The sequence below is a fragment of the Sneathiella sp. genome, from assembly GCF_029233945.1.
Taxonomy (GTDB): domain Bacteria; phylum Pseudomonadota; class Alphaproteobacteria; order Sneathiellales; family Sneathiellaceae; genus Sneathiella.
In genome coordinates, this window is sequence record NZ_JARGOQ010000013.1 from 1 (window position 1) to 57,671 (window position 57,671).

At 52.1% G+C, this 57,671-nt stretch carries 48 protein-coding genes and 2 pseudogenes (1 of these 50 running past the window's edge); 35 read left to right on the forward strand and 15 right to left on the reverse strand.

Annotated features, from left to right (window positions below):
* Nucleotide 1: 1 nt before the first annotated feature.
* Both P1U71_RS06140 and P1U71_RS18000 read left to right on the forward strand, forming a co-directional pair.
* A complete protein-coding gene (locus P1U71_RS06140; RefSeq protein ID WP_367281137.1) occupies nucleotides 2-1,327 on the forward strand; it encodes a TRAP transporter large permease in 1,326 nt (441 codons plus the stop codon).
* A 10-nt stretch (nucleotides 1,328-1,337) separates the two neighbouring features.
* Nucleotides 1,338-1,442, forward strand: a pseudogene (locus tag P1U71_RS18000) (enoyl-CoA hydratase); the annotation flags it as partial.
* A gap of 93 nt (nucleotides 1,443-1,535) precedes the next feature.
* Here P1U71_RS18000 and P1U71_RS06145 read toward each other — a convergent pair.
* Both P1U71_RS06145 and P1U71_RS06150 read right to left on the reverse strand, forming a co-directional pair.
* A complete protein-coding gene (locus P1U71_RS06145) occupies nucleotides 1,536-2,474 on the reverse strand; it encodes a DNA-binding response regulator (RefSeq protein WP_301104684.1) in 939 nt (312 codons plus the stop codon).
* Nucleotides 2,461-5,796 carry an ATP-binding protein gene (locus P1U71_RS06150; RefSeq protein WP_301104685.1) on the reverse strand — a complete coding sequence of 1,112 codons (3,336 nt, stop codon included), beginning with the start codon at nucleotides 5,794-5,796 and terminating at the stop codon, nucleotides 2,461-2,463. Before P1U71_RS06150 ends, P1U71_RS06145 begins: the two co-directional genes overlap by 14 nt.
* A 234-nt stretch (nucleotides 5,797-6,030) precedes the next feature.
* On the opposite strand from P1U71_RS06150, the gene urtA reads away from it, so the two are divergent.
* The 7 genes from urtA (at nucleotide 6,031) to P1U71_RS06185 (ending at nucleotide 12,588) form a co-directional block, all read left to right on the forward strand.
* On the forward strand, nucleotides 6,031-7,299 hold the full coding sequence (gene urtA / locus P1U71_RS06155) for an urea ABC transporter substrate-binding protein (RefSeq protein WP_301104686.1): 1,269 nt from the start codon (nucleotides 6,031-6,033) through the stop codon (nucleotides 7,297-7,299).
* Between the two features lie 95 nt (nucleotides 7,300-7,394).
* A complete protein-coding gene (gene urtB / locus P1U71_RS06160) occupies nucleotides 7,395-8,321 on the forward strand; it encodes an urea ABC transporter permease subunit UrtB (RefSeq protein WP_301104687.1) in 927 nt (308 codons plus the stop codon).
* A 10-nt stretch (nucleotides 8,322-8,331) separates the two neighbouring features.
* Entirely contained in the window at nucleotides 8,332-9,477 is a 1,146-nt protein-coding gene (urtC, locus tag P1U71_RS06165; RefSeq protein ID WP_301104688.1) for an urea ABC transporter permease subunit UrtC, read from the forward strand.
* An 11-nt stretch (nucleotides 9,478-9,488) separates the two neighbouring features.
* Nucleotides 9,489-10,235: an urea ABC transporter ATP-binding protein UrtD gene (gene urtD, locus P1U71_RS06170; protein WP_301104689.1), complete on the forward strand. Its 747-nt coding sequence runs from the start codon at nucleotides 9,489-9,491 to the stop codon at nucleotides 10,233-10,235.
* A gap of 11 nt (nucleotides 10,236-10,246) precedes the next feature.
* Complete coding sequence (gene urtE, locus P1U71_RS06175; protein ID WP_301104690.1) at nucleotides 10,247-10,936, forward strand: urea ABC transporter ATP-binding subunit UrtE; 690 nt, start codon at nucleotides 10,247-10,249, stop codon at nucleotides 10,934-10,936.
* Nucleotides 10,937-10,964: 28 nt separating this feature from the next.
* Nucleotides 10,965-12,197: a formamidase gene (fmdA, locus tag P1U71_RS06180; protein ID WP_301104691.1), complete on the forward strand. Its 1,233-nt coding sequence runs from the start codon at nucleotides 10,965-10,967 to the stop codon at nucleotides 12,195-12,197.
* Between the two features lie 61 nt (nucleotides 12,198-12,258).
* Nucleotides 12,259-12,588: a zinc ribbon domain-containing protein gene (locus P1U71_RS06185; RefSeq protein WP_301104692.1), complete on the forward strand. Its 330-nt coding sequence runs from the start codon at nucleotides 12,259-12,261 to the stop codon at nucleotides 12,586-12,588.
* Nucleotides 12,589-12,755: 167 nt separating this feature from the next.
* On the opposite strand, the gene P1U71_RS06190 is transcribed toward P1U71_RS06185, so the two are convergent.
* From P1U71_RS06190 to P1U71_RS06215, 6 genes are all read right to left on the reverse strand, one after another.
* Nucleotides 12,756-14,255, reverse strand: a complete 1,500-nt coding sequence (locus P1U71_RS06190; protein ID WP_301104693.1) for a sugar ABC transporter ATP-binding protein — start codon at nucleotides 14,253-14,255, stop codon at nucleotides 12,756-12,758.
* A complete protein-coding gene (locus P1U71_RS06195) occupies nucleotides 14,252-15,319 on the reverse strand; it encodes a hypothetical protein (RefSeq protein ID WP_301104694.1) in 1,068 nt (355 codons plus the stop codon). The genes P1U71_RS06190 and P1U71_RS06195 overlap by 4 nt, the downstream gene beginning before the upstream one ends.
* Nucleotides 15,320-15,321: 2 nt before the next feature.
* Nucleotides 15,322-17,463 (reverse strand): SMP-30/gluconolactonase/LRE family protein, encoded by a 2,142-nt coding sequence (locus tag P1U71_RS06200; protein ID WP_301104695.1) that lies wholly within the window; start codon nucleotides 17,461-17,463, stop codon nucleotides 15,322-15,324.
* Nucleotides 17,464-17,549: 86 nt separating this feature from the next.
* Complete coding sequence (locus P1U71_RS06205; RefSeq protein ID WP_301104696.1) at nucleotides 17,550-18,545, reverse strand: sugar ABC transporter substrate-binding protein; 996 nt, start codon at nucleotides 18,543-18,545, stop codon at nucleotides 17,550-17,552.
* A 38-nt stretch (nucleotides 18,546-18,583) separates the two neighbouring features.
* Nucleotides 18,584-19,540 carry an ABC transporter permease gene (locus tag P1U71_RS06210; protein ID WP_301104697.1) on the reverse strand — a complete coding sequence of 319 codons (957 nt, stop codon included), beginning with the start codon at nucleotides 19,538-19,540 and terminating at the stop codon, nucleotides 18,584-18,586.
* A 580-nt stretch (nucleotides 19,541-20,120) separates the two neighbouring features.
* Nucleotides 20,121-20,744, reverse strand: a complete 624-nt coding sequence (locus tag P1U71_RS06215; RefSeq protein WP_301104698.1) for a TetR/AcrR family transcriptional regulator — start codon at nucleotides 20,742-20,744, stop codon at nucleotides 20,121-20,123.
* Between the two features lie 517 nt (nucleotides 20,745-21,261).
* Between P1U71_RS06215 and P1U71_RS06220 the strand changes: the two genes are divergently transcribed.
* The 18 genes from P1U71_RS06220 to P1U71_RS06305 all read left to right on the forward strand — a co-directional run bounded on the left by P1U71_RS06220 (nucleotide 21,262) and on the right by P1U71_RS06305 (nucleotide 41,798).
* The gene (locus P1U71_RS06220) at nucleotides 21,262-21,960 is read left to right on the forward strand and encodes a GntR family transcriptional regulator (protein ID WP_301104699.1); all 699 of its coding nucleotides are present in this window, start codon (nucleotides 21,262-21,264) and stop codon (nucleotides 21,958-21,960) included.
* A gap of 14 nt (nucleotides 21,961-21,974) precedes the next feature.
* Nucleotides 21,975-23,261 carry a CaiB/BaiF CoA-transferase family protein gene (locus P1U71_RS06225; protein WP_301104700.1) on the forward strand — a complete coding sequence of 429 codons (1,287 nt, stop codon included), beginning with the start codon at nucleotides 21,975-21,977 and terminating at the stop codon, nucleotides 23,259-23,261.
* Nucleotides 23,258-24,817, forward strand: a complete 1,560-nt coding sequence (locus tag P1U71_RS06230) for an acyl-CoA carboxylase subunit beta (RefSeq protein WP_301104701.1) — start codon at nucleotides 23,258-23,260, stop codon at nucleotides 24,815-24,817. Before P1U71_RS06225 ends, P1U71_RS06230 begins: the two co-directional genes overlap by 4 nt.
* A gap of 24 nt (nucleotides 24,818-24,841) precedes the next feature.
* Nucleotides 24,842-25,063, forward strand: a complete 222-nt coding sequence (locus P1U71_RS06235) for an acetyl-CoA carboxylase biotin carboxyl carrier protein subunit (RefSeq protein WP_301104702.1) — start codon at nucleotides 24,842-24,844, stop codon at nucleotides 25,061-25,063.
* Entirely contained in the window at nucleotides 25,045-26,661 is a 1,617-nt protein-coding gene (locus P1U71_RS06240; protein ID WP_301104703.1) for an acyl-CoA carboxylase subunit beta, read from the forward strand. Before P1U71_RS06235 ends, P1U71_RS06240 begins: the two co-directional genes overlap by 19 nt.
* Before the next feature lie 74 nt (nucleotides 26,662-26,735).
* Nucleotides 26,736-27,716, forward strand: a complete 981-nt coding sequence (locus P1U71_RS06245; protein ID WP_301104704.1) for a TAXI family TRAP transporter solute-binding subunit — start codon at nucleotides 26,736-26,738, stop codon at nucleotides 27,714-27,716.
* A gap of 174 nt (nucleotides 27,717-27,890) precedes the next feature.
* A complete protein-coding gene (locus tag P1U71_RS06250; protein ID WP_301104706.1) occupies nucleotides 27,891-29,834 on the forward strand; it encodes a TRAP transporter fused permease subunit in 1,944 nt (647 codons plus the stop codon).
* 78 nt (nucleotides 29,835-29,912) lie between these two features.
* Nucleotides 29,913-31,268, forward strand: coding sequence for a biotin carboxylase N-terminal domain-containing protein (locus tag P1U71_RS06255; RefSeq protein WP_301104707.1), 1,356 nt, complete (start codon nucleotides 29,913-29,915; stop codon nucleotides 31,266-31,268).
* Between the two features lie 325 nt (nucleotides 31,269-31,593).
* Entirely contained in the window at nucleotides 31,594-32,766 is a 1,173-nt protein-coding gene (locus P1U71_RS06260) for an acyl-CoA dehydrogenase family protein (RefSeq protein ID WP_301104708.1), read from the forward strand.
* Nucleotides 32,767-32,779: 13 nt separating this feature from the next.
* Nucleotides 32,780-34,387, forward strand: a complete 1,608-nt coding sequence (locus P1U71_RS06265; protein ID WP_301104709.1) for a class I adenylate-forming enzyme family protein — start codon at nucleotides 32,780-32,782, stop codon at nucleotides 34,385-34,387.
* 220 nt (nucleotides 34,388-34,607) lie between these two features.
* Nucleotides 34,608-35,657 carry a TRAP transporter substrate-binding protein gene (locus P1U71_RS06270; protein WP_301104710.1) on the forward strand — a complete coding sequence of 350 codons (1,050 nt, stop codon included), beginning with the start codon at nucleotides 34,608-34,610 and terminating at the stop codon, nucleotides 35,655-35,657.
* Between the two features lie 8 nt (nucleotides 35,658-35,665).
* A complete protein-coding gene (locus tag P1U71_RS06275) occupies nucleotides 35,666-36,184 on the forward strand; it encodes a TRAP transporter small permease (protein ID WP_301104711.1) in 519 nt (172 codons plus the stop codon).
* Entirely contained in the window at nucleotides 36,177-37,484 is a 1,308-nt protein-coding gene (locus tag P1U71_RS06280) for a TRAP transporter large permease (RefSeq protein WP_301104712.1), read from the forward strand. Before P1U71_RS06275 ends, P1U71_RS06280 begins: the two co-directional genes overlap by 8 nt.
* Nucleotides 37,485-37,499: 15 nt before the next feature.
* Nucleotides 37,500-38,330, forward strand: a complete 831-nt coding sequence (locus tag P1U71_RS06285) for an enoyl-CoA hydratase/isomerase family protein (protein WP_301104713.1) — start codon at nucleotides 37,500-37,502, stop codon at nucleotides 38,328-38,330.
* A 22-nt stretch (nucleotides 38,331-38,352) separates the two neighbouring features.
* Nucleotides 38,353-39,150: an enoyl-CoA hydratase/isomerase family protein gene (locus P1U71_RS06290; RefSeq protein ID WP_367281140.1), complete on the forward strand. Its 798-nt coding sequence runs from the start codon at nucleotides 38,353-38,355 to the stop codon at nucleotides 39,148-39,150.
* 32 nt (nucleotides 39,151-39,182) lie between these two features.
* Nucleotides 39,183-39,977, forward strand: a complete 795-nt coding sequence (locus P1U71_RS06295; RefSeq protein WP_301104715.1) for an SDR family NAD(P)-dependent oxidoreductase — start codon at nucleotides 39,183-39,185, stop codon at nucleotides 39,975-39,977.
* 42 nt (nucleotides 39,978-40,019) lie between these two features.
* Nucleotides 40,020-40,652 (forward strand): TetR/AcrR family transcriptional regulator, encoded by a 633-nt coding sequence (locus tag P1U71_RS06300; protein WP_301104716.1) that lies wholly within the window; start codon nucleotides 40,020-40,022, stop codon nucleotides 40,650-40,652.
* A 51-nt stretch (nucleotides 40,653-40,703) separates the two neighbouring features.
* Nucleotides 40,704-41,798 (forward strand): CaiB/BaiF CoA-transferase family protein, encoded by a 1,095-nt coding sequence (locus tag P1U71_RS06305; RefSeq protein ID WP_301104717.1) that lies wholly within the window; start codon nucleotides 40,704-40,706, stop codon nucleotides 41,796-41,798.
* Nucleotides 41,799-41,912: 114 nt separating this feature from the next.
* Here P1U71_RS06305 and P1U71_RS06310 read toward each other — a convergent pair whose 3' ends face one another.
* The 5 genes and pseudogenes from P1U71_RS06310 to P1U71_RS06330 all read right to left on the reverse strand — a co-directional run bounded on the left by P1U71_RS06310 (nucleotide 41,913) and on the right by P1U71_RS06330 (nucleotide 48,328).
* Nucleotides 41,913-42,869: a nitronate monooxygenase family protein gene (locus tag P1U71_RS06310; protein WP_301104718.1), complete on the reverse strand. Its 957-nt coding sequence runs from the start codon at nucleotides 42,867-42,869 to the stop codon at nucleotides 41,913-41,915.
* Nucleotide 42,870: 1 nt separating this feature from the next.
* The gene (locus tag P1U71_RS06315) at nucleotides 42,871-44,445 is read right to left on the reverse strand and encodes a class I adenylate-forming enzyme family protein (protein ID WP_301104719.1); all 1,575 of its coding nucleotides are present in this window, start codon (nucleotides 44,443-44,445) and stop codon (nucleotides 42,871-42,873) included.
* Between the two features lie 248 nt (nucleotides 44,446-44,693).
* Nucleotides 44,694-44,828 (reverse strand): annotated as a pseudogene (locus P1U71_RS06320) (DDE-type integrase/transposase/recombinase); the annotation flags it as partial.
* A gap of 216 nt (nucleotides 44,829-45,044) precedes the next feature.
* On the reverse strand, nucleotides 45,045-46,544 hold the full coding sequence (gene betC, locus P1U71_RS06325) for a choline-sulfatase (RefSeq protein WP_367281138.1): 1,500 nt from the start codon (nucleotides 46,542-46,544) through the stop codon (nucleotides 45,045-45,047).
* Between the two features lie 131 nt (nucleotides 46,545-46,675).
* Nucleotides 46,676-48,328, reverse strand: a complete 1,653-nt coding sequence (locus tag P1U71_RS06330; protein ID WP_301104721.1) for a BCCT family transporter — start codon at nucleotides 48,326-48,328, stop codon at nucleotides 46,676-46,678.
* 140 nt (nucleotides 48,329-48,468) lie between these two features.
* On the opposite strand from P1U71_RS06330, the gene P1U71_RS06335 reads away from it, so the two are divergent.
* Nucleotides 48,469-49,392, forward strand: coding sequence for a LysR substrate-binding domain-containing protein (locus tag P1U71_RS06335; protein ID WP_367281139.1), 924 nt, complete (start codon nucleotides 48,469-48,471; stop codon nucleotides 49,390-49,392).
* Nucleotides 49,393-49,546: 154 nt separating this feature from the next.
* Here the strand turns inward: P1U71_RS06335 and P1U71_RS06340 are convergent, their stop codons facing one another.
* Nucleotides 49,547-50,164 (reverse strand): TetR/AcrR family transcriptional regulator, encoded by a 618-nt coding sequence (locus P1U71_RS06340; RefSeq protein WP_301104723.1) that lies wholly within the window; start codon nucleotides 50,162-50,164, stop codon nucleotides 49,547-49,549.
* A 199-nt stretch (nucleotides 50,165-50,363) separates the two neighbouring features.
* On the opposite strand from P1U71_RS06340, the gene P1U71_RS06345 reads away from it, so the two are divergent.
* From P1U71_RS06345 to P1U71_RS06370, 6 genes are all read left to right on the forward strand, one after another.
* The gene (locus P1U71_RS06345) at nucleotides 50,364-51,923 is read left to right on the forward strand and encodes a long-chain fatty acid--CoA ligase (protein ID WP_301104724.1); all 1,560 of its coding nucleotides are present in this window, start codon (nucleotides 50,364-50,366) and stop codon (nucleotides 51,921-51,923) included.
* Nucleotides 51,924-51,955: 32 nt separating this feature from the next.
* On the forward strand, nucleotides 51,956-53,137 hold the full coding sequence (locus P1U71_RS06350) for a lipid-transfer protein (protein ID WP_301104725.1): 1,182 nt from the start codon (nucleotides 51,956-51,958) through the stop codon (nucleotides 53,135-53,137).
* Between the two features lie 70 nt (nucleotides 53,138-53,207).
* A complete protein-coding gene (locus P1U71_RS06355; RefSeq protein ID WP_301104726.1) occupies nucleotides 53,208-53,651 on the forward strand; it encodes a MaoC family dehydratase N-terminal domain-containing protein in 444 nt (147 codons plus the stop codon).
* Nucleotides 53,652-53,662: 11 nt separating this feature from the next.
* Nucleotides 53,663-54,088 (forward strand): MaoC family dehydratase, encoded by a 426-nt coding sequence (locus P1U71_RS06360; RefSeq protein WP_301104727.1) that lies wholly within the window; start codon nucleotides 53,663-53,665, stop codon nucleotides 54,086-54,088.
* 15 nt (nucleotides 54,089-54,103) lie between these two features.
* Nucleotides 54,104-54,928, forward strand: a complete 825-nt coding sequence (locus tag P1U71_RS06365) for an SDR family NAD(P)-dependent oxidoreductase (protein ID WP_301104728.1) — start codon at nucleotides 54,104-54,106, stop codon at nucleotides 54,926-54,928.
* Between the two features lie 24 nt (nucleotides 54,929-54,952).
* Nucleotides 54,953-55,717 (forward strand): enoyl-CoA hydratase-related protein, encoded by a 765-nt coding sequence (locus P1U71_RS06370; protein ID WP_301104729.1) that lies wholly within the window; start codon nucleotides 54,953-54,955, stop codon nucleotides 55,715-55,717.
* Between the two features lie 114 nt (nucleotides 55,718-55,831).
* Here P1U71_RS06370 and P1U71_RS06375 read toward each other — a convergent pair whose 3' ends face one another.
* A complete protein-coding gene (locus P1U71_RS06375) occupies nucleotides 55,832-56,341 on the reverse strand; it encodes a MarR family transcriptional regulator (protein WP_301104730.1) in 510 nt (169 codons plus the stop codon).
* A gap of 539 nt (nucleotides 56,342-56,880) precedes the next feature.
* Between P1U71_RS06375 and P1U71_RS06380 the strand changes: the two genes are divergently transcribed.
* On the forward strand, nucleotides 56,881-57,671 hold the 5' portion of the coding sequence (locus P1U71_RS06380; RefSeq protein ID WP_301104731.1) for an ABC transporter substrate-binding protein. 400 nt of this gene lie beyond the right edge of the window; 791 of the gene's 1,191 nt are visible here — the first part of the coding sequence; its start codon is at nucleotides 56,881-56,883; its stop codon lies beyond the right edge, outside the window.

Consider the following 57,671-nt stretch of genomic DNA (forward strand, 5'->3'; position numbering starts at 1 on the left):
CATCAGCCTGTTTGGCTTCATCATTACCCTTGCGCTAATTTGTCTACGGGTGCCAATTGGTTTTGCACTGGCAGGCTTAGCGATTATCTGTACATATTTGTTTTTTGGATACAAATCCGGGGATGAGTTTCAGGCGGCGAAAGCACTGTATCCGACACTGGCGCTCATTTCCTCGAATGTATTTGAATTTCTGCATTCCTATCCGTTAAGTATGGTTCCGCTGTTTATTGCGCTTGGCCATATCGCGTATCATGCCGAGATCACCACGGATATCTATTTTGCGGTGCGTGTCTGGCTGGCGCGGGTACCGGGCGGGCTTGCCATGGCCTCGGCGATCGGCTGTACGGGATTTTCCGCTATTACCGGCTCCAGTCTGGCCTGCGCCTCGGCGATGGGGCGGATCTGTATTCCGGAAATGATGCGTTTCAACTATAGCCCGCAGCTTGCGACGTCGACAGTGGCGATCGGTGGTACGCTAGGGGCGTTAATCCCGCCGAGTATCCTGTTCATCATGTATGGCCTGTTTACGGAACAGTCGATCAATAAGCTGTTCTTGGCTGGAGTGATCCCGGGACTGTTATCGCTTATGGGGATCCTGACCGTTGTTTTTGTTTGGTCCAAGCTGAAGCCGGAAGATGCACCAATTGCCGATGAGACCTATAGCGCACGGGAGCGCTGGCAGGCGACCTTTCGGGCATGGCCGGCTTTCTCACTTTTCCTGGTTATCATCGGTGGGATCTATGGCGGTATTTTCACTGCAACGGAGGCCGCGGCTGTCTCGATGCTTATTGCTTTGGCTTATGGTGTTCTGGCGAAAAAACTCTCCTGGGAGCATTTTCTGCAGGCGATGAAGGACACTGCGTTGCAAAGCGCGACCATTTTCTTTATCGCTGTTTGTGCGAAGATGTTTGTGGCCTTTGTTTCCTTGACGGGCCTTACTCATGATCTCATCAACCTCATCGAACATTATCAGATGTCGGACTGGGCCATTCTGATAATGATTGCCCTGATCTATCTGGTCATGGGGATGTTTCTGGATCCGCTGGGTATCATGCTGCTCACCCTGCCGTTTGTCATCCCGTTGATCGAGGGAATGGGCTACGATCTGATCTGGTTCGGCGTCGTTGTCGTTAAATTGCTGGAGATCGGATTGATCACGCCGCCGGTTGGCCTCAATGTCTTCATCATCAACAGTGTCGTCAATAATACCATACCGGTGCACACCATATTCCGTGGTGTCATCAACTTCCTCGCCATGGATCTCGTCATTTTTGCGCTGATCCTGATTTTTCCAATTCTGTCACTTTTCCTGCCAAATTCACTATAGGAACTTGAACGTTGCAGCTGATGACGCGAAAATTGGATTTCCCCCGGCGAGAGGTCTGGGTTCCTTGCCTAACCAGATGTGGATGTATCATTGCGGTCCACAATGGGCGAAGCGGTTTGCCGCAGAAAATGACGGCCGGGCTCGTGCGGTCGGCCCAGAGTTGCGTGACGAAAAGGACAATTTAATCGATCCAAGATAATGCTCTTATTCAAACAGCGCCTGCTTTCCGGCAAATTCTGTCCGTAATGACGGCGGCCGATGTCCGGTTATCTACGCCCAGCTTTTGAAATATCTGTTCGAGGTGCTTGTTCACCGTGCGGGCGCTGATGGAGAGGATATCGCCGATATCGCGATTGGTTTTTCCGCGTGACAGCCAGATGAGAATCTCTGCTTCCCGTGCGGTGAGGGAAAACTCGCTGATAAGGGCTTTTTTCGGGTCCGTATCGGATATCTTTTCGATCGAAAGTAAAATCTCCCTCGGCGTCCGGATGCCAAGCAGGCAAATCTCCATCAGATCGTCTTTTTTCCCTAACCTAAAAGGGAGAGTCTGTGACAATGGTGTTTTGACCAGCTGGGAAAGCCAGTCGAGCATTTTTGGGTTTGTAAGCCGGTTGCCGTCATCAACAAAATTGGCAAGTTGATCCACCAGCTTTTTCGCCTCCGGGGAGGCCCAGATCAACTGGCCTTCTTCGGTGACGGCCAAAACCGGCCGTCCCCCTGCATCAAGTGCATTCTGCGCGCTTTCAATCATCTTGGCATTTGTTAGATGGACAGTCAGCCGGGCAATCAGCTCGTCAGGGTTTACCGGCTTGGTCACATAGTCCACCCCGCCGACTTCGAGTCCGCGCAGAATATGTTCCGGCTCACTGAGGCCGGTCATAAAGATGATCGGCGCATGGATCATGTCGGGGCCGGATTTAAGGCGGGCGCAGGTTTCAAACCCGTCAAGGCCGGGCATGACCGCGTCCATTAACACCACATCCGGCTGTATCCGTGTCACCAGTTCCAACGCGGTTTGACCGTCCCGCGCGACCAGAACCGTCATCCCTGCCTCTTCTATGGCTGTCGCGACCATTGAGAGGGATTCAGGATTGTCATCAACGACCAGAACAATTTGGCGGCGATGGTCAAAATCAGACAGTATCATCGGCAGTTGCCTCCAAATCTTTTATCAATCCGGGCAAATCATAGTCCATCAGACGCTTGCGCAAGGGCCGCAATCCGGACTGCAGATCCGGCGCGTCGGTTTCCAGCCTGTCCAGATGGGAGCGGATGGCAGAAGCATTCCCTATTCTGGCCATAGAGATGATCTGAGATCGGTCGGGTTCATCCAGGGTGAAGTTTCCCGGGTCCTTCAGCGGTTTTTGAACATCCTTGGTCCATTCTAGCTTCAATAGCGCGCGGATTTGCTCCAGCAGGTTCGAGAAGCTGACCGGTTTTGTGATAAAGGCATCATGCAGGGCATCTTCAGGGCCGTTCTTTTTGATGCGCCCTTCAAGAGCATGGGCCGATACCATGACGATCGGAGTGGCGCGGTGGACACCGCGGCGAAGTTGAGCCGCGAATTCCCACCCCGATATGTCCGGAAGGTCGATGTCCAGCAGGAACAGGTCCGGCTTGGAGATGTTCAGCATATCCCGAGCCGTATCGAGGTTTGAGGCGAGGTATAGCTTGAATCCGAGGGGGGCGAGCAGGGTCTCGATCAGTTTTAAATGATCCGTTTCGTCGTCGAGAACGAAAATACTGCGGCGCTGGCCGGAATAGCCGGTAATCCGGGTTTCCGTTGTTTCATTTAGCTGGCTGGCCTTGAATATCGTCGGCAGCATCATGCGCAGATTGAAGCTGCTTCCTTTTCCGGCCTGACTTTCGACCAGGATTTCTCCGCCCATCATTTCGACCAGCAGTTTGGTGATGGTAAGTCCGAGACCCGTGCCGCGAATGGTCTTGATACCGACCCGCTCAAACGGTTTCCATATTTTATCGAGCTTGTCTTCCGGTATCCCGATGCCTGTATCCCGCACCTCAAAATTTGCGACTTCATTGCGATAGGACAGGATCAGTTTAACGTCTCCGGCCTCGGTATAGCGAATGGCGTTGGACAGCAGGTTCATCAGGATTTGCCGCAATCTTTTCTCATCCGTCGCGATCCAGTGCGGCAGCTTGCCAACCACGTCATAGCTGAAATTGAGGCCCTTTTCCGTCGCCTGCATTTCGAAAATGCCAGCCAGCTGGGACATGAAAAGAGGGAAATCGATCTGGTCGCGATAAATCTCGATCCGGCCCGCTTCGATTTTGGAGATATCCAGCAGCCCTTCTATCAGCCCTGATAGATGCTCTGCGGAGCGGCGGATGACGGAAACGGCTTCTTTCCGGTTGGGGGGCGTATTGGGATCCTTATAGAGAATTTGCGCATAGCCGAAGATGGCGTTGAGTGGCGTGCGCAGCTCATGGCTGAGCCCCATCATATAGCGGCTCTTTGCCTGGCTCGCGGCTTCTGCCTTGTCGCGGGCATCCTGAAGTTCGGCATCTGTGCGTTGGTGAGCGCGGACTTCGCGCATCAGGCGTTGGGATTGCAGGTTGCTTTCCTGCCAGGCAGCATGCTGGCTTTCGTGGGCAAGAATGAACAGCCAGACCGACACCCCGACAATAAACAGCAGGCCGGAAAAAATCAGGGTCAGGGTTATATCGAAGCTGTTTGTTCCGGCCTGATTTCGAATAACCCAGAGAAGGACCCCAATCAGCCCGGCAATCGCTGAGGTGAGGATCGAGAACTGCGCCATGCGCGATTGCAGCAATGTGACGATTTTCTTTGGAAAAGCCCAGTGTAGAAACTGGTTGGTTTGCTGATCAAGACGGGCGAAAGGCTTGCACGCGTCTCGGCAGACCGAATCCAGAGAACAGCAGAGCGAGCAAATGGGCCCTTCGTAAAAAGGGCAGTCGGCCATATCCTCTGCATCGAAGCGATATTCGCAGATGCAGCATGTCTCAAGCGGTTTGGGAATATCAGCAGCAGCGCGCGCGATATAATATCGTCCCTTTGTTGTAAAGGCGATCAACGGCGCAACCAGAATGGCGGTAAAGAGTGCGATAAAGGAGGAGAGGGACATCGCCGTTTCGCCAAACAGCCCAAAATAAGCAATGAAAGAGACGACACATGCGCTCCCCATGGCGCCGAGGCCGACCGGATTGATATCGTAAAGATAGGCGCGGCGGAATTCGATATGCGGTGGGCTTAAACCCAATGGTTTATTGATGACAAGGTCGGAGACAATCGTGCCGATCCAGGCAAGCGCGACATGGGAGTAAACGGCGAGTGTGGTCTCAAGCGCGCCGAAAACCCCGAGGTTCATGAGCATCAGGGCAATTGCGACATTAAATACCATCCAGACAACACGCCCGGGGTGGCTGTGGGTCAGGCGCGAGAAAAAATTTGACCAGGCGATAGAGCCCGCATAGGCATTCGTCACATTGATCTTGAGCTGGCTCAGGATCACAAAGGCGCCGGTGAGGGAGAGCACGAGGATCGGGTTTTCGATAACCTGGCTGAAGGCGGCGAAATACATCTGGTTGGGATCGGCGGCGATATCCGAGGAAACCCCTGTCGATATCGCGAAGGTCAGAAGATAAGAGCCTGCCAGCATCTTCGCGACGCCAAGAATGGTCCAGCCGGGACCGGCGCACATCAGCGACACCCACCATTTCGCTTTATCATTTCGGGTCTTTGGTTCGGGGAGAAAGCGAATAAAATCAACCTGTTCCCCAATCTGGGCGATGAGGGAGAAAACAACGCCGGACGCCGCGCCAAGCATCACGAGGGTCATGCCGCCAGCCTCCGGCGGGCCGAACCCTTCAAAGGCAGTCCAGCTGTCAATATCATAGCCCGCCGCCGCCAGGAGCACGAAAGGAAGGATATGAAGGATGATCCAGAAGGGCTGTGTCCAGGCCTGGAATTTGGAGATTTTGGTAAAGCCGTGGGTCACAAGCGGTATGACGACAAGCGCGTTGAGAATATATCCAAGGCCGATGGGAATGTCGAAGCAGAGATTAAGCGCAAAGCTCAGTATCGCGGCTTCCAGCGCGAAGAAAATAAAGGTGAAGGAGGCGTAGATCAGCGAGGTAACGGTCGATCCGATATAGCCAAATCCGGCGCCGCGCGTCAAAAGATCGATATCGACGCCGTATTTGGCCGCGTAATAGCTGATTGGAATGCCTGTGAGGAAGAGTAAAAAACCGACCAGCATAATCGCCGTGATCGCCGTATCAAATCCATATCGGAGCGTGATTGCGCCGCCGATAGCCTCCAGCGCGAGGAAAGAAATGGAGCCAAGGGCCGTATTGGTCACCCGGAGGTATGACCAGCGCCGCGCGCGGCGCGCGGTAAAGCGTAGGGCGAAATCTTCCAGGGTTTCATTCGCAACCCATTGATTATACCGCCGCCGCTCACGCATGACGCCAAAAATTGGTTTCATCTCTAGTTCCCTATGGAGAAGGGGATCATTTCAAATACCTGCTTTGCCGTTGAATTCATTTCCCCCTTTTGCCGGTCCCGTATTTCCCACTTGATTTATGCACCGTCAAAAGGCGCATGCACATACGTTAAACGACGTATGTTGCATTGCAACATTTTTCTCCAATCTTTTGTGCAAGGCAGCGATGAGCGCTGTTGCTAGGGACTGAACAGGCAGGTTCATAAGGAGAAAGAAATGTCCGATACACCTAAAAAATCAATCAAGACAATGGAAGCGTCACGCCGCTCGGTGTTGATGGGCGGAACGGCACTTGCCGCGTCGCTTTTTGCGCCGAAATTCCTGAAGGCGGCGGATTATCCGACCGCGGCGGTCAATACTACAGGGCTGGCGGTCACTGACGAGGACGTGACCATCGGCATTTTGCATTCAATTACGGGAACGATGGCGATTTCCGAAACCGGGTCGGTTCAGGCTGAAAAGCTAGCCATTGAGCAGATTAATGCCCAGGGCGGTATTCTGGGCCGTAAAATTAAATATATTCAGGAAGATGGCGCGTCAGACTGGCCGACTTTTGCCGAGAAGGCGAAGAAGCTTCTCGTGAATGACAAGGTTGCGTCTGTTATGGGCTGCTGGACTTCCGCCAGCCGCAAGGCGGTTTTGCCGGTTTTCGAGCAGTATAACGGTTTCCTCTATTACCCGACCTTCTACGAAGGGCTCGAAGAATCACCGAACGTTATCTATACGGGGCAGGAAGCAACGCAGCAGATTATCGCAGGTCTGGACTGGGTTGCCGAAACCAAAGGCGCTAAATCTTTCTATCTCTTGGGTTCGGACTATATCTGGCCACGTACTTCCAACAAGATTGCCCGCAAGCATATCGAGAAGCTGGGCCTGAAAGTGGTGGGTGAGGAGTATTATCCCCTCGGTCATACTCAGTTTAACTCTGTGATCAACAAGATCCGCTTGAAAAAGCCGGACGTTATTTACGCCATTGTCGTTGGCGGTTCCAATGTTGCTTTCTACAAGCAGTTGAAAGCGGCCGGCATCGACATGACCAAGGAAAAACCGGTCCTTCTGACCATCTCCGTGACCGAGGACGAAATCCGCGGCATCGGCGGAGAGAATATCGAAGGGGCGTACGCCTGCATGAAATACTTCCAGAGTCTCGACAATCCGAACAACATCGCCTTTGTTGAGGAATTCAAGAAGATGTGGGGCGACGATATGGTCATTGGTGACGTTACCCAGGCCGCTTACCTCGGTCCATGGCTGTGGAAGGCGGCGGTTGAAAAGGCGGGCTCCTTCGATATTGACAAAGTCCGCGAGGCGAGCCCGGGTATCGAACTCACGACCGCCCCTGAAGGCTACGTCAAGGTTCACAAAAACCACCATCTCTGGTCGAAGACACGTGTGGGTCACGCCAAGGCTGACGGCCAGTATGAAGTTGTTTTTGAAACAGCAGAACTGGTCGAGCCCGACCCGTTCCCGGAAGGATATCAATAGGCTTTGCGTAGGGGGTTGGCCGCTTTCGTCCGCGGGGCGGCCAACCTACGCATCCTCTTTCGCACCAATTGATTATCACAGGTAGGAGACAGCATATGTTTGCCGAATACTCAATGGGAGAGCTTGGGGCTATTTTCGCCATGCAGGGTTTTGCAGGCCTCATTCTTTTCTCGGTTTTTGTCCTTATGGCGCTCGGACTTGCCATTATTTTCGGGCAGATGGGCGTCATCAACATGGCGCATGGCGAATTTATGATCCTGGGCGCCTACGTCACCTACCTGACCTCAAATTTATTTGCAACTTACATACCCTCGCTTTTCAGTATTTACTTCTTTCTGGCAATGATACTTGCCTTTTTTGTAACGGCGGCCCTCGGGATGCTGGTCGAATGGAGCATGATCCGGCATCTCTACAAGCGGCCTTTGGACACGCTTCTGGCTACCTGGGGCCTCAGCCTTATCTTGCAGCAGGTATACCGCTCCGTCTTCGGTGCGCGTGAAGTGGGCGTGACAATCCCGGAATGGATGATGGGCTCGCTCCCGCTCACCGACATGATCGAAATTCCAATTAATGGTATCTTTGTAATGGTGCTTGCCGTTGGTATTTCAACTGCCGTGTATATCATGATGTTCCGCTCTTCCTGGGGCAAGCAGGTTCGCGCGGTGACCCAGAACAGGGTGATGGCCGGCGCCGTCGGGATTAATACGGAACGCACGGATAGACTCACCTTCGGCATTGGCTGTGGGGTCGCCGGTGTGGCGGGATCTGCCTTTACAATGATTGGCTCCACCGGGCCGACCGCCGGTCAGCTCTATATCGTGGATACCTTCCTTGTGGTTGTCTTTGGCGGTGCGGCAAGTCTTCTCGGCACGATCGCTTCGGCCTTTTCGATATCTCAGGCGCAATCCATCATGGAGTTCTTCCTATCGGGATCCATGGCCAAGGTTCTGACCCTGCTCACCGTCGTTGGCATCTTGATGTTGCGTCCGCAAGGCCTGTTCGCTTTGAAACTCCGGAAATGAGGTTAGTCTGATGTTATTAAAAGGCAATCGATTCTTCTCAACGGGCGACCTGGTAGCTTTTGCCATCCTCGCCGTCCTGATTTTCGTTATCCTCCCGGTCGGGCTAGATACCTTTCGCCTCAATCTTTTCGGCAAGTATCTGACTTATGCATTTGTCGCGATTGGTCTGGTTCTTTGCTGGGGTGCGGGCGGTATCCTGAGCCTTGGGCAGGGGGTGTTCTTCGGTCTCGGCGGCTATTGCATGGCGATGTTCCTGAAGCTGGAAGCTTCCAGCCCAGAAGCTACCAAGATCCAGTCCACGCCGGGCATTCCGGACTTCATGGACTGGAACCAGATCACTCAAATTCCGCTTTGGTGGGAGCCGTTCCATAGCCTTACCTTCAGTTTGTTTGCTGTCATCCTTATCCCGGTTGCGTTCGCCTTTATCATCGGTGTTGCCATGTTCCGGCGTCGGGTGGGTGGTGTGTACTTTGCCATTATCACACAGGCCATTGCCGCGATCCTGACGATCCTGATTATCGGTCAGCAGGGTTATACCGGCGGGGTCAATGGTATCACCGATCTTCGCACCCTTAAGGGATGGGATATTCGTACCGATGACGCCAAAGTCTTGCTCTATTTCGTGAATGGCGGTCTACTGTTTGTCTGCCTTTTCATCGCGCAGCTGATCCGAAAATCGAAGCTTGGCCGTATCCTGATCGCCATGCGGGATCAGGAAGATCGGGTGCGTTTCTCGGGCTATGACGTCGCCAATTTCAAGATTTTTGTTTTCTGCGCCGGGGCAGCCTTTGCCGCCGTTGGCGGCGCCATGTTCACCTTGCAGGTCGGTTTTATGTCGCCGAGCTTTGTCGGTATCGTTCCCTCCATCGAAATGGTGATTTTCTGCGCTGTTGGTGGCCGGCTTTCGATTATTGGCGCGGTTTACGGTGCGCTTCTCGTCAATCTCGCGAAGACAACCTTCTCGGAACTCTTCCCCGAGCTCTGGCTGCTTGGCCTCGGCGCGGTCTTTATCGCCGTCGTCCTTGCTTTCCCGAACGGTCTTGCCGGCCTTTACAAAGACCATGTAGAGCCCCGGCTGCTCGTCATATTCAAGCGAAAAGCCGGAGATGACAGCAGTACAGAAGACTTCGATGCCATTAAAACCGCAGCCGAATAGGAGGAAAGACAATGAATGCACGACCGGATTTTTTGCTATCGGTTGAAAATCTTACCGTTTCCTTCGATGGCTTCAAGGCAGTGGATGGTTTGAGTTTCTATGTGGAGCCGAATGAGTGCCGCGTGATTATCGGTCCGAACGGCGCCGGGAAGACAACAGTTCTCGATCTCATCTGCGGGCGCACCAAGGCTACCGACGGCAAGGTTGAGTTCAAGAACCAGGAACTCCTTAAAATGCGGGAGGATCAGATTGTCCATGCAGGCGTCGGGCGGAAATTTCAGACGCCGACCGTGTATGAGGATCTAACCGTTTTCGAAAATCTGGAGATTTCTTACCCTAAGGGCCATGGCGTGTTCGGTGCGTTGATGTTTCGCCGCGATGATCCGGTTAAATCCCGCATCAACGAGATCGCGGGAGAAGTTTTCCTGGATGATCTTCTGGATGAAAAGGCAGCTTTCCTGAGCCATGGCCAGAAGCAGTGGCTGGAGATTGGGATGCTGTTGATCCAGGATCCGGAGCTGTTAATGCTCGATGAACCTGTAGCCGGCATGTCGGTCGCCGAGCGCATACAAACGGCCGAGTTGCTCAATCGCATCATAAAGGACCGGTCCGTGATCGTGATTGAGCATGACATGAAATTTGTCGAGGATATCGCGACCCGGGTCACCGTTTTGCATCAGGGCAAGGTCCTCTCGGAAGGGTCCATGGCTCATGTGCAGGCCGACCCTAAAGTTATTGAAGTCTATCTTGGCCATTAATGGAGGAAATGATGTTAGCAGTTGATAATCTTCGCTCCGCTTACGGCGAATCCGAAGTCCTTCATGGTCTTGATTTTGAGGTCAAGCCTGGTGAAATCGTTGCGATCATGGGTCGCAATGGCATGGGCAAGACAACCTTGATGAAAACCCTCATGGGCATTGTGCCGACGAAGCAAGGACATGTCGAGATTGATGGAACATCGATTGAGAATTTAAAATCCTATGAAAGGGTTGGCAATGGTCTCGCCTATGTGCCGCAGGGGCGACAGATATTCTCTTCCATGACGGTTGAGGAAAATGTCGAAACCGGCTTGATCATTACCGGGGAGAAAACGGTCAGCCCGGATATCTATGAGCTCTTCCCCGTTCTCGTCGAAATGAAATCACGCCGGGGCGGTAATCTTTCAGGCGGTCAGCAACAGCAGCTCGCCATCGCCCGCGCGCTCGCATCCAAACCGAAGGTCCTTCTTCTTGATGAACCGACCGAGGGGATACAGCCTTCCATCATCCGCGAGATGGCAAGGACGCTGCGCCGTATCCGCGATGAACGGGGGCTCTCCATTATCGTTTCAGAACAGGTCTTGAGCTTCGCGCTGGATGTCGCAGACCGGGTGCTTGTCCTTGAAAATGGCGAATTTGTCCATGAAGCGCCGCGCGACGGCATCGACGAAGAAAAAGTTTCGAAATTCCTATCCGTCTAACAAATCAATGTGACCCAGAGGAGGCAATATGACTGATACCCTTATTGAAGTGAACCTTGGCGAAAGCCCGCTAACGAACGAGAAAATCCATAACCGCTGGCATCCCGATATTCCGATGGCCGTCTGGGTGAAGCCGGGTGATGATTTCAAGGTCGAAACCTACGACTGGACGGGCGGGCAGATCAAGAATGACGATGATGCCGCCGACGTTCGCGATGTGGAACTGGCGCAGGTTCATTATCTCTCCGGTCCGATCGGCGTTGAAGGGGCGGAGCCGGGCGATCTGCTGGTGGTCGATATTCTTGATATCGGCACGATGGAAGACAGCCTTTGGGGGTTTAACGGCTTTTTCTCAAAACAGAATGGCGGCGGCTTCCTGACCGAACATTTCCCCGAAGCCCAGAAATCGATCTGGGACTTCGAAGGCATGTTCACCAAGTCTCGTCATGTGCCGGGGGTGCGCTATGCGGGCCTTATCCATCCTGGCTTGATCGGCTGTTTGCCGGATCAGAAGATGCTGGACATGTGGAATGAGCGAGAGAGTGGGCTTGTTGCGACCGACCCGGACCGAATCCCGGAACTCGCAACGCTTCCCGATGGTGGCCCGACCGCGCATATGGGAAAGATGACCGGTGAAGCGAGGGATAAGGCGGCGGCTGAGGCCGCTCGGACAGTGCCGCCGCGCGAACATGGTGGGAACTGCGATATCAAGGACCTATCCCGCGGTTCGAAAATTTATTTCCCGGTTTATGTCGATGGGGCGGGGCTCTCCATGGGGGATTTGCATTTCAGCCAGGGGGATGGTGAGATCACTTTCTGCGGCGCCATTGAAATGGCGGGCTGGCTGCATATCAAGGTGTCGCTTATCAAGGACGGCATGAGCAAATATGGCGTGAAGAACCCGATCTTCAAGCCATCGCCAATTACACCGAAATATGATGACTACCTGATTTTTGAAGGCATTTCCGTCGATGAGGCGGGTAAACAGCATTATCTCGATGTCCATATCGCCTATCGTCAGGCTTGTCTGAATGCGATCGAGTATCTGAAAAAGTTCGGTTACACGGGCGCTCAGGCCTACGCGATCCTTGGCACCGCGCCAGTGCAGGGGCATATTTCCGGGGTTGTCGATATCCCGAATGCCTGCGCAACGCTCTGGCTGCCAACGGATATTTTCGAATGGGACATGATGCCAAACACGGACGGGCCTGTGAAATATCTTGATGGGTCCATCGATGTGCCGTTGGCGCCGGACCTCTAATTAATATCCCTCATTTCAGGACGCGGGCGGGAGTTTTCCCGCCCGACTTTGGAGACAGCTTATGCCCCTGTATCAATATTGCTGCGACGATTGCGGACCATTCGATGATATGGCCCGAGTAGCCGAATATGCAGATCCGAAAAACTGCCCGGCCTGCGGAATAGCCTCCCCCCGGATGATCGCCGCGCCAAGGCTTGCCATTCTGGATAGCAGCACACGCCACGCCCATCAAACAAACGAGAAAAGTGCTCATGAGCCGAAAAAATCTTCTCACGGGCCGGGCTGCGGTTGCTGCGGGGGTGGATCAAAAAAAATCAACTCCAGTACGCTCCATCGGCCGGATGGCTCGAAAAGCTTTCCGACCAAGCGCCCCTGGATGATTTCACATTAGATAATGTCTCGCCAGAGACTGTTAAATCTACCCTTTAATCTGAGGCAAGCTGGAGATGCTCTGATCACGGCGGATATACCGTTTTCCAGCCTATCGGGAGGCGTCCTTAGATGGCGGTGCCGAAATTATTCCCTTCGTAAATAATTTTTGCGATAAAGACTTCCTATCTAATGGATTGCCGCGTGCAATATTTTCTCAGGTGAGGCTTCATCCCGGGAAAACTCGGCAACGATGGTGCCCCCCTTTGCCACCAGGATGCGGTCGGATACATCGAGAATTTCAGGCAGGTACGAAGAAATGACAACAACACCGGCGCCACTATTGGCTATGTTTCGGATTATATCGCGGATTTCGGCAATGGCTCCGACATCCACTCCCCGGGTAGGCTCATCAAAAATGACAAGGCTCGGCTCCTGGATGAGGGTTTTTGCAATTACGACTTTTTGTTGATTGCCGCCGGACAGCTTATGTACGGTTTGAAACTCGCCAATACCCCTGATTGATAATTTTTCCTGCAACTCAAGAACCTTGGGCCTCAACTTTTTCCGGTTAATCAGGAACTTGCCTTTCGCCCATTTTGCGATCCACCCCAGCGATACATTTTCAAAGACGCCCATGGTTTCGAAAAATCCGTCAACTTTCCGATCCTCCGTCACATAGGCAATACCGTCCTGAACGGCTTGCGCCGGAAGCCTGTAGCGGATTTCCTTGTCATTGAGATATATATGGCCGCCGCCGAAATTGCGTTTAATTTGTCCGATAATTACCTTTGCAATTTCGCTTCGCCCAGACCCGATCAATCCGGCAATACCTGTGATTTCCCCGGGAAAGACGGAGAATGACATATTATTGACCATATTGCCCATCCGCACATTTTCAACTTTCAGCATCGGTTTACGCGCCCGGGATGCCGGAGGTATTTTTGATTTTGCGGTTGTTTCGCTGGCAAGATCCTGTCCAACCATATGCCGGATCAGGCTGTTGCGATCAAAAGTACCGGCATCGCCAGACGTAATTTTCTTTCCGTTTCGTAAAACGGTGATGCGGTCGGCGTGGGTCAAGGCTTCCTCAAGCGCGTGGGAGATGAAAATCATCGCGACGCCTTTTTGGCGAAGGTCATTCATCAGGTAAAAAAGATGATCGGTTTCTTCCGGTGTCAGGGCGGCCGTCGGCTCATCGAGAATGATAATACGTGATTTATTATATACCGCACGGGCGATCTCGACCATTTGCTTCTGCGCGGCACTTAAAGCGCCGGCCTTCATGGCCGGATCGATATTAAAGTTAAGCGATCGTAATAATTGGCGGCACTCATCGCTCAGCTTCCGGGCGGAATTGAAAAGCCGTTCGCGACCGAGCACCATATTCTGGGCGACAGAAAGTTGCGGCACCAGGCTCGTTTCCTGAAACACCATGGATATGCCTTTATCAAAGGCATCACGAGGTGATTTCAGGGAAAATGGGGCGTCCTCAAAGGTGATGTCGCCGCCATCCAGAAGAACGACCCCGGCGATAACCTTGCAAAGAGTGGATTTTCCGGCACCATTTTCACCGACCAACGCATGAATTTCCCCGGGGTTAAGTTCAAAATCAACCGCATCAATCGCCGGGAAGCCGCCATAGGTCTTGGTTGCGTTCTTTACTTTGAGGAAAGATGAAACTGTCATATCAGTTGATCCATAGAAGTGACTTTTAATAGTTCATCACTCCCCTTGCTGACCGCTATCAAGTCACCCCGCCATTCCAATGCTGATGTAATGCCGTGACGCGTGCCATTTGCGCGCGATTGTGCGCTTGAGAGAGGTGTGAAATTATTATCGAGGATGATTACCAGACCGTAGGAAAATGACGGAGCCCACGGCTTGATGTCACCAAACAGGCGAGCGGCGCCCATCTGGATCGGAACTTTGTAATCGGTATTTGCGGCAAACCGGGGCCCAACCCAGTATTGAGGGTCAATCTCGGCGACCATTCGGTCGCGAAATTCCGTTTCGCTCAAGACAAATTCAATGAGCGGGTCACGCCGTGAAAACAGAGACAAAACATAGCCACCCCCAGACAATGGATTGATGCGCGCCGGATAACCGGGGGCATCTTGCAGAACAGCTTTGGATGGCTTGTCTTTTGCCAGTTTTAAAATGCTGGCAGACCAGCTTTCGCAGACAAGTACTTCTTTCTCGCGCGTCTCGAGGACGCCATATGGAAATCGCAGCTTGTCAGCAATTACACTAACGTCACCTTCTTCAGTGAACTGGACCACCCGGCCATTTCCGGTTTTACTATAGAGATCCTGCATAAGGGATGTATGCCCATCTCCTACGCCTGCATCGGCGATTAAAATGGCGCCGCTATGGGAAAAGCTGCATGCCTGAACATCTTGAGCCGATGTTTCCAATCCGTGCCAACCGGGAGAGGGAGCGCCTTCCTGAGTTATCATGCGCAAACCCGCGCCTTTAAGGCCAACAGCAATGACGCCATCCTGCCGACACGCCAATGCGCTGACGTCATGGTCAAACTCAGCTACTAAATCAAAGACGCCCTTTTCCCAGTCAGTGAGGCGCAGGATGGACTTGCCACTGCTGACAAGTAGCGAGCCATCCGGGGCAATACATAAATCATTGGGATTTGCGACAGAAAATCCTGCGCCCTGTTCCAGCAAATCATTGGGGCACAACGGACCGTCCAGCAGGGAAATTCGCGCCGGTTTTTTCTTCTTCAATTTGAACATCATGATTATTTGCTCCCGGACCAGTAGCTGTCCGGACCATTCCAGCCCGTATCCGCTTCTGCAAGATCAATCCGTCCAATCTTGTTGTTGGTCACGCCGCCAAGAAACAGGGAACCGCGATGCTCTCGCATTGACGTGATCATGTAGAGGGGGCCATCGGATTTGTCCCAGTATGCATCAATAATCTCACCGTTTGCATCCGATTTCAGCACCCCACCAATGTTCAGATTGCCAAACAGCCAGTTTGTCGGCGGGACGCGTTTTGCCATCCGCAAGCGAAAGTCGGGGTTCTCCATGGCAAGATCGACAATTGGCGAGCGCATACCGGCAAGGGCAATCCAGTAACCACTATCTGAAGATCGGTTGATATTGTCCGGATATCCCGGCAGGCCACGGGCAAAATATCGCGGACCATCCTGCATCCGCTCCAGATCAAAGATAAGTATCGCGCACATCCATGTACTGGCAACCAGTAAATGGCGGCCATCATGGGTCAGGCAAACGCCATTGGGGAAAATCAGGTTGTTACAGACTGTTTTGGTGGTGCCATCGGTCGGATCATAGCATAAAAGCCGCCCGTTACCTCGTCCCTCCAGAAGGTCAAGTCCCCAGGTTTCCATCTCATAGCGTTTGGTTGCGTCCGAAAAGTAAATCTTTCCATCCGGCGCTATGTCCAGGTCATCGGCCATTCTTATATGGCGGTCATCCTCAATTGATGTCCAGCTCCGTTTTGTCTGGCTTGTCAGGCGCTCAATCTGGCCCGGGCCCGCAATTCGGTAAAGCCCCATGCCGGCCACACACACAACGAGTCGTTCCTCGGCATCGAATGCTAACCCTAAGGGTCGGCCGCCGGTTTTTACATATGTCTCGACCCGCGTATGATCGGGGGCAAAAAGTTTCATAATACGGCCGTCCCTTGTGCCGCAATAAAGATTTCCCTCCCGGTCGAGAATGACATCTTCCGGACCATCGACCTCGCCGACGCCTAAAAGGGAGGCGCCCTCAAGTTTTGTCGAACCGAACTCCAGCGCCAATTTCCCCATATCGCGAACCGGATCAACCTTCAAGGTGGTTGGGTCCAGATATGCACGTGCCAGCATCCGATGACGCTCTTTGCGATATTTCATATCGATGGTTAGAATTGTAATCAGGATTAAACCCATGATGCCGGTAATAAAATCACCGCGAAAACCGGCATTGGTCAAAACATTGCCCAAAATGAAGATGGTTGCAAAGCCGAGCAATGTACTGAACACGCTACCGCGCCCCGGAGTAAACCCGCCAAGGCCTAGAACCAAGCCTGTTAAAACAAAAAACTCGAGCCCGACGCCAGTGTCAGAACCGGCGCTGTTTTGCCGGGCTGCGAACAGGAACCCGGCAAGTCCGACAAGCGCGCCTCCCAGTGTATAGGAGAGGACGATCACCCATTTCAGATGAATGCCGGCATGACGCGCGGCTTTTCGGTTACCGCCAACCGCCAGAATATGCCAGCCAAAGCGGGTGTATTTGAACATCAAATACACGGCGATTGTGACAACGATCAGGGCCCAGAAGCTGACTGGAATTCCCATGAAATTTTCAAATCCGACGTAATCCCATGTCGCATCGACCCGTGCACTGTTGGAAATCTCAACGAGATAGGCCTGAGAGACAATGACGAAAATTCCCCGGACCGTAATCATCGTTCCAAGCGTAGCAAGCAATGCACCACACCCTAATATGCCGGTTAGGAATCCGTTGAACAAGCCAATCAGGGCTCCACAAACAAGCGTAAGCGGAAAGACCACATAAATTGGCAGGCCGGCAATATGAAACAGATAAAGTGCAACGAAGGCGGAAAGGGCGAATGTTGACCCAACAGACAGATCAATGCCGCCGATTGCTACAACCAACAACATGGCAATAGTGACAATCGCCACATCCGATGAATACTGCGCGAGCGTGTTGAGGTTGGATGGGGAAAAATAGCCGTCTGTGGTAATCAGGATTGCTGTGATTAGTACGAAAAAAGTGATGAAAGGAATGGCGCCCTCAATCCAGTTGCGATTCAGCAAATCCGAAATAATCCGCCGATAGGACAAAACAGTGTGCTGCTTCCTGACCTTTGACTGACTGCCCAGGAAATCGCTGTTTTCTGCAGAACTCATCTAATCTTTCCCCGTAGTTCACCCGTCAGGCACGTGCGATCGCGCCTGACGGCCCTATTTTCAGACTTTTGAAAGCTTTCTTTACTTTATGACTTTGCGGGCAGGTCCCAGCATTGTTGCGGCTTATAGCTTTCCTTCTTGATGACGATCAGCGGAGATTCAACTTCCAGCATCTCCCCTTCGGCGGGTTTCGCTCCCTGCATCATCAAGCGCAGCATTGTACCTGCGTCACGACCCTGACCATCAGCATTATAGCTCCAGTAACGGTCGATAACGCCCGCCTCGATGTTGTCGCAGATCACGCGATTGCCGCCGCCGGTCGCGTAAACCAGGACGCTGTCGGCTTTTCCGGCATCCTTGACGGCGTTGCCTGCCCCAATCGTATGAATTCCCCAATGGCCAAAGACAGCACAAAGATCAGGATTCTGCTGCAAAACGGTTGCGGTGATCTGGCGTGCCTTTTCCGGCTCCCAGTTGGAAGCCTGGTTCGATACGACTTCAATTTCCGGATGTTCCGCAAATACGGCCATTGCCGCCTCGTTCATCAGGACGCTGTCGGCGGCGGTCAATTGCCCGGGGATAATCGCAACCTTGCCGGATTTTCCGCTGTCCTTGCCACAAGCTGTGACGATATCTTCGGCAATATCATGGCCGATACGTGTCCAGTTTGCGCCTACAAAGGCCGTCGATTTCTGGTTTGACTGCAGGTTGATCTGCAATACTTTAATACCTTGTGATTCTGCCTGGCGAATTTGCCGGGCAAGTAGCTGAACCGTTGGGTTATGTGCCACAATGATGTCCGGCTTGTCATTGATCGCTTTGGAGAAGATTTCGGACATTGTTTTCATATTGAAGGCAGCATCACGGACTTCATAGCCAAAGCCATTTAGATTGGCCTGCTCCTCCATTCCCCGTGACCACCCTTCAGTCAGCGTTATGCCCATGGCGATAGGAATGAAAATTACCTTTTTGCCCTCATAGGCGGAGGCAGCCTCGGCCGTTTGGTGCGTGGTAAGTGCAGCTGCAATCAGCGCTGTTGCAACGCTCAGGCTGGCCATTCGTTTCAGATATTTTTTTAGCATACTCATTCTCCCATTTTGTTTCATTTCGAGTTTCTAGTTCAAAGGTCTCCCTGGGTGTTCGTCTCGGTATCTTTGGGGTTAATGTAGTTGTCGATGACGATAGCCGAGATGAGGATCAGCCCTTTCACCAGGTCTTGGATCTGGCCTGACAAATTTAGAAGCGTCATGCCATTTTGTAATACGCTGATCAGTACTACGCCGATAATCAGATTGAAAACGCCACCGCGACCGCCCCGCAGCGGGATGCCGCCCAGCACCACCACCATGATCACTTCAAATAACATCGTCCCATTTGTCACGATGCGAAAATCCACTGTCCCACTGGAACTGGAGACGATTATTCCGGCGATGAATGCGGTTATGGCAGAAAATATATAGAGCCAAATAGTTGCCGTCCGAACGGAAAGGCCTGACAGGCGCGCCGCGATATAGTTATCGCCCATTGCATAAAACATGCGCCCCAACACCGTCAGGTTTAAAAGTATGAACGTTGCAATCAGAACCACAATACCAATGACAACGGATACGGGGAAAATGGAAATCTTGCCGGTCGATATATAGATGACTTGCGGCAAGTCTTTCGGTATCAAAACAAGAAACTCTCCTTGCAGAATACCCCAACGGCAAAAGCCCGCAATCAACATGGCCGTTGCAAGCGTGCTCATCAACGCGGGAATTTCAATATAGGCAACGAGCCACCCATTGAGCGCCCCAAGGATGAGCGCGAGAATAAATGCAGCCCCCATTGCCATCATATAGTCTGCACCATTGCTGAGCATCAGCCCGAATACGGCAGAGACAGCGACCATGACTGAAATTTGCGATAGGTCCAGCCCGCGATTAATAATTACCGCCGCCATGCCGCACCCCAGTATCGCAAGTGCGGTGGAGTTCTGGGCAAGAATCAAAAGATTGCCAACCGTTAGAAACCCCTCAATCAGCGTTGTGAAGGCCAGGACAAGAGCCAGCGTGATGCCCAGTATAATATATTCCAAGGGATGTTGCTTGAAGGACAAGCGTTTTTGCCACTGCTGAAAAGCAGCGGAAAATCCCCTCCCGCGTCGGTTCTGCGGAAGCGGCCCTCCGTGTTGGTGTAAGGAGTTTGACGATTCACTCAAGCCGATATCCATTCATTTCGGCTGTTTCCCTGAAATCAGCCTTTTTTGAGTTTCTTATTATCAAATATGTCGTAATTTTACTATTGAGTAAATAAAGGTACTTGTGAGAAATATACTTGTCAACATCTACCGTGCCAACCTCGCGCGCAACTATGATCCGCGTTCATCGAGGGCAGGCATTACATGTCGGGCAGGGGCCTTTAGTTCCTTTGATCCCGGCTGTGTCAGGTTTGGAAAATGCATAAAATTCCTACCTCCATCGGTGATCTGTTGCTTGCGGGAACGTTACGGTGGGGAAATTCTAACGTTCGATACGCACATCGACTAATTGAAGGGTAATCAACAGAACTGCAGATGGCCGGGTTTCTTGTCTGGCCATCAAGAACCGGAATCCGTCTCTCCTGGATTCTCAAGTTGTTATGGGTGCGGTTGGGCCAGGAAGCGGTCCGGTATGCTGTTAATCCGCTTCATCCGGGCGCGATTTTAGTCCATTTACAAAAAGGAAAACAAAGCAATCGGCAACTTCTTCCACGGATTTTTCACCCTCGGGGTTAAACCATCTCTGTATCCAGTTATTTGCCCCCATCAGGATAAGTTCTGTTAATTTGGGAGGCACTGCGGCAATCGAGCCATCGGCAATGCCTTCTTCGATGATACCGGCAAGGTTACTATCCAAAAGACGGGCGCGACGATGGATGTGATCATAGGCCTCCCCCGGGAGGATTGCGAATTCATGAACGATGGCGACGGGCCCCGTCTTCAAAACGCCGCTTATGACGCCGCGAAAATAAGTTTCAATTTTCTCAATGCCAGAGGCGTCACTTGCCAATACTTCCTGCATAACCTGTTCACAAAGATTGAGGGTTAGCTCGTAGCACATTTGAAGCAACGCTGGCTTGCTCTTCACATAATAATATAAAGCCGTTTTGGAAATGCCAAAATGCTTCGCGATTTCATCAAGGGAAGTTGCCGCATATCCTCTTTTGTTGAACATCTCGGCGGCGATATGCAGGACCGCTTCTCGTTTGATATCATGATCGCGACGCTTATCAAATACGTTCCGATCCTTACGACTATTCAAGGCGCTTTTCCTCATATTTTTCTATAGTTTTTGAATATGTAAAACCATAGTGATCATTTGGAGGCTTTAATTCTGGTTCAAATTTCCTTGTAACATAAAAATTTTGACCCCCGGGTAATTAAATTTATTCTCTGACTAAAATATGCAGGTTTTATTGCTGCTCGAGAACCTCGCTCTTGTGGTCAACAGCTCTCTATAGGCAATAAGTCTCGCTGCTGGTCCGAACGAAAGCATCATCCAGATGCCAGGGCTGTGCCGAATGAGGCGAAAGAACGGTTCTTCTCTTTCTGATTTACGCGGCAAATTCAGGTCAAATCGGTTCCGCCAAATCCGGACTGTTTCGTAGCTGACGTCGATACCACGTCCATGAAGAATATCTTCAGCCGAGCCGTGCGCCTAGGCGCGTTACCTTGACTGTATTTGACGACATAATTGCATATTATATTGTTGACAATATTATTGGCAATACATATCGTTTGCCTAACAGGGAAATCAAACGATAAAAAATCGAAAATTTATGACCAAAAGAAATGTCACCAAACTGACGACGGTTGCGTCCAATCCGAAACCCACGGGTTCCGATACTGACAGGCTCGTCGATGAGTTGCGGCGGCGCATTGTGACCAATGAAATGCCGCCCGGATCCCGTATTCGAGAGAATGAGCTGGCGGAAGAATTTGGTGTCTCGCGATCCCGGGTTCGGGATGCTTTCGGGATACTGGAGGAGCGCGGCCTCATAGAGCGAATTCCCAATAAGGGTGCCGTTGTTATGCGCCTTGAAGCGGACAGCTTTCTCGAATTGTTTGATGTTCGTGAGGTGCTCGAAGGGTTGATGGTCCGGCTGGCAACGCAGAATACGGAGCCGGAATACTGGAATGATCTGATTGAGCTGTTCGGAGATGATCTGGAAAAAGCTGTCTCGGAAAATGATTTTAACGCCTATATGGCGGCGATCGCGCAATTCCGAAAAGGCTGCATTGAGGCGGCGGGAAGCGACACGTTAAGAGGCTTGCTCGATGATATATATGATCGCGTTCTGAGTATGACGCGTCGCTTGATGCTGGTGCCGGGGCGAGCGAGCGAAGGCTTCCGCCAGCATCAGGGCATCCTGCAGGCCATGAAGGAAGGCGATGCGGAAAAGGCCGAAGGGCTAAAGCGCGACAATATTCGGAGCGCACGTCAGTGGTTCCTCAAATATAACGACTTTCTCCTCTGACTTTAGGCCAGTTCATGACAACCAATAAAAATAAAAAGGATACCGGGGGAGGCCCTTTGAAAGGGGTGCGGGTCATTGAATTGGGATCGACGGTTGCCGGGCCCTTCTGCGCACGCCTGATGGCCGATTTCGGGGCGGATGTCATCAAGGTCGAACAGCCGGAGGGAGACGCGGTGCGTTCCATGGGCACCCGGCGGGACGGTCAATCACTTTACGGCGCCTCAATATTTCGTAATAAGAGGCTTGTGTCGATCAATATGAGGCAGGAAGAGGGCCGTGAATTGGTCCGCCGTCTCTGTCTTGGCGCGGATATCGTTGTTGAAAATTTCCGGCCCGGCACGCTTGAGCGCTGGGGCCTTGGCTATGATGACCTTTCAAAAGAAAATCCGGGCCTGGTCCTGGTGCGGATCAGTGGATTTGGTCAAACGGGGCCTTATAGCAGCCGAAGCGGATATGGCGTGGTTGGCGAAGCGGTAAGCGGCCTTCGGGAAATTACAGGCGATCCGGATAGGCCACCACCAAGAGTAGCGACGTCTCTTACGGATTATATTACCGGTCTTTATGGCGCATTCGGGGCGATGATGGCGCTGGTGGAGCGGAACCGCACGGGCATTGGTCAGGTCGTGGATTCTGCGTTGTATGAGTCTGCTTTCAGTTTTATGGAACCTCATGTGCCGGCCTTTCAGCAGCTGGGGCTCGTCGCACAGCGGGCCGGCTCTCGATTGCCGGGGAACACGCCAAACTCAATTTATCCAACGGGCGACAATCGGTTTGTTGTGATCGCGGCTGCGTCCGATCCGGTTTTTCGGCGCCTCGCCGCAGCCATCGGCAAGCCAGAATTAAGTGAAAGCCCGAATTTTGCAACAGCTGTGGCCCGTGCAAAAAACGAAGATGAATGTGATCTCATAATTACAGAATGGGCCCGTTCTAAATCGGTTGAAGAGATAGAAAGCGAATTGCTGGCCGCGAATGTCCCGGCAGCGCGCATCTATACGATGGAGGATATCTTCGCTGATCCACATTTTAAGGAGCGGGACATGCTCGTTGATGTGGAAGATCCAAAGCTTGGTGACGTAACGATGGCCGGGGTCGTGCCAAAACTTTCCGGCACGCCGGGAGAGATTTGGCGGGCTGGCGCACAATGCGGTGAAGATACCTATGACGTGCTGGGCGAGGAGTTGGGCCTTTCGGTGGATCAAATTAATCAGCTTGAAAGTAATTCAATCGTCAAAGGTCCAGAACAGATATCTGCCGACGTAGAAAACAAGAACCAAAAACAGCCTGCCGGAGCAGTAGAATGAGCGAAGTTGAAGTACCGGAAACCCTTGAAGATCGGCTGACGCAACTGCGCGCGTTGGAAGAGCGCGCGCGGCAGATGGGCGGTAAGGAAAAACTTGCGCGTCGTGAGGCTGCTGGTGTTATGAATGCCCGCAGTCGCATTGATGCCTTGCTCGACCCGGGAACTTTCTCTGAAAATGGGTTGCTCGGGGTTTCCACGGTATTTGATGAAGACCGGGAGAGGACGCCTGCGGATGGCAAGGTGGCTGGGTTCGGATTGATCAAAGATCGCATGGTGGGCGTGGTTTCCAACGATTTTACGGTCAAGGGCGCATCGTCCAGTACGACCAATATGAAGAAGATCGGCCATATCAAGCGTACAGCAACGGATCGCGGCTTTCCGTTAATTTTCCTGGGGGAATCTTCCGGTGCCCGGATGCCCGATAATATGGGGTCAGAAGGTATGGGAACCATGCTCGGCAACGATCCGCATCAATACGCACGGGAGCGCGAGACGCCCTGGGTATCGGCAGTTCTCGGCCAGTGCTTCGGTTCTTCTGCATGGTACTCCTGCCTTGCCGATTTCACGGTTATGCGAAAAGGCGGCGTTCTTGCTGTTGCCAGCCCCGCTCTTGCCTCTCTTGCCATCGGGCAGACGGTTGAGCCTGAGGATCTTGGGGGCTGGAAACTCCATAGCGAGGAAACTGGGATGGTGGATCGCGTCGTTGAGACAGATGAGGAAGCGCTTGCCGAGATTCGCAAATTCCTCTCCTACATGCCGTCGCATAATGGTGAAACACCACCAATTTCTGAAGTGCCTGAAGGTAGCGATGAGGCTGCTGCAAATATTCCACAAATACTGCCGGACAGCCGCAAGCGTGGCTATGACGTCCGTAAGATCATTAATTGCATCGTCGATCTGGAGAGCTTTTTCGAGTTCAAACCGCGCTTCGGTCGCACGGCTGTAACGGGGCTTGCCCGTTTGGATGGCGGCGTTGTCGGTGTGGTGGCCAATAATCCGATGGCAAAGGCCGGAGCGCTGGATGTCTCTGGTTGCGAGAAGGTCACGCGCTTTCTTGTCATGTGCGATTCCTTCAATATCCCGATCATCATGCTGGTCGATACACCTGGTTTTGTGATCGGCATTGAAGGCGAGAAAAAGAAGGCGCCGGGCAAGATTATCAATTTCATGACGGCCCTGCAGATGTGCACAGTCCCGAAGCTTTCGGTGATCATGCGCAAGAGCTATGGACAGGCCTATCTCAATATGGGCGGTGGGCGTAATTCCGATTCCGTTGCGGCCTGGCCAACGGCGGAAGTCAGCTTCATGGATCCGAAATATGCGACCGACGTCGTAACCTGGGGCCGGGATGCCAGCGGTGCGGAAAAAGAAGCCATCCGCGAGGATATGGAGCGTAACAGCACCTATCTCGGTCTCGCGCAGATATTTGCGGCACAGAGTGTTATCGCGCCGCAGGACACTCGCAGATATCTCATTGAAGAATTGAAAATTCAGCACCTAAGACGCAGTCGCGGTATCGGCCGCCATAAATTGGCCAACTGGCCGACGACATTTTAAACGCAGTAAATTGGAGACGCGTAAATGAGCATCACGAATGTTGCATCCGAGGTAATTGGCTCGGTCTGGAAAGTGGAAATGAGTGTGGGCGATACGGTGAAAGTCGGCGACACCATTATGATCCTGGAATCTATGAAAATGGAAATCCCGGTCGAAGCCCCGGTTGAGGGCACGTTGGCTGAGCTCAAAGTAAAACCGGAAGATTCCGTCGATGAGGATCAGGTGCTATGCACAATCGAGAGCTAAACTCCGAAAAGGCAAGCGCGGACGACAACGAGACCGCCGGAAGCTCCATCAATGAGGAACTTCATTTTCGGCGTGTCTCCGCCCTTGAAATGGGCGGTGCGGAAGCGATTGAGCGTCAGCATGCAAATGGGCGCCTGACTGTACGTGAACGGTTTTCCGAACTGACGGATGCAGACAGCTTTCGTGAGGTCGGCACGCTTGGCGGCTCTGGTGAATATGATGAAAACAACAAGCTGGTTCGGGTAACACCGGCGCCCTATGTCGCCGGAATGGCGCGGGTAAATGGGCGGCCCGTCGCCATTGGCGGAGAAGATTTCACTGTTCGCGGTGGCACGACGTTCGGGGCCGCACGACGCAAGGGCGGGCAGGGTGGCTTTATTGAAGATCTTGCCCATTATTATAAAATTCCTCTGGTCAACCTGATTGACGGGGCCGGGGGAACGGTAACTTCAGCCAAGCGACGCGGCTATGTCGCGTTTCCGGGTGTGCATGGATTTGAGCGCTCGGTTCAGCTGCTGGGTGAAGTGCCTGTCGTCTCCGCTGTGTTGGGAACTGCTGCCGGGGGACCAGCGGGACGCGCAATTCTATCTCACTTTTCGGTCATGGTTCGGGGAACAAGCCAGATTTTTGCCGCCGGTCCGCCGGTTGTGAAAAGATCGCTGGGTCGCGATATCGACAAGGAAGAGCTTGGCGGCGCGGCGACGGCTGTCGATAAGGCAGGAACTATTCACAACGCCGCTGATTCCGAGGAAGAGGCGCTTGATCAAATTCGTCAGTTCCTAAGTTATATGCCTCAGAATGTATGGGAAATGCCGCCTGTCGTTCCGTGTGACGATCCGGTGGATCGGTGTGAGGCGGCGCTGCGCGACATTGTGCCTGAAAAGCGCACCCAGCCTTACAGCATGCATGACCTGATCAACCTGGTCGTGGACAAAGGACCGGTTTTCGAGATCCAGCCAACAAATGGGAAATCAGTCATCACATCGTTGGCGCGGCTGGACGGCCGTCCGGTTGGTATTGTCGCCAATAACCCGAAATTTTATTCAGGCGCCATGGATGCCTCCTCCGCCCATAAGCAAATCCGGTTTATGGAGCTGTGCGATACGTTCCATATCCCGCTGGTCTTTCTGGTTGATGTACCGGGGTTCATGGTTGGTTTGAAGGCGGAGCAGGAGGCGACGTTGCGTGAAGGCATGCGCGCCGTCTATGTGGCGGGGCAGCTAACCGTGCCGACACTCACTCTCGTCATCCGGAAATGTTATGGCATGGCGGGTATGGCAACATGCAACAAGAATGATATCGACTTGAAATTAAGCTGGCCAAGCGGTGAATGGGGATCTTTGCCGGTGGAAGGAGGCGTTGCCGCCGCATTCCGCCGTGATATTGCAAATTCAGCCGATCCAAAGGTTCGTGAAAAAGAGCTGGAAGCGGAACTCAGGGCCTATGCCTCACCATTCCGGACAGCAGAAGCATTTGCAGTCGAAGAGATAATCGACCCGAGCGAAACCCGCCCGATCCTTTGTGAGTATATCGCGCTTGCGGAAGGTCGGCTCAAGGCCAGTCTTGGCCCAAAAAGGAAGGCGGGCGTTTCACCCTGACGGGTGCCATATCGGTGCCGGCCCTTCGAGAATGCCAGCCCGATCTCAAAATAATGAAGAGGGAGGCAATAAAAATGATAATTCGTAACAGTTTAGCGGCCATCTGCGCCGTATTTATGGTAGCCGGCGGGGCGCAAGCCGCTGACCGTATAGCGTTCGGTACAACGGCTCTAAAGTCGGTGCATTATACTTATGCAGCGTCCGCGGCAAAAGCCATCAATGAAAAATCGGGTGACAAGGTTGATATTACCGTCATCTCGACTGGCGGTGCAGTTGATAACCTGAAGCGCATCGGTCAGGGCCAGATCAACATGGGCCTTGGGACCTACGCGACAATTTATCAGGCCTATAAAGGCATTGGTAAGTTCGACGGCAACGCCATGCCAAATCTTCGGGGATTATGGGTGCATGCCCCGGCCCTGCAGGCATGGGTTGTCCGCGAGGATTCAGGCATTAAGTCAATTTCTGATCTGGCTGGTAAGGAGTTTACCCCCGGTCAACGCGGTTCCGCGACAGAGCAGCTTGCCATCCAGATGCTTGAAGCGGTTGATGTAAAGCCGGAGCTTTATCGTGCCAGCCTGGCCGATGCCGTGGCTGCGGTTAAGGACAATCGGTCAAATGGCTATGTAAAAGCGGGAGGAACGGCCGTTCTGGACGGGACGACGCTTGAGCTGATGGCATTTACGCCTATCAGGCTGCTTGGCTTCACGGATGATGAAGTTGCCAAAGTGAAGGCGAAATTTCCGTTCATCAACTTCCAGAAATATAAAGACAACGAAGTTGAAGGCTTTCCGGCATTTACATCGCCCGTTCAGGTAATCGGTCAGTTCGCACTTGCTGATAGCATGACAGATGAACAAGTCATTGCCATTCTGGAGGGTGTGGTCGATAACCCCGGGCCGCAGGTTGCGGCGTTTCCGTCCTTTGGGAAACTTGACGTGATGCAGGATTCATTGAACCTCATTACCATTCCTCTTCATAGCGGCGCGGTGAAATTCTACCGCTCTCGCGGTCTTGAAGTCCCGGAACGTCTTATTCCACCTGAAATGAAATAAGCGGTTCCTCTTTGAGGGTGTATGTCCGGCGTGTGATAGGCTCGCTGGACTCACCCGCATCGAAGAATGCCATGCTAACGGGAGATGGATGCATCGCTTACCCTAATTCAGTCGTTTTGGATAAGCAGTGATCATCCATTATTAAGCTCAAAATTTCGGCAGGGATCAAAGGACATGAGCGCGGGAGAATTGTTGCAGGAGGAAGATGAAGAGAACGCGTTGGAAGCGTTGCCCCGGCTCTATCGGCCGTTGATGTGGGCCTTGTGCATGGCCCTTGTCTTTTTCCAGATTTACACTGCCGGTTTCGGGCAATTACCGCCCTTGTCACAGCGCGCGGTTCATGTCGGGCTTGGCCTTGCTATTGTGTTCCTCGGTTTTGTCCGATTTTATGGCGATAAGGGTGCGCGGCAAAATTTCTGGCGGGCCAGCGATATCATATTTGCGGCTCTCGCGGCAACGGCAACCATTTACATCCTGACGCAGGAAACAAGGATAACAGAATCTTTCAATCTTGCAGTGATGCCGATAGACCTGATTTTGGGGTCCATTCTGACGATAATTTTACTCGTTGCTGCCTGGCGGACGACCGGGCCGGCTCTTCCCGTCCTGGCCATCATTATGCTGCTGTATACGTTGCTGGGCCAGCATATCCCTGGCACTTGGGGCCATCCGGGCTTTGATTTTCAGTATCTGATTGAGCATTTATATCTCGGCACGGAAGGGATATGGGGAACTGTCACAGGGCTTTCCGCGAACCTTATTGCGATCTTCATCATCTTCGGGGCATTCCTGATGGCAACGGGGGCGGCGCAAACCTTTATGGATATGGCGCTGCTCGCGGCCGGGCGCTTTCCGGGTGGGGCTGCGAAGGTTGCAACCGTATCCAGCGCTCTGTTCGGCATGTTAAACGGGGCGGCGGTTGCAAACGTTGCCAGTACGGGAGCCTTCACCATACCCGCCATGAAACGGCTCGGCTATAAATCGAGTTTTGCCGGCGCGGTTGAGGCAACAGCTTCTTCCGGAGGCCAGATTACGCCGCCGATCATGGGGGCAGGGGCCTTTGTCATGGCCGAACTCCTTTCGGTGCCCTATCTTGATATTGTTTATGCGGCGGCTATTCCGGCCCTGCTGTTTTACGTCTGTGTCTGGATGTCGATCGATGTTGAAGCGCGCCGTGAAGACATGCGCTCGTTCGATGAAACAGAACTTCCTACTCGCGCGGAAGTGCTTGCCATAGGCCGCATCGGTCCGTTGATTGTCACCCTTGGGGTCCTGTTGACCAGCATGTTTTCAGGCAATACGCCGACCCTTGCCGCCTTCTATGCAATTTGCACAAATGTCGGACTTTACCTGCTGATCGGGCTATTCCATGGCAAGGACCTGAAGCAGAGAATATTGAACCTGCAAAAAGCGGTTATTTCCGCCGCCTTTGGAATTACCGGTATCCTCGCACTGCTGGTTACGGCTCAGGTGGCGTTGTCACTCATCGGATTGACCGGCTCCGGTATAAAGCTTTCGGAGATGATTGTTAGTATTGGTGGGGGCCAGTTGTTTGTCGGCGTCCTGCTGTCAATGATTGTCGCGCTGATCCTTGGGATGGGAATGCCGACAACCGCCGCCTATCTTTTGGCTGCTGCGGTCGCCGCGCCAGCGCTTATCAGCCTGGATGTCGATCCCTTGGTTGCCCATTTTGTCGTGTTTTATTCTGCATTGCTCTCCGCCCTGACACCGCCTGTTTGCACGGCTGTCTTTACGGCTGCCGTTATCGCGAAGACGGACTGGTGGTCGGTATCTCTGGTTTCCATCCGCCTTGCGCTCATGAAATATTTGATGCCGTTGTTTTTTGTCTTTCGCCCGGCGGTATTGTTGGAGGCTGGTACTCTCGAAATCCTGTGGTCAGTTGTCATGGGCTTTGTTGCGTCAATGCTCCTCGCTATTGGCGGTGGACGGTTCTATCGTCAGCGCATATCACTCCCGGTTGCCGTGTTCCTTGGAATTATCGGGGCGTTGGTCGCGGCGAATGAATGGTGGCTGGATGTTGCCGCAATCGTTGTGCTGGCAATTGTGGTCGTCGGACAACGCCGGGCAGTTTGGCTTGGTAAAAAGGCGCAAACGTAATAGCCTGTTGCCGACGATGCCTCGTCTTAAACAAAGAAATAAGCTTTGAATAATAAAAATACGGATTAAAAGAAAATCATGCCTTCTGTTGATAAATTGCTGATCGCCAACCGCGGTGAAATTGCCTGCCGGATTATTCGCACATGTAAGATTATGGGAATACCAACCGTTGCCGTCTATTCGGAGGCGGATAAGGAAGCTCTGCATGTAAAAATGGCGGGGGAGGCATATGAAATCGGTCCGCCGCCAGTAAACGAGAGCTATCTCGATATTGAAGCGATCCTGAGAGTAATGCGGGAAAGCGGTGCGAATGCCGTGCATCCGGGCTATGGATTGCTTGCCGAAAACGCAGGTTTTGCGCGGGCGGTTCAAGATAACGGGCATATCTGGATTGGGCCTGATCCCGCGACGATTGATGCGATGGGTGACAAGGAACGCGCCCGCGAACTTGCGATTAGTCTGGATGTGCCGGTGCTGCCCGGCAGCGGCCGTTTTCGTCCCGGAGATGACGATGATCCGACCAGGATTGCAGAGACCATCGGCTACCCGTTGCTGGTCAAGGCAGCCGCCGGTGGCGGGGGAATTGGCATGCGGGCGGTCAATGCGGCTGAGAAACTCACTTCGCAAATTGAGACGACACAGAAACTGGCGGAGCGTATTTTTGGCGATCCATCTATTTTTCTGGAAAGATATGTCCCCAATGCGCGACATGTGGAAATCCAGATTTTCGGCTTTGGCAATGGCGACGGCATTCACCTATTTGACCGGGATTGCACAATCCAGCGGCGCTTCCAGAAAATCATCGAAGAAGCTCCGGCACCAGCCCTTTCGGACAATATACGGGAGCGTATGCGGGCGGCGGCACTAACGCTTGTTCGGCATCAATCCTACCTCGGGGCTGGTACAGTAGAATTTATTTACGACTGTGACCGGAATGATTTTTATTTCCTCGAAATGAACACCCGCATTCAGGTGGAGCATGCGGTGACAGAAATGGTGACCGGCATCGATCTCGTTCGATGTCAGATTGAGGCCGCCGCCGGGGAGTATGTATCGGCAAATCAGGATGATATTTCATTGACCGGACATGCGCTGGAGTGCCGGATATATGCGGAACGGCCGGAGAAAAAATTTATGCCATCTCCCGGAACGCTGGCCATGCTCAAATTTCCGGAGCAGACGAACGATTTGCGTATCGATACCGGAGTCGTTCAGGGGGATACCATCACGCCATATTACGATCCGATGATCGCGAAAATTATTACCTCTGGCGTTGATCGGCAGGCCGCTATCGCACGAATGCACAAGGCTCTATCCGAAACAAGGATAGAAGGGCTAGGGAACAATATTGCGTTTCTATTGGACGTTCTGTCGGACCCCGATTTTGCGGAAGTTAACATCACCACGAATTATATTGAAAAGCTGTCCAAGTAAGAGATCTTTTGCCTTCTGAATTGCGTATTTCCAGGAGGCGCTGAGAGTGCATCCTGATGCTATGGCTTCTTATCATGGAATGAACTTTTCATGAGCAGATCGTATATCTGACATTGCCATTTCTCAAAGCATTTACTCTGACAATGCGCATCTAATGCTCTAGGCTCATTATTTTTATAAAAAATGATTCATAAATCATTATTATGTTGACTTGATATATTGCAGCAAATAAATTCCTTTCAACACAGGGAATGCTGGGTGATATCCGCGCCGAAAAAAGTCAATCACTGAAACGACGCAGCCGCCCATACTTTATGAGGGAAGCATGGAGAATTTTAATTCACTGCCACAGTTGGCAGATGAGGAATATGTGCTTACGCGTGAAACGGCACGCCGGTTTTTCGAAGACGAAGTTTCCCCGCATTATGCTGAATGGGAAAAGCGGGGATATATCGACAAGGATATCTGGCGGAAAGCTGGTTCGCAGGGCTTGTTATGCTCGATGATTTCCGAAGAATATGGCGGGATCGATGGAAATTTTCTTCATGCGATGGTTATTGTCGAGGAAATAGCGCGCAGTGAGTGTGCGCTTCCCGGCATTTTTACCCATTCCGATATCATAGTCCCCTATATTGCGCGGCTTGGAACAGCAGAGCAAAAGAAGCGTTGGCTTCCGGGCTGCGTTAGTGGCGATGTCATCTCAAGTATTGCCATTACCGAGCCCGGTGCCGGGTCGGATATGAAAGGCGTCAAACTGCGCGCAAAACGGGATGGGAGTGACTGGGTCCTGAGCGGCCAGAAGACCTTTATTACAAATGGCTGGCTTGCGGACCTGGTTATTGTGGTCGCCAATACCTCACCGGATGCCGGTTCCAAAAGCAAAAGCCTTTTTCTGCTCGATGCGAAGACTAAGGGATTTGAGCGAGGCCGACTACTGGAGAAGGTCGGACAGAAGGCACAGGATACAGCCGAGCTCTTTTTCGATGAAGTTCGTCTTCCCGCCGAGGCAATGCTGGGTGAGGAGGGGCGGGGTCTGCAGTATCTGATGCAGGAACTCCCCGTGGAGCGCTTGCTCGTTGGCGTCTGGGCGCAGGCGATAGCCGAAAAGGTGTTCGAGCGGACTGTTGACTATGTTTTTGAGCGAAAAGCTTTTGGCCAGACAATTGGAAATTTTCAGGCAACGAAATTTACCCTGTCAGAGGTGCGCACCGAACTGGAAGTCGGGCGCTCTTTTCTCAATGATTGTGTGGTCCGGCTGCTTGCTGGAGAACTGACAGGTGAAACCGCGGCTATGGCGAAATACTGGCTCTCTGACATGCAGGGCCGGGTCATAGACCGATGTCTCCAGCTTTTTGGCGGATATGGCTATATGTGGGAATACCCGGTCGCCCGCGCCTATGCGGATGCGCGGGCCCAGCGGATCTATGGCGGGGCGAACGAGATCATGAAGGAAATCATCTCACGCGGTATTCAGCAGCGGAATGCCGGTGAGCTTTGATCGGGATATGATGATGCAGACTGATAGCAGCGTGCCGCGCGACTGGAGAGAGTATAACTCTCTGGCCGATATGATAAGAGCGCAAGCGAAACTGACGCCGAACCAGCTTGCGCTTGTCGCGCAATCAGCGACTGGCGGGGAAGAGCGTATTACCTATGCTCAAATGGTGTGGCGCGGCGAAAAGCTGGCGCGCGGGCTATACCGGATCGGTGCGACAGAAAATGATCATGTCGGCGTTTGTCTCGATAATAAATCTGCCTACGAGGCAATCATTACGCTGCTGGCATGCGCCTTCGGCGGCATGGTTTGCGTAACGATCAACGCCCGCTTCGCCGAGGAAGAAATCCTGCATGCGCTGACGCTCGCCGATGTGCGCTATCTCGTATGCGATGACGCGACCTGGTCACGCACAGAAAATATTCGCGACGATGCGCCGCTTCTCAACAGTATCATGCTTGCGGGCAAGGGTGAATCCGGCAATACTATTCCTTGGAATTCAGTATTGGATCAGGCAGAGGCCGTCGATGTGGTTTGGCCGCAAAGGAAGCTCGAAGACATTCTGGAGATCCTGTTCACCTCGGGTACAACAGCCCGGCCCAAGGCAGCATTAATGAGTAACCGGAGCGCATTGGCGAGCGCTTATGGGTTTGCGCAAGCCATGAGTCTGAGGCCTGACAGCGTTTATCAAAGCTTCTTCCCTTTCTTTACGACAGCTTGTCTCCGCTGCGTGTTGTACCCAAGCTGGTTTGTCGGCGCAACGGCTGTTGTTGATCCCGAGTTAGAGGTTGAAGACATTCTCCGCCGGATGGAGAATGAAAGAACCACGACCTATATAGGCGTGCCAGCTTTCTATATTTTCCTGCTTGAGAAGTATGAAAGCTTGTCGTGTGATCTCTCGTCGCTGGAAATTATCGACGCGGGAGGTGCGGCAATGCCCGCCGAGTTGACGCAGCGACTTATTGATGCCTTTCCACAGCTTGATGTACGGCAAACCTATGGCCAAACGGAAGGCGGGCCGTGTGGGACTGTCCTTGTGGGCGAGGAGGCTCTCGCGCATATCGGATCGTCCGGGGTCCCCTGGGTGGAAACAGAACTCCGTATCGTGGATGATAATATTCAGAACGTTCCGAACAATATAATCGGTGAAATCGCCGTTCGCTCCCCCTCCCTTTTTTCGGGTTATTACAAGAATGAAGCGGCGACGCGGGAAGCTCTTAGGGATGGGTGGTTGCTCTCCGGTGACTTGGGAAAGCTGGATGATGAGGGATACCTCTATATCGTTGACCGCAAAAAAGACATGGTTATCCGAGGCGGCCTTAACATTGGAACTCAGGAAGTCGAGGCCGTCCTTCTTCGGTATGCAGGGGTGGAAGAAGTGGCTGTTATCGGCATCCCGCACAACAAGCTGGGAGAAGACCTCCTTGCCGTTCTGACGATTTCGCCGGATGCAAAAATAGATGTAGAGGCGGTTCGGCAATTCTGCGCGGACAAGCTCGCGGATTTCAAGATACCCAGGCAATATGAAATCATCAACCAGATGCCGCGCTCACCGATGGGGAAAATACTGAAAACGGAACTTCGCGCTCGCTTTAAGGAGACCTTAGCGGAGTCCGTTGGCTAGCGGTCACGCCGGGAAGGTTCGATCTTTCAAAGCGAACTTTCTCGGTCAAAAGGATAAGTTTCTTTCAGGAGAAATTCAATAATATGAATTTTGAATCATAAGTTATAAAAGAAAGGGGGTGCCATTGAGGAAGAATGTTGAAAACACGCCGCACTGATAATGTCGGCAGAAGAAATGAACTATTGAGTCAAGAAATACATAACCTAACAAGGATGGGATCATGATTGGGAAAGTTAAACAGAATTTGAAATTCGGACTGGCGGCGCTGGCATTTTGTGCCACAGCGGTTACCGGAAGCGCGCAGGCGGAAGAGTATCCATCGCTAAATCTGCGCCTTGCGCATTTCGTTCCATCAAACACGGCCGGAGCGCAGTGGGAACAATGGTGGGTCGATGAAGTTGAAAAACGCTCCGGCGATAAAATCAAGATTAAGATTTTTTGGGCGGGCAGCATGGGAGGCCCGAAAGAAATTCTTAAATTGACCGGAACGGGTGCCGTTCAGCTGGGTGTGACAGCGCAAGGATATTTTACAAGAGAAATGCCGGTTGCCGGTAATGCGTCCTTGCTTCGTGTGCATCAGGCACCGGCGGATGCTGCCGATTCCTGGAAGCGTTGGCAGGAAGATCCGCAGACAAGAGCGGATATGGATCAAAACGGTGTGATCGGATTGTACCATCAGGGCAGTAATCCTTACCGTTTGTTCTGCACGAAACCGGTCGAAACCCTGGCCGACCTGGAAGGCCTTCGCGTCCGGGTTCCCGGCGCCCCTTATTGGGTCGAGTTCCTGTCTGCTATGGGAGTTGTCCCCGTTTCGATCCCCTACAGCGAGATGTATGGGGCTCTTCAAAAGGGAACGGTGGATTGTTCCTTCGCACCACATGAGCAGGCAATATCCGGGAAGTTCTACGAAGTTGCTAAATACGCTATTGACATGAATATGGGGTCTCAGCCGACTTGGGGCGTTTTCGTCAACAAAAAGATTTTCGATGCATGGCCGGAGAATGTTCAGAAGCTCATGAGAGAGGTAAGCGACGATTTGATGGAAGTCGTGGCCAAAGAAAACGTCAAAATTGCGGAAAAGACAATCGAAGTCGACTTTGTGGAACATGGCATTACCTACGTCAAATTTAAAGAAGCCGCGGAATTCGATGAAAAAGCCGGAAGTATGGTTGACCTCTGGGCGGCGGATCTGAAAGAGCGTGGCTACGGTGATGCTGTCGAACGTCTGGAACCGGTTCTGCGTGAAAAACAAGCTAATTTTAAGGATTGAGTTAGCTTATGAACCGCTTAATCGAGCATTCATTGCAGACGATCTGCGCGCTCGCGTTAGCCGTGATGATGTTGGTCGGTGCGGCCGACATCATCATGGGCGTGATGTTCAACATGTATTTGCCGTTCAAGGTTGAATTGAGCGGACTCCTCTTTGCCGTCGTGATCTTTTTATCGCAGCCTCTGGTGACCGCGAGAGAAGAGCACATCGTTGTGGATGTGTTTTCGAGCAAACTGACATCCCATTGGAAATTGATCAGCAGGGTTATTGCCAAGCTAACGGCGATTGCTGTGCTGGCGTTACTCGCTTTCGCTTCCTGGGGCCTGTTTGTCTCAAGTTGGGAAATAGATGAAAAATCGATCGATTTTCTGCAGATACCTATCTACCCGGTAAAATTCCTGGTTTTCGTGGGCTTTTCTCTGGCGGCAATCATCTCGGTTATACAACTTTTCAGGCTTTTCCTTCGACCGCAAGACGATAGTCGCACTCAAGAAGACCTGAATGAGGGAGAGAAGGCAGATGGATAGTATATACTCCGGCTTATTTTCGATTGCTGCCTTGATGGTGCTTCTGGCGCTGGGGGTGCCGATCGCCTGGTCAATGGTTGCCGTGGCGGTAGTAGGGATGTGGTTTGTGATTGACGGCAATTTTGCCATGTCCATGCTGGAAACCCTGCCCTATGACACCGGTGTGAATTTCACACTCGTTGTTATTCCCATGTTTATTTTAATGGGTGGTTTTTCGTCCCGCGCGGGCATTATCGAAGGGCTGTACGAAGCTGTTCACCGTTTCACCGCGCGGACGAAGGGGAACCTGATCTATGCGACTATCTTGGCATCCGCGGGATTTGCGGCCGCCTCCGGGTCGACCCTTGTATCATCGACTGTCTTTACGCGCATTGCTATGCCGCAAATGCTAAAGTTCGGTTATTCGCCGGGAATTTCCGCCGGCAGTATCGCGGCGTCCGGCACTCTGGCGGCGCTTATTCCACCTTCCGTCGGCATTATCATTATTGCATCGCTCACCAATCAGTCCGTCGGGGAGTTGCTTATTGCCGGGGTTGTTCCCGGAATCCTGACGGCCGGAGCTTATATCAGCGGTATGCGTTTATTTCTGGTCAGGTATCCTCAGTGGGCACCGCTGACCAACGAACGCTATAGCTGGCGGGATAAAATGGGCGGGTTACGTATGATCTGGAGCGTCGTACTACTCGCTACATTGATTATCGGCGGACTTTATAGCGGATTGTTTTCTCCCTCTGCGGCGGGCGCCGTTGGGGCAGCCGGGGCGCTTATAATTGGCCTCTCTATGCGGCGTTTGTCACGGAACGATATTTGGGAATCCTTCAAGGAAGGAACTCTGGTTTCGGGTCGCTTGCTGATGATCATTATTGGCGGCCTCCTGATGGGCAGGCTGCTGCTCATCAATGGATTCACGGATGAGATAAATAACTTTGTTGCAAGCCTTGGCGTCACACCTCTGGAGCTCATGATCTATATCTCGATCATGTTTATCGTGATGGGAATGTTCGTAGATTCCCTTTCTCTTATCGTGATCACATTGCCCTTTCTTTTTCCGATATCCCAGTCTCTGGGGATCAATGAGATCTGGTTCGGCATTATCATCTTGAAGCTCATCGAAATTGCGGCGATCACGCCGCCGGTGGGTCTAAATCTGTTTGCTGTGATGGGGGCGGCGCCGGAACTCAAAGCAAGTGAGTTGTATCGCGGTATCGTGCCTTTCATTCTCATCGAGATTGTAGTCCTGATACTGCTTTTTGCATTTCCGGACATCGTTCTTTGGCTACCAGAGACGATGGCAAAGTAAAGAAGGGAAAGTTTGGTGACGACGGTAGTAATTACATCTGAGGCGAAGATTACGAGCAATGGGCTATCCGCCTCTGCCCGCAACGGTGTGCTGCATCTGCAGCTTCATCGGCCAGAGCGGCTCAATGCCTTCACGGCAGAGCTGATCACGGATATCCGGGGGTATTTGGCGGAGGCGAGGGACGATGTGACGATCAGGGCCGTAATGTTCAGCGGATCGGGTAAGGCTTTCAGTGCCGGTATTGATCTCGCAAGCGGAAGTGGGGATGAGAAGCCCGGCTGGTTCGCGAAGAGAATGCGCGATACCTACCACGCTCTGATGCAGGAAATGGTGAGTTATCCGAAACCGGTGATCACAGCTGTTCATGGCGTTTGCGTCGGCGGGGCTATGGGGTTTATTACCTCCTCTGATATCGTTCTTTGTAGCCATTCCGCTCGGTTTATTCTGGCCTTCGTTAAGGTAGGCCTCGTTCCTGATTGCGGGACGAGCTGGGGGTTGCCGAAACGGATAGGGCAGGCCCGTGCGAGGGCCTGGGCCCTGCTTGGTGATGAAATTGACGGTGTGACCGCCGCAAATTGGGGTCTGGTTTGGAAATCCACAGACGAAGATAAGCTGATGGATGAAACTACGCGCATCGCAGAGCGCTTGGCCAATGGGCCCGCCGTCGCCATACAGCAAATCAAGGATTTGTTTAACGTATCGGAAAATGCCTCCCTTTCAACCGCATTCGATGCCGAAGTTGAGGCGCAAATCACAGCGCTGGCGCATCCCGATGCAAAGGAAGGCCGCACGGCGTTTCTTGAGGAGCGCGCCGCAAAATTTGGAGTGAATAGAAGTGAAAAATAATAACAAGGATAGTGTAGGTAAAATTAATATGAAAGATAGCTATCAAGCCATAAACTGGCGCCGACGTGGCCGTGTCCTGACCTTGGAAATGAGCCGTCCCGCTTCCTTCAATGCCGTTGATGAGGTTTTACACGAAGAGCTTTCCCGTGTTTTCCGGGACGCGGATGCAGATCCGGACTCAGATGTGATTATCTTCACCGGCGCGGGGGAGGCGTTCTGTGCAGGGGGCGATGTAAGCTGGATGCAGCGGGCGATTGATGAGCCCGAAACCTTTGAGCGGACCGTAACCGAAGCCAAACAGATCGTCTTCTCAATGCTCGACTGCGAAAAGCCGATCATCTGCCGGATCAATGGCCATGCAATGGGCCTTGGCTGCACGCTGGCGCTCTTTTGTGATGTGACCTTTATGAGTGAGGCCGTCAAGATTGGCGATCCGCATGTCCTGATGGGAATGGTTGCGGGCGATGGCGGCGCTGTTATCTGGCCTGCGCTGGTCGGCCTTTCTCGCGCCAAGGAGTTGTTGATGACCGGCGATCATCTCACGGCGAATGAGGCGAAGGAAATTGGACTGATCAATCACGTTTGCAAGACGGATGAGTTGGACAATGCCGTGGACGCCTTCGCGGACCGGTTGGCAAACGGGCCTTTGAAGTCGATTAAGTGGACCAAGGTGAGCCTGAACATTCATCTGAAGCAAATTGCTCATTCAGTGATGGATGCCTGCCTTGCCTATGAGGCAATGACGAATTTAAGCGCGGATCATCAGGAAGCGGTTAACGCCTTTCGTGAGAAACGTCCGCCTGTTTATACAGGGAAATAGTTTATCTAAATGACAAAGATGGAAAGATACTTATGAGTATGAGTTCGACAGCTGACCTAACGGGCCGCCGTATCCTCGTGACCGGGGCAGGCGGTGGAATTGGTCTTTCGATTGCAAAAAAGTTGAGTGATGCCGGTGCGAACGTGGTTATCAATGACGTGTCGGCGGAAACACTTGAAGAGGCAGGGAAAAAAATTGGTGCGGTCGGCACTCTGGCGGCCAATATCTCGGAAGAGACGTCCGTTAAGGCTTTGATGAAAGAAACCGCCTCCATTCTGGGAGGCATCGATGGCGTCGTGAATAATGCCGGTGTTGCCGACCCTGTTCGGGGGACGAAACGGCAAACGCTTGAGGACTGGCGCCGCGTTATCGATGTGAATGTGCAGGGATGTTTCCTGATGTCGCGGGAGATGACTTCCTACATGAAACCCGGCGCATCTATGGTCAATATCGCTTCCGTTGCCGGGCTCGGCGGATTTGCCGCGTCAAACGCCTATGGCGTCAGCAAGGCGGCAATCGTTATGATGACGAAAACGCTGGCGTGCGATTTTGCGCGTTATGGTGTGAGGGTGAATGCAGTGGCCCCTGGTGTGATAGAAGCGCCAATGGCGGCAGACATACTTGAAGGTGGAGCATTGGGAGCAGATCCATACCTGCGCCGGATTCCCATGGGCCGCTTGGGAAAGCCGGAAGAAATAGGAAATGCCGCGCTGTTCTTGTTGTCGGACATGGCAAGTTATATAACTGGTGTAACTCTGCCGGTTGATGGTGGATGGATGGCGTTCGGTGGTGCGGGGGATGCCTCTCGCCCGGCGGAGGTCGCATAAATTCCGCTGCGTTAAAATGTAAAGAAAAGGGCCTGTTTGACTATGTTAAGACCGAATAGGAAGAATAGACCTTCCCGTGAAGAAAAAGCGGCTTTAAATCGCCGGGCAATAATTGATTCCGCCGCCATTTGTATTGGCAAATATGGATATAATGACGCATCGATTGCCAAGATAACGGACGGGGCAGGGCTAGCCCATGGCACATTTTACAACTACTTTGAAGACCGGCAGGATTTGTTCGAACAACTGCTCCCGATAAAGGGGCTCGAAATACTGGATTACATAAAGAAGCATATTGGGCCTGCGAAAAGCCTCATCGAAATGGAACGTTTTGGCTTGCTCGCCTTTCAGTCTTATGTTCAGGAAAATCCGTGGTTTTTCAGGCTGTTACACGAAGGAAGGTTTGCCTCGCCAAAGGGGCATGCTGCTCATATGGATAATCTTTTTCGCCCATTTGTTCGTGCCTTGAAACGGTGGCAGAACAAAGGTGAGCTTAAAGGCTATACGGAAGAACAGCTGGAATCGCTTGCCTATCTCATGATCGGAGCCCGTGACTATCTCTTTATACGATCAACGGATAAGGGAACCGTATTCAAGCCCTTGGAAGAGGCTCAGTTAAGCGCGTATCTGGATCTTTTGCAAAATGGCATTTTGGAGAAGCCGCCGGAAAGCTGAATGGGCTGCTGATTAGGTAAAAAAATAAATAAAAATATGAGGAGAAAAGCCATGGGTCCGTTAAGCGGGATAAAAATCATTGAAATGGCGGGAATAGGGCCGGGCCCTTTCTGCGCTATGATGCTGGCGGACATGGGGGCGGACGTCATTCGTATTGACCGGCCTGGCGGCAATAATTTGCTGGGGCTTGATTATGATATTCTCAATCGGGGGCGGCGGTCTATTGCCCTTGACCTCAAAACTCCGGAAGGTGTGCAGACGGTTCTGGATCTCGTTGAAAAGGCGGATGGCCTTATCGAAGGCTTTCGTCCTGGTGTGATGGAAAAGCTGGGCCTTGGGCCCGATGTATGCCTTAAAAATAATCCCAAACTGATATATGGCCGGATGACGGGCTGGGGGCAGGACGGACCCTTGGCAAAAGCGGCGGGTCACGACATTAATTACATCGCGCTGACCGGAGCCTTGCATGCGATCGGATCGAAAGAGGGCGGGCCTGTACCACCCCTTAACCTAATCGGCGATTTTGGCGGCGGCGCGATGTATCTTGGATTTGGAATGGTCTGCGGTCTTTTAGAGGCAAAATCATCGGGCAAGGGTCAGGTTGTTGACGTCGCGATGACGGACGGTGCGTCGCTTCTGATGGCGGGGATCTATAACCTGTATCAATCTGGAAAGTGGTCTGATCACCGGGAGGGTAATCTTCTTGATGGCGGGGCGCATTTCTACGGCTGCTATCAATGTGCGGATGGGAAGTGGGTTTCCATAGGGTCCATTGAGCCGCAATTTTACGCGGAGCTCCTCGAAAAGGCAGAAATTGACGATCCCGGGTTTAATGCCCAGATGACTTCTGAAAATTGGCCCGCACTTAAAGAAAAGCTTGCCGCCAAATTCAGAACGAAATCGCGGGATGAATGGTGTGCGATTATGGAAGGAACGGATATCTGTTTTGCGCCGGTTCTGGATATGAGTGAAGCGCCGCTTCATCCGCACAACAAGGAACGTCAAACATTTATCGAGCAGGATGGTATGGTTCAGCCGGCGCCTGCTCCGCGCTTTAGCCGGACCAAACCGGAAATCCAGAGCCCGCCACCGCAGCCCGGTCAGCATTCGAAGGAAATCCTGCAAGACTGGGGCATCAAGCCATAAATTATTGGCAGCAAAGCGAACTCACCTAAGCTCGCCGCTTAGGTGAGTTGCTGTGGGTCAGCTAGTTCCAGAATTAACGGATATGGGTAACCGCAGGCGTTTTTGCGTATGTGGCTAGTCCTTGCGATATTCGCTTTTTATCTGCTCAATCATGTCGCTTACAGGTGTTACGGAGGCGACTCCGGAGACGCTATGTCCCGCCGACCAAATATCTTTCCAGCGCTTTGGGTCGGACTTACGGTTTTCGACATTAATGTCGTCGGTGATATTGATCTCTCCGCGAGCCGAAAGGTTATCGGGATCAAGGCCGGAATTTACAATCGATGGCCGTAACATATTTGCCTGCAGCCCGGTAAAGGCGCTTGTCAACAGGATGTCGTCTGCACTGGAGTCCACCAGCATGCTTTTGTATTCTTCGCTTGCCATACTTTCCTGCGTTGCGATAAACCGAGTTCCCATATAGCCGAGGTCACAGCCGAGGGTCTCGGCCGCGCGCAAGGCCTGACCATCTGAGATACCGCCCGCGAGAACAATTGACCCATCGAAGAAAGTACGCACGGCGCGAACAAAAGCAAAAGGATTAAGCCAGCCCGTCTGGCCGCCTGCGCCCGCTGTGAGAAGGACTAATCCATCTACCCCCGCCGCAACCGCCTTTTCTGCATGCATCAGGGACGCGACATCGGCGAAAACCAGCGCCCCGATATCCTGAAGGGGTTTTAATACAGGTGTTGGCGGACCAACGCTGGTAATAACAAGCTGCGGTCGATGTGTTAGTAGAATATCGAGATCTTCCGCAAGCCGTTTGTTCGATTTGTGGACAATAAGGTTTGGGCAGTAAGGCGCCGAAGGCAATCCGGTTTTCTGTTCATGCTTTGCGAGGCGTGTCGAAATATCTGTTAGCCAGGAATCCAGTTCTGCCGTATTCCGGCAATTGGCCGTCGGGAACGATCCAATGACACCTGCTTTTCCGGCGGCAGCGACGAGATCGGGGCCCGAGACCAGAAACATTGGGGCCGCGATCAATGGCAGCGTTAAACGCTCCCTTATTTTATTGAATGTCGCGAGCGGCATGTCAGATACTTTCTTTTTTGTCTTGCCAATAGGTTTTTCTTATTTCGCGTTTCAGGACTTTCCCAACAGCACTTCGGGGCAATTCTTCAATAAAATCAACGCTTTTTGGTGCCATCACGCTCCCGAGTTTCTCTTTGCAGAGCGCGATTAAAATGGTATCGGCTACGTCTGCACCGGGAGCCAATTCGACCACAGCCTTTACTGCTTCTCCCCATTTTTCATCCGGGACGCCAATTACGGCGCAATCTTGAACCGCAGGATGCTGAAGCAGTGTTTGTTCAACTTCGAGGGGGAAAACATTGAACCCCCCGCTGATAATCAAATCGCGCTTGCGATCACTGATATAAATGAACCCGTCCTTATCACGATAGCCAAGATCACCGGTTCTCTGCCAGCCGTTAGATTGAATTGCTTTTGTTGCTTCTGGATCGTTCAGATATCGAAACATGACAGTTGGTCCACGTACCGCCATTTCACCAACCTCGTCAGGAGGGAGTATTTCACCGGCGTCATCCAGAATTTCAATCGCACTGGTAGTTATTGTGGGCTGCCCAACCGATTGTAATCGTCCCGCCTGTGCGGGGTTTGATAGCGCTGCGGTTACAGTTTCCGGCGATATGAAGGTTAGAGGAAAGCCCGATTCCGTTTGGCCGAAAGACTGGCAGACTACCGGGCCGAATATTTCATGTGCCCGGGCGATTTTTTCCACCGCAAACGGGGCTGCTGCGGATATCAGATAGCGCAGAGAGGAGAAGTCTGTCTCCTTGCATTTTGGATGATTCATGAGCACATAGATAAGGGTGGGCGGCATGAAAATGAGTGAGATTTTATGCACTGAGATATTTCGAAGTATCTGCTCAGGATCCGCGGTTGCCATCATTACAACAGTCCCGCCAAAGGCAAGCACGGCAAGGGCGACAAAGCCTCCCGCATGCGTAATCGGTGCTACGGCCAGGTTTATTGGAGGCGTGTTCTGATTAAAATCAGTCAGGGAAGTCATAAAGGCTAAAGCGCTGTATGTAAGGAGACATTGGCCCGCTTGCGTTATTTTCGGAGCCCCTGTCGTGCCCCCTGTAGAGCCCTGAAAACCGACCCCGTTTTCGGGAAGATATATATTACAATGAGTTTCCGGTGCATCCTCAATGAACTGGGCAAGTGAAGGATATCCGCTAACTTCTTTGTCAATGCAGATGATAAATTGCAGAGCCTCAACGCCTTGTTCAATCTCGCTGATCTGATCCGCGACGGAGCTGTGGAAAAATAGGGCCTGACAACCTCCCCGGTGGAGCAGGTCCTTAATGATAGTTACTCCAGATCGGAGGTTGATATTGCTCCAGGCGCCGCCCGCCCGAATTCCCCCAATTATAGAAATCATGGCCAGGTTGGTATTCGGGCTGAGTACCGCGAATGGTGTTTCAGGTTTAAACCCTTTTGCTATGAGGGCATTCCCAATCCGGTTGGTCTGATTTGCCAGCTCTGTATGAGTATAGCTTCCATGATCGTCGATTAGAGCTTTCCGGTTGCCGGCTAACTTGGCACTTCGATCCAGAAAATCCACGTAATTGAGTGTACTCATTGATTGTCCTCCCAGACTAATTGCATACCATTTTCAGCCCCTGCTACTTAAAGAGCCGCTTGGTAGTAGTTTTGTTTTTCGGCATATTAAGCGTTTTCTACATATCGTCAATAATCATGACTTATGATTCTATAGTCATTACTGTTGACGGCGTGCGTATTGTGCTCAATAGGGCATTATCAGAGTAAAATGGCTAGTTGATGTTTTCCGGGTAATGAGTTGACATCACTCATCTAACGCAATTGATGTTAAGCTGCTGCCGTGGCATTTTGCGTCGGGTGTAGAAAAAAATCCAACACTTCGCCTTCACGATCAATGGCATGCCATAGGAAAAATCGTTTTCCTCGAATTACAATGACCATTTCGTCTAAATGCCAGATGTCATTGGGAGAAGGGCGTAAAGGCTCCGTAAAACTTTCCAATCCCCATGGAGATCAAACCGCCCAGCAAAGTACCCGCGCGCTTCATCTTCACGGCGACTTGGCTGGCAGCAAGGAGTCGGCGGCAGGAGTCAAACTGAGCAAACTCACGAGTATTACACCCTAATTCATCTCGCGTTCAGTGACGCCTAAAGCTCGAAATGTTGGCCACCCCGGTTATTATTTTCCGCGGGGAAAGCGTTGTTTTGCTTCCACATCATTCAGATCCATGTGGTTGCGCATGAAGCGTTCTGACGCGTTCTTCGACGGCTGGTAGTCCCACGGGTAATAGGTGCCGTTGCGCAAGGCCTCGTAAACGATCCATCGGCGTGCTTGTGATTGCCTGACTTCTTTATCGAACCGATCCAGATTCCAGCGAGCATCTACCAAGGCGCGCATCTGTTCCAGCACTGTGGCAAAGGCCGGATCTTGCGCCAAATTCGACATCTCGTGCGGATCCGTCTCCAAATCGAAAAGCAATTCAGGATCGGATGCGCATCGGACATATTTGTATTGGCCATCGCGCAAAGCCACAATTGGAGAAATGGACGCTTCGGCGGCATACTCAATCGCAACCGGGCCGCGCTTGATCTTGCCTTGTGCCACGCCCAGCAGGCTTGTCCCATCAGTCCACGGCACAACGTCCTCCGCGCGAATGCCCGCCAAGTCGGTGAGGGTCGGGCAAACATCAATGGTCGAGACGGGCGTGTCTATCTTGCCCGGCGTAAGGTTCGGGGCAGAAATCATCATGGGAACCCGCGATGACCCCTCAAGCATGCTCATCTTGAACCAAAGGCCATGCTCGCCAAGCATGTCTCCGTGATCGGAAAGAAACAGGATCGTCGCTTCCTGTTCTGTTTTCTCCAAGACGTCCAGAATCTCACCGATTTTGTCGTCCAGATAGCTGATATTGGCAAAGTAGGCGCGGCGAGAGCGGCGAATGTCCTCCTCGCGGATCTTAAAATTATGCCAGTCGTTGGCATCAAAGATGCGCTTTGAATGCGGATCGTGCTGTTCATATGGAATTGCGGGCACTTCCGGCAGCAAATGTGTGCAATCCTCATAGAGATCCCAGTATTTCTGGCGGGCAACATAAGGATCATGGGGATGCGTGAAGCTAACGGTTAGGCACCATGGTCGAGCGTTATGTCTGCGCGCCAAGTCATATAGCTTGGCGCGGGCCTGAAATGCAACCTCATCATCAAACTCCAGTTGGTTCGTGATTTCGGCCACGCCCGCTCCGGTGACAGAGCCAATATTATGGTACCACCATTCGATCCGCTCGCCGGGTTTGCGATAATCGGGCGTCCATCCAAAGTCGGCAGGATAGATGTCAGTCGTCAAGCGCTCTTCAAATCCGTGTAACTGATCCGGGCCAGCAAAATGCATCTTGCCCGACAGGCAGGTGTAATAGCCTGCGCGGCGTAAATGATGCGCAAAAGTGGGTATGTCTGACGGAAACTCCGCTGCGTTGTCATAGACACCAGTGACAGACGGCAGCTGCCCGGACATAAAACTTGCCCGCGCCGGTGCACATAACGGCGAGCCTGTATAACAATTGGCAAAGCGCACAGAACGTTGAGCTAGCCGCTTTAAGTTTGGCGTGTGAAGCCAGTCCGCCGGGCCATCGGGAAACAAGGTGCCGGTCAACTGATCGACCATTAACACTAGTATATTCATAGAGCCTTCCGAAACGCTGCAGCCGCCTCTGAGTTTGACTTGATTGTAGAGGAGACTGCCTGATGAATGTGTTGGATGTTGTCAAATTGCCTCGCACCGTAACTTGGCGCGAGGCATTTATTTTCGTGCACCTAATCGGCGGCCGTTGGAGAGTGGGTTGTTGGTATCCCCAAGGCCTCGCGCTTGCTATCTCTGTAAATCGCTTTCAGAAGCGCGATCCACATAAGAACCATGACAAGCGAGAAGGGCAGGGCACCGATAACCATTGCTGTCTGAATAGCCTTTAGGCCGCCAACCAGCAGCAATGCGGCGACAACCGCGCCCAATGTCACGCCCCAGAATATAATATGCGGGCGTGCTTTCGGACCTTCGTCACCAGCGGCATTAATCGTATTCACAATCAACACAGCCGAGTCCGCCGAGGTAACCAGATAGGTCATCAACAAGATAACAATGATAACGGCCATTACCCATCCCAGAACGTCGCCCAGAATTAAAGCAGTCATCGCAAAGATCTTGTCGCCATCTGTCGCGCCAAAGATTTCACCATTGGCAACGCCGGACAGTTCCATTTCGATGGCCGTGGCTCCCGCGAAGGAGAACCAGACGAAGCACATAATGGCAGGCACAAACAGGGCGCCCAATACAAATTCCCGAATGGTCCGGCCTTTGGAAATACGCGCAAGGAACAGGCCAACAAAAGGAGCAAAGGCGACCCACCAGGCCCAATAGAACACCGACCAAGCGCCTTGCCACCCTTCGAGTTTGTCGGCCACGCCGCCGGTTCCGTCCCCTGAATAAACAGTAAATAGCATGGCGGGCAGGCTGATGATATATTCCCACATGCCCACGAACAGCGCCTGAATACCGAACCATGTCGATCCGAACAGCATCAGGAAGGCAAGCAGGAAGATGGATAGTCCCATATTGAGGTTGGACAGCCACTTAATACCCTTGCCAACGCCGGATAGTGCCGACAGTGTCGATGCGCCCATAATGATAACGATGGCGACGATGATCCCGACCGAAGACGCATTGCCTTCTGAATTGACAAGCCAGTCCCCAATACCAATGCGTGCCATGCCGGCAACGAACTGCTCAACCCCGAAGCCCAGTGTCTGCGCTACACCGAGAATGGTTGCAATCACGGCCACGATGTCCACGATACTGCCCAACGGACCAGATAGCTTACTGCCGAAAAGGGGCGTCAGCGCAGAGCGGATCGTCAGAGGCAAGCCGCGCCGGTAGGCAAAGAACGCCAGGGCCAATCCGGCGATGGCATATGATGACCAGGCTGAGAACCCCCAATGCAAATAGGACCATTGAAAAGCATTCAGGAAGTTCTCTTTCGTGCCTCCTCCTACCAGACCCTGGATAACCTCGGGATTGTTCTTGAAGTGATAGATCGGTTCGGCAACAGCCCAGGTCAGCATGCCAACGCCGATCCCGGCGCCGAACATCATTGAAAACCACGAGAAATTAGAAAATTCCGGAGTGTCGCCATCTTGTCCAAGTCTAAGGCGGCCTGCGGCGGGCCATACGGCAAGCCCCAGACAGACCAGAACAAACGAGGCCATGACGTAGATGTACCATGTCCCAAAATTTGACAATATGAAGCTGTTAAACTCCGCCAATATTGCGCCGGCATGATCCGGGAAGGCGACCGCCCAAAGAACCAGGGCTCCGACAGCGAGCTTCGATGTGACGGTGACGTCGATGCTGAACCCTGAATAGAACCCGGTATCAGCAGTCTTGATGGGTAGATTTGTAAGTGGTAGCTTCATGTGTCCCCTCCCAAAATTTTAAGTCTGGTATGTGTCCGTTAGAACCCCTCTTGCGACATATCGGAGTTTAGTGCCTAGGAAAAAGCTATGCCTCAGCAATAGTGCTTGAAAAAAAATCCTTTTTGTAGAATGTTGTTGTGATGTCTGGCATAGATAAATCCTATAGCAAATTCGCACGATGCTCGGCGGATCTCTGTGCATTTATGCTTGTCGGTCAGTTGGGCAAGTTGTCGGCGGCTGCTCAGGAAATGAAAATTACACAGCCGAGCATGAGCCAGCGGATCAAAAATCTAGAGACCGAGTTGGGCCGATCCTTGTTCGTCAGAACCTCAAGGGGAGTAGAACTGACGTCTGAAGGCCAATCGCTCTATCGGTTGCTTCAGCGCCCTCTACAACAATCAGCGGAACGATTTATCGAGTATTTGCAGCAGCCGGAATCCGATCGGGTGATTATTTCCGTGGATTTTGCCTTTGCGTCATTTTGGTTGTTGCCGAGGTTGCCTCAACTACGCGAAGAACTCGGTAAGCTGGATCTAAGAATTGTCACTTCACAAGATCCGTTGAAAATTTCTGATCCAGAGCCCGATATCTCAATTTTCATGGCGAGGCATGATCATGTTCCTATCGATGCGGCCCTGCTGTTTCAGGAGCAGGTATCGGCAATCTGCAGCCCTGAATTCCTTCAGGCAAATCCGAACATCGATTCACTGGAGAAGTTGGTTGCATCAGAAGCACCATTGTTGCATCTCAATTCTCCGACAATGGATACGCCATGGATAGACTGGGCCGACTGGCTGAGAAGATTGGGTGTGACGCTTAAAAAGCCGTCAGAGAAAACAGTTTTTAACAGCTACGAGATGGTGATCAAGGCAGCAAGGAGTGGTCAGGGAGTTGCGCTCGGATGGCATGTTCTGCTTGACGATCTTTTGGCTCGATCTGAGTTGGTGCGCCCCTTTTCCAATACTGTTACCACTGACGTGGGATATTACATTAAAATTGAACATGCCGCCCCGTCCGCGCGGGTAGCCGAGGTTCAAAACTGGATGATCAAGGCACTGAATTGAAGCCGGTCTTATGCATCCCGGAGGACTAATCCAGCTTCGGAATATTTTCCGCAAAGTTCAGGAGATAACGCTCTCTTTTGAGGCCAGCCTCAGACGTATGCCTTTCGAAAGCGCGAGGGATTTAGTGAAAAGCCGCATGGTTCAATTTTTTTGACTAATGGCTTGCGCGCAGGCCATTCAGAAAGATTTTGAGAAAATCATTGGCGACATCGGCGTATGTTTCATTGTTTCCGTTCGGTCGCCAATGCGGTACCCAGTTAAAGGCTCCAAAAAGAGCGGCGGCGGCAATTTTAGGTTCGCACGGCGCAATCGAGCCATCTTCAATTCCCTTCTGCAACAGGTCCCTTACGGTATGATCGAGCCTCCTTCTTCCGTCCCTTAAAATCTCCCTGCATTCTTCAGAGAGAACCCGGTCTGTGGACAGTACGAGGCATGCGCCAAATTCATTGGATAGTAAATCCATATAGCTCCGCATGATCATCTCGATGCGTTCAAGAGGGGGGAGGCGGTTATTCTGGCTGTCCGCCAAAGTGTGATGCATAAACTCCAGGGCGAGGCGGCTGCATTCAAAAAGAATATCGTCTTTGTTTTTTACGTAATAGTAAAGTGTCCGCTTGGAAACATTCAGCTCCGAGGCAATGTCATCAAGTGAAGTTCGGTCAAATCCGTGCTCGTTAAAGAGCCGGGCACCTGTGCGCAATACCGCCATGCGCTTTTGTTCACGGAGGTCATTCTGATCGAGCGCTACCTCGCTCCATGTATCTGATGCCATCTTTCCCGCCTTCTCTCTTGACTCGAATCTTATCTAAACAACCACAGTTACATATGCGCGTTGCAAGAAAGTATGAGTATATAGCAAATTTGTTGACATGTAACCCACCAGTGGGATACATTTTTTCAAAATAGAAAACAGGTCTGGAAATGCGAATGCGGCAGGCTGAATTCAGGGAAGTTTTGGGGAGACAAATTTTATGCAGTTAACGTCAATTATCAGAAGGGCGGCCCAGGTAAATCCCCGGGAGATGGCTACCATCTATAAGGACCGGCAGCAAAGCTGGGCCGAATTCGTTGAACGCACAGCCAAATTGGCGGGGGCACTCCAGAATCTGGGGATGAAAAGCGGGGATCGGGTCGCCATGCTGGCCCTCAATTCCGATCGGTATCTAGAGTATGTCTTCGGTGTTTTGTGGGGCGGCGGGGTTATCGTTCCGATGAATTTGAGATGGTCTCCTGCGGAAAACGCCTATTCAATTGACGATTCCGGCACCGAAATCATGCTTGTCGATGAAAACTTTAAAGATATGGTTCCGGCGATACAGGAAAAATCAACTTCGCTAAAAACCCTGATCTTTTCGGGCGAAGGGGAAACCCCGGCAGGTATGCTGAGTTATACTGACATTGTTACCGCAGCCGAGCCTGTTGAAGACGCGGAGCGGGGCGGTGAGGACCTCGCCGGAATTTATTATACTGGCGGGACGACAGGGTTCCCTAAGGGCGTGATGCTCTCTCACCGCAGCCTCTATATCAGCAACCTGTCTAACTGTCGTGAATTCTGTATGCCCGATGGCGCGAGATATTTACACGCGGCGCCCATGTTTCATCTGGCTGATGGGGCGGCGTCGCTGGCGGCAACATTTGCGGGCGGCACTCATATCATGATCTCGAGTTTTACTCCCCTCGCGACGCTGGAAGCGATGCAGGAGCATAAACCAACGCATGTATTGCTTGTGCCGACGATGATTCAGATGCTGGTTCAGTCCCCCGATTTCAACAAGTATGACACATCGTCCCTTGCGACAATCATGTATGGCGCGTCGGCAATCAGCGAAGCGGTGCTTGTCGAGGCAATGACGAAACTTCCAACCACCAAATTTGTTCAGGCCTATGGGCAAACGGAACTGAGCCCCGTCGCAACGATATTGGCCCCTGAATATCATACGACGGAAGGGCCGTATGCCGGCAAATTACGCTCCGCCGGAAAGGCTGTCGGAACCTGCGAGCTTAAAGTTGTTGATGAAGACGGGAATGAAGTTCCGACGGGTTCTGTTGGTCATGTCGCGGTAAAAGGCCCGATTACCATGCTCGGGTACTGGAATAAGCCCGAACAAACTGCCGACGCTTTGCGCGATGGCTGGGTTTACACCGGCGATGGCGGGTATCTCGATGAAGACGGGTTCCTATTTATCGCCGATCGTCTGAAGGATATGATCGTCTCCGGCGGCGAGAATGTTTACTCCGCCGAAGTTGAGCAGGCCGTCACTCAGCATTCTGCGGTTGCGGAATGCGCAACCATCGGCATTCCTCATGAAAAATGGGGCGAGAGTGTACATTCTATTGTAATCCTGAAGCCGGGAGAGACAGCAACGGAAGAGGAAATTATCAAACATTGTCACGATCTGATTGCCGGATATAAATGTCCGCGCAGTGTCGAATTCCGTAGCGAGCCAATGCCACTTTCCGCCGCCGGTAAAGTCCTGAAGAAAGATTTGCGGGCGCCCTACTGGGAAGGCAAGGAGCGTAACGTCAACTAATGTTATCTGAATAAACAGGAAAGAGAGAAATCATGGGTAAGAATATTGTTGTGGCGGGCGTTGGAATGACAGCGTTCGTAAAGCCGGGCCAGAATGAGGACTATCCGGTCATGGGAGCAAAAGCGATCAACATGGCGCTCGAAGATGCCGGGCTGGACTATGACAAGATACAGCAGGCCTATGCCGGTTATGTCTATGGTGACAGCACTTGCGGCCAGAGGGTTCTCTATGAGGTAGGGATGACCGGTATTCCCATTATTAATGTAAATAACAATTGCTCGACCGGGTCCTCCGCTCTTTTCCTCGCGCGTCAGGCGGTCGAGTCTGGTGTGGTTGATTGTGCGCTGGCCGTCGGGTTCGAGCAGATGACGCCAGGCGCTCTTGCTGACGTCTGGACGGACAGGCCAAGCCCGCTCGGTAAGTTCAATAATCTGACGGATGAACTGACTCAGGACTTTACTTCCCCTATGGCCATTAAGATGTTTGGCGGCGCCGGGCTTGAGCATCAGAAAAAATATGGCACGAAGGATGAGACTTTCGCCAAGATTCGCGCAAAGGCAAGCAGCCATGCCGTCCACAATGACAAGGCCATTTTCCGAAAGGAAATTTCCGTTGAGGACGTCATGGGCTCGCCGCGAATGACAAGCCTTCTGACACGGTTGCAATGCTGCCCGCCAACATGTGGTGCCGGTGCTGCCATTGTCTGTACAGAAGAATTTGCCAAAAAGCACGGTATCGACGCCGGCGTTGTGATTGCCGGACAGGCAATGACCACAGATTATGGTTCCACCTTTGATATGAACGACATGATGCGTGTTGTCGGATATGACATGACGGCCGCCGCCGCAAAGAAGGTCTATGAGCAATCGGGCGTCGGACCGGAAGATATCGATGTGGCGGAGCTCCATGACTGCTTTACCGCGAACGAACTGATCACCTACGAAGGTCTTGGCTTTGCCACGGAAGGCGGCGCGGAGAAATTTATCTGGGACGCAGAGAATACCTATGGCGGCAAGGTGGTTACAAATCCGTCCGGCGGATTGTTATCTAAGGGGCATCCCCTAGGTGCGACAGGGCTCGCCCAGTGCTATGAACTTGTCAACCAGCTTCGCGGTAACTCCGGAAAGAGACAGGTTGAGGGGGCAAGGACTGCCCTTCAGCATAATCTCGGACTTGGTGGCGCCTGTGTCGTCACTCTGTATCAGGCGGCTTAATTAAGTTCCTCCCAGGGCGTGTTTTGCTTCGGCAAGGCACGCCTTTCTTCCAGACAACGGATAAATAATTATGATTGATCGCAGCCATATCGGACGCGAGTTCGGCGTTCATACGGCAGATATCGAAAAGGGGCGGCTCAGGTTTTTTGCAAAGGCCACGGGTGAGACCAATCCTGTCTATTTCGATGAAGAAGCCGCGAAGGACGCGGGGCATCCAACGTTGCCCGCTCCGCCGACTTTCCTCTTTTCTATGGATATGGAGGTTCCTGACCCGTTTGAAATTCTGAAGGTCATGGATATTGATCTTGGGAAAATTCTCCATGGCACGCAGGAGTTTATGTATCACAAACCGGTTTATGCGGGAGATACCATCTCCTTCAAGTCAGAGGTGACGGACATTTTTGACAAAAAGGGTGGCGCGCTCGAATTTATTGTCAAAAAGACGAGTGCGACTAATCAGAAGAATGAATTGGTTGCCGAGATGTCGCGCACCATCGTCGTTCGAAACGGATGAAGGGGCATAGTATGGCAGAGGTAAATTTTGTTTCCGTGAATGTTGGCGATCAAATCCCGGCCCTCGTTAAGCCGGAAATTACGCGGACAACGCTGGGACTTTTCGCCGGAGCGTCCGGAGATCACAACCCGATACATATTGATATCGATTTCGCCAAAGCCGCAGGTATGGACGATGTCTTTGCCCATGGCATGCTGTCGATGGCCTATCTTGCGCAGGCACTGACCAACTGGGTGCCGCAATCGACGCTACGTAGCTATAATGTCCGATTTTCTGCGATTACCCACTTGCGAGACAGGATCGCCTGTGACGGAGAGGTTATTGAAAAATTTGAAGAAAATGGAGAATCGCGCATTCGCGTAAAACTCCAGGCCGTCAATCAGGACGGGGACGTAAAACTTGCTGGCGATGCGGTTATCGCCCTTCCGAAACAATAAAGAAAAGTGTAAAAAATGAGCAAACTCCAAGGAAAAGTCGCCTATGTAACCGGATCCGGACGTGGTATCGGCCGCGAGGTAGCCCTTAAACTTGCCCGTGAAGGCGCGAAGGTTGTCGTGAATGATCTGGACGCTGAGCCAGCCGAAGAGGTGGTCAGCGCCATTAAAGCCAATGGCGGCGAAGCAATCGCTGTTCCGGGAAGCGTGACCGAGGCGAGTTTCGCCGAAAACTTCATTAATGCAGGTATCGATGCCTTTGGCGGCGTTGACATTATTGTCAATAACGCGGGCTACACATGGGATGCGCTGGTTCATAAAATGAGCGATGAGCAGTTTGACGCGATGATTGATGTTCATTTGAAAGCGCCATTTCAAATCATCCGCGCAGCCTCCGGCTTTATACGTGCACAGGCAGACAAAGAAGCCGCCGAGGGCCGAGAGGTTTTCCGCAAAATTGTCAATATTTCCTCTATCGCAGGCACGGGCGGTAATGCGGGCCAGATCAATTATTCTTCTGCAAAGTCGGGCGTCCTTGGGATGACCAAGACTATGGCGAAGGAATGGGGGCGGCTGAAAGTTAATGTGAACTGTGTTGCATTTGGGTTTATCCAGACCCGCCTGACCGAGGCAACCAATGAGAAGAAGACAATTGTCGTTGAGGGGAACGAAGTAGGCATTGGCATCCCGGAAAAACTGGTCGCGGGCATGGAGATGATGATCCCGCTCGGCCGGGCGGGCACGCCGCAAGAAGCGGCGGATGGTGTCTATCTTTTCTGCGCTCCAGAATCCAATTATATCAGCGGCCAGACACTGATCGTTGGCGGCGGATTGACCATATAGCTTTCATATCGAGGGAGTAGGGCTATGCCGTACGAAGATATTTCGTTGGAGATCGATCAAGGCGTAGCCCGGCTGACCTTTTGCCGACCTGACAAGTTGAATGCCTTGCGTGATCATACCGGAAGCGAAATGCAGGCAGCATTTGACGAGATGGAGAGCAATCCTGACGTTCGGGCAATTATCCTGACCGGTGAAGGACGGGCTTTCGGGGCCGGATATGATCTTTCACTTGCCAAGCCGGATGACGTTCCGGATATGGCAAAAATCCTGGAGGAGAGCTATAACCCTCTGATACGGAGAATGCGCGCGTCGCGACTGCCGATTGTCAGCGTCGTGAATGGTCCCTGTGCTGGCGCGTCAGTTGGCATTGCACTCGCCGGTGATATCGTGATTGCCGCGCGCTCCGCGTATTTTTATGAACCCTTTGTCGGGCTGGCGCTTATTCCTGACGCGGGAAATACGTTATTTCTGCCGCGGGCTGTCGGTCGGATCAGGGCGGCGGGGGCGATGCTGCTCGCAGAAAAAATTACGGCGGAAGAAGCACTCTCCTGGGGCCTGGTATGGCGTGTTTTTGAGGATGGTGAGTTAAAGATCAAAGCAGATGCGATTGCTTATAAGCTGGCGGGATTTTCACCAACGTCGGTATCCCTTATTAAAAATCTCATGTCAGAAGCGTCAGATCATGGGCTTTCCGATCAGCTTGATCTTGAACGGGATGCGCAAGGCGAGGCATGTGGGAGCCCCGAAATGAAAGCTGCTATTGCATCTTTCTTCGCCAAGCGGGCGTAATGGAAGTTTTCTGGAAGCGGAACAAACCGTTCTGAAGATTTTGAAGAAACGCTCATGGCCTGACAATAGATTTGCTGCCACATGCATGGCTCGTTGTGTGACAACGCCGTCAATTCAGGGTTTGTAGTCATCCAGGAAAAAAGTGGTGTCTTTCCATACAACTTCGAGCTGGCGCTGATTTTTCTCGTTCATCATTGCATATGCCGTGTGAGCATATCCCTTTGCATTCTCGAACCCAACCTTTTGGTATGCCTGTTTAAGATATTCTCTCTGGACATCAATGACTCCACGCCAGGCAGCAAGCCCCTCTTTAGTTAAATAGAGATGTCGGCTCCGGCGATCCTTGAGATCCTCTTTCTGGGTTATGAAGCCGTTACCGATCAGTATTTTGATTATAGGACTGATTGATTGCTGCGTGACGTCAAGAAAAGCAAGCACTTCTCTAACCGTGGCACCGGGTTTCCGCTGGAGTACATAGAGTACCCGGAAATGTGGGCGGCGGAGCCCGATAGATTGAAGGTAGGTGTCTCCCACCTCAAGCATACTATTGTAACCCAAATACATGATCGAAAATAGCCAATGTGCATGATCCTCGGGGCAGAGGTTGTCCTCGTCCAATGACATTCCGAAGCTTACTCCTTATCTGGGTGGGCATCTATGATGGAACTTTCCCACATAATTTAATTGCGTAACCCAAATTCGATGGTAACCGTTTATGTCATAACATGAAACCAAGCCGAAGAAAGGTAGCGGGACTACTGCTCGAAGTTTGGGTGGTAACATAGGCCATATCTTGTAGTAGGGATAACGATTAAAGCCATTTGAAGATATATTTACAACAATATAACTTATTAGGTCAATTATATTGTTGTAAAAGCCATGCTCCATCATAGTGGCCGGGGGCTGTCACATTAGCTTATCGCCAATTTGAGGGCAGAACACTATCAGAAATTGCATTGGTTGCGAAGAACTGAAGTAAAACTTCTGCTGAAATCGCCCATTTTTATATATAACAAATAATTTGACCTAAACAGTCTTCCTGTTATATAATTGCGTGCGCCTGAGGCATGACGCGACGAAGAAGCTGCGCATGAAAAATATCAAGAAAAACGGTTGGGCAAAATTTGCCTGTAATCAAACCATTAAGCCCCACGGGAGGGAACATGAACGTTATTAAATCCACAATTGTAACTGCTGCTTGTGCTGCTTTGTTGGCCGTCACAGGAAGCAATATTGTACATGCGGACGAGCCGGAGGTCTTCAAGATAGGTGCCGTTCTGCCTTTCTCAGGGCCATATGGTATTATCGGTAAGGGCATGAAACAAGGTGCACAGCTTGCTATTGATCTACGTGGTGGCAAGGTTCTGGGAAAGCCGATCGAGGTGACCTGGGAAGACAGTGAGACGAAACCGCAGCCAGCGGTGCAAAAGGCGACCCGCCTGATTTCCGGCGGAGCGCAGATGATCTTTGGTGCGGCGAGTTCTGCATCGACGGCGGCACTGCAGGGCATCACAGAGCAGCGCAAAATTCCTCTTCTTATAACAATTTCTGCTGATGATAAGCTCACGCGCGCAAACGGATATCGTTATTCATTCCGGACTTCAAATACGCTTGGAATGGAAATTCGCATGGCCATGGAATTCACCAAAGCGGCGGGATTGAAGAAAATTTACGGCGTCGGTGCGGACTATGCCGTTACCCGGGATGGCTGGGATGCCTATAAGGCCGCCGCGGAAGAGGCTGGTATCGAGATCGTGGGTATTGATTATCCGCCCCTCGGCAATCGGGACTATTCCGTTATCATTGATAAAATTGCCAAAACGGATGCCGATGGCGTTGTTCTTATCGTCACAGGCAGTGACGGCGTGACCTTCCTGAAGCAAGCCGGTCAAGCGGGCCTTGGCAAGACCAAGACCCTGTTCGGCCCGGTTTTACAGGATGAGGTTCTTGCGGC

Coding starts and splice junctions, on each gene's coding strand:
- P1U71_RS06145 (WP_301104684.1), bottom strand. CDS start 2,474: ATGATACTGTCTGATTTTGACCATCGCCGCCAAATTGTTCTGGTCGTT.
- P1U71_RS06150 (WP_301104685.1), bottom strand. CDS start 5,796: ATGAAACCAATTTTTGGCGTCATGCGTGAGCGGCGGCGGTATAATCAA.
- urtA (WP_301104686.1), top strand. CDS start 6,031: ATGTCCGATACACCTAAAAAATCAATCAAGACAATGGAAGCGTCACGC.
- urtB (WP_301104687.1), top strand. CDS start 7,395: ATGTTTGCCGAATACTCAATGGGAGAGCTTGGGGCTATTTTCGCCATG.
- urtC (WP_301104688.1), top strand. CDS start 8,332: ATGTTATTAAAAGGCAATCGATTCTTCTCAACGGGCGACCTGGTAGCT.
- urtD (WP_301104689.1), top strand. CDS start 9,489: ATGAATGCACGACCGGATTTTTTGCTATCGGTTGAAAATCTTACCGTT.
- urtE (WP_301104690.1), top strand. CDS start 10,247: ATGTTAGCAGTTGATAATCTTCGCTCCGCTTACGGCGAATCCGAAGTC.
- fmdA (WP_301104691.1), top strand. CDS start 10,965: ATGACTGATACCCTTATTGAAGTGAACCTTGGCGAAAGCCCGCTAACG.
- P1U71_RS06185 (WP_301104692.1), top strand. CDS start 12,259: ATGCCCCTGTATCAATATTGCTGCGACGATTGCGGACCATTCGATGAT.
- P1U71_RS06190 (WP_301104693.1), bottom strand. CDS start 14,255: ATGACAGTTTCATCTTTCCTCAAAGTAAAGAACGCAACCAAGACCTAT.
- P1U71_RS06195 (WP_301104694.1), bottom strand. CDS start 15,319: ATGATGTTCAAATTGAAGAAGAAAAAACCGGCGCGAATTTCCCTGCTG.
- P1U71_RS06200 (WP_301104695.1), bottom strand. CDS start 17,463: ATGAGTTCTGCAGAAAACAGCGATTTCCTGGGCAGTCAGTCAAAGGTC.
- P1U71_RS06205 (WP_301104696.1), bottom strand. CDS start 18,545: ATGCTAAAAAAATATCTGAAACGAATGGCCAGCCTGAGCGTTGCAACA.
- P1U71_RS06220 (WP_301104699.1), top strand. CDS start 21,262: ATGACCAAAAGAAATGTCACCAAACTGACGACGGTTGCGTCCAATCCG.
- P1U71_RS06225 (WP_301104700.1), top strand. CDS start 21,975: ATGACAACCAATAAAAATAAAAAGGATACCGGGGGAGGCCCTTTGAAA.
- P1U71_RS06230 (WP_301104701.1), top strand. CDS start 23,258: ATGAGCGAAGTTGAAGTACCGGAAACCCTTGAAGATCGGCTGACGCAA.
- P1U71_RS06235 (WP_301104702.1), top strand. CDS start 24,842: ATGAGCATCACGAATGTTGCATCCGAGGTAATTGGCTCGGTCTGGAAA.
- P1U71_RS06240 (WP_301104703.1), top strand. CDS start 25,045: ATGCACAATCGAGAGCTAAACTCCGAAAAGGCAAGCGCGGACGACAAC.
- P1U71_RS06245 (WP_301104704.1), top strand. CDS start 26,736: ATGATAATTCGTAACAGTTTAGCGGCCATCTGCGCCGTATTTATGGTA.
- P1U71_RS06250 (WP_301104706.1), top strand. CDS start 27,891: ATGAGCGCGGGAGAATTGTTGCAGGAGGAAGATGAAGAGAACGCGTTG.
- P1U71_RS06255 (WP_301104707.1), top strand. CDS start 29,913: ATGCCTTCTGTTGATAAATTGCTGATCGCCAACCGCGGTGAAATTGCC.
- P1U71_RS06260 (WP_301104708.1), top strand. CDS start 31,594: ATGGAGAATTTTAATTCACTGCCACAGTTGGCAGATGAGGAATATGTG.
- P1U71_RS06265 (WP_301104709.1), top strand. CDS start 32,780: ATGCAGACTGATAGCAGCGTGCCGCGCGACTGGAGAGAGTATAACTCT.
- P1U71_RS06270 (WP_301104710.1), top strand. CDS start 34,608: ATGATTGGGAAAGTTAAACAGAATTTGAAATTCGGACTGGCGGCGCTG.
- P1U71_RS06275 (WP_301104711.1), top strand. CDS start 35,666: ATGAACCGCTTAATCGAGCATTCATTGCAGACGATCTGCGCGCTCGCG.
- P1U71_RS06280 (WP_301104712.1), top strand. CDS start 36,177: ATGGATAGTATATACTCCGGCTTATTTTCGATTGCTGCCTTGATGGTG.
- P1U71_RS06295 (WP_301104715.1), top strand. CDS start 39,183: ATGAGTATGAGTTCGACAGCTGACCTAACGGGCCGCCGTATCCTCGTG.
- P1U71_RS06300 (WP_301104716.1), top strand. CDS start 40,020: ATGTTAAGACCGAATAGGAAGAATAGACCTTCCCGTGAAGAAAAAGCG.
- P1U71_RS06305 (WP_301104717.1), top strand. CDS start 40,704: ATGGGTCCGTTAAGCGGGATAAAAATCATTGAAATGGCGGGAATAGGG.
- P1U71_RS06310 (WP_301104718.1), bottom strand. CDS start 42,869: ATGCCGCTCGCGACATTCAATAAAATAAGGGAGCGTTTAACGCTGCCA.
- P1U71_RS06315 (WP_301104719.1), bottom strand. CDS start 44,445: ATGAGTACACTCAATTACGTGGATTTTCTGGATCGAAGTGCCAAGTTA.
- betC (WP_367281138.1), bottom strand. CDS start 46,544: ATGAATATACTAGTGTTAATGGTCGATCAGTTGACCGGCACCTTGTTT.
- P1U71_RS06330 (WP_301104721.1), bottom strand. CDS start 48,328: ATGAAGCTACCACTTACAAATCTACCCATCAAGACTGCTGATACCGGG.
- P1U71_RS06335 (WP_367281139.1), top strand. CDS start 48,469: ATGTCTGGCATAGATAAATCCTATAGCAAATTCGCACGATGCTCGGCG.
- P1U71_RS06340 (WP_301104723.1), bottom strand. CDS start 50,164: ATGGCATCAGATACATGGAGCGAGGTAGCGCTCGATCAGAATGACCTC.
- P1U71_RS06345 (WP_301104724.1), top strand. CDS start 50,364: ATGCAGTTAACGTCAATTATCAGAAGGGCGGCCCAGGTAAATCCCCGG.
- P1U71_RS06350 (WP_301104725.1), top strand. CDS start 51,956: ATGGGTAAGAATATTGTTGTGGCGGGCGTTGGAATGACAGCGTTCGTA.
- P1U71_RS06355 (WP_301104726.1), top strand. CDS start 53,208: ATGATTGATCGCAGCCATATCGGACGCGAGTTCGGCGTTCATACGGCA.
- P1U71_RS06360 (WP_301104727.1), top strand. CDS start 53,663: ATGGCAGAGGTAAATTTTGTTTCCGTGAATGTTGGCGATCAAATCCCG.
- P1U71_RS06365 (WP_301104728.1), top strand. CDS start 54,104: ATGAGCAAACTCCAAGGAAAAGTCGCCTATGTAACCGGATCCGGACGT.
- P1U71_RS06370 (WP_301104729.1), top strand. CDS start 54,953: ATGCCGTACGAAGATATTTCGTTGGAGATCGATCAAGGCGTAGCCCGG.
- P1U71_RS06375 (WP_301104730.1), bottom strand. CDS start 56,341: ATGTCATTGGACGAGGACAACCTCTGCCCCGAGGATCATGCACATTGG.